This window comes from Kiritimatiellia bacterium, assembly GCA_018001225.1.
Classification (GTDB): Bacteria; Verrucomicrobiota; Kiritimatiellia; order CAIQIC01; family JAGNIJ01; genus JAGNIJ01.
Genome location: JAGNIJ010000033.1, coordinates 1 through 51,101 on the forward strand (window position 1 = coordinate 1; position 51,101 = coordinate 51,101).

General features: G+C 67.3%; 43 protein-coding genes and 1 tRNA gene. 20 read left to right on the top strand and 24 right to left on the bottom strand.

Features of this window, described 5'->3' with window-relative positions; all coding sequences use genetic code 11:
• The 10 genes from KA248_11065 to ettA form a co-directional block, all read right to left on the bottom strand.
• Window positions 1-3,013 (bottom strand): alpha amylase C-terminal domain-containing protein (locus KA248_11065; protein MBP7830448.1); only part of this gene is annotated, 3,013 nt, incomplete at its 3' end.
• Window positions 3,014-3,172: 159 nt separating this feature from the next.
• The gene (locus tag KA248_11070; GenBank protein MBP7830449.1) at window positions 3,173-3,682 is read right to left on the bottom strand and encodes a nitroreductase family protein; all 510 of its coding nucleotides are present in this window, start codon (window positions 3,680-3,682) and stop codon (window positions 3,173-3,175) included.
• Window positions 3,683-3,801: 119 nt separating this feature from the next.
• Complete coding sequence (locus KA248_11075) at window positions 3,802-5,058, bottom strand: glutamate-5-semialdehyde dehydrogenase (protein MBP7830450.1); 1,257 nt, start codon at window positions 5,056-5,058, stop codon at window positions 3,802-3,804.
• The gene (proB, locus tag KA248_11080; GenBank protein MBP7830451.1) at window positions 5,055-6,194 is read right to left on the bottom strand and encodes a glutamate 5-kinase; all 1,140 of its coding nucleotides are present in this window, start codon (window positions 6,192-6,194) and stop codon (window positions 5,055-5,057) included. The genes KA248_11075 and proB overlap by 4 nt, the downstream gene beginning before the upstream one ends.
• 494 nt (window positions 6,195-6,688) lie before the next feature.
• On the bottom strand, window positions 6,689-7,117 hold the full coding sequence (locus tag KA248_11085; protein ID MBP7830452.1) for an ArsR family transcriptional regulator: 429 nt from the start codon (window positions 7,115-7,117) through the stop codon (window positions 6,689-6,691).
• Between the two features lie 312 nt (window positions 7,118-7,429).
• Entirely contained in the window at window positions 7,430-8,905 is a 1,476-nt protein-coding gene (locus tag KA248_11090; protein MBP7830453.1) for an MFS transporter, read from the bottom strand.
• Window positions 8,906-8,911: 6 nt separating this feature from the next.
• Window positions 8,912-10,402 (bottom strand): excinuclease ABC subunit UvrC, encoded by a 1,491-nt coding sequence (locus KA248_11095; protein MBP7830454.1) that lies wholly within the window; start codon window positions 10,400-10,402, stop codon window positions 8,912-8,914.
• 7 nt (window positions 10,403-10,409) lie between these two features.
• A complete protein-coding gene (locus KA248_11100; protein MBP7830455.1) occupies window positions 10,410-11,111 on the bottom strand; it encodes a phosphoribosylanthranilate isomerase in 702 nt (233 codons plus the stop codon).
• Between the two features lie 121 nt (window positions 11,112-11,232).
• Window positions 11,233-11,790: a hypothetical protein gene (locus tag KA248_11105; GenBank protein ID MBP7830456.1), complete on the bottom strand. Its 558-nt coding sequence runs from the start codon at window positions 11,788-11,790 to the stop codon at window positions 11,233-11,235.
• Window positions 11,791-11,915: 125 nt separating this feature from the next.
• Window positions 11,916-13,592, bottom strand: coding sequence for an energy-dependent translational throttle protein EttA (ettA, locus tag KA248_11110; protein MBP7830457.1), 1,677 nt, complete (start codon window positions 13,590-13,592; stop codon window positions 11,916-11,918).
• Window positions 13,593-13,736: 144 nt separating this feature from the next.
• Between ettA and KA248_11115 the strand changes: the two genes are divergently transcribed.
• Genes KA248_11115 through KA248_11125 form a run of 3 tightly spaced genes read left to right on the top strand, consistent with a single transcriptional unit; the run spans window position 13,737 to window position 16,231 of the window.
• A complete protein-coding gene (locus KA248_11115) occupies window positions 13,737-14,546 on the top strand; it encodes a prepilin-type N-terminal cleavage/methylation domain-containing protein (GenBank protein ID MBP7830458.1) in 810 nt (269 codons plus the stop codon).
• A gap of 24 nt (window positions 14,547-14,570) precedes the next feature.
• Window positions 14,571-15,320, top strand: coding sequence for a DNRLRE domain-containing protein (locus KA248_11120; GenBank protein ID MBP7830459.1), 750 nt, complete (start codon window positions 14,571-14,573; stop codon window positions 15,318-15,320).
• On the top strand, window positions 15,317-16,231 hold the full coding sequence (locus tag KA248_11125; GenBank protein MBP7830460.1) for a hypothetical protein: 915 nt from the start codon (window positions 15,317-15,319) through the stop codon (window positions 16,229-16,231). The genes KA248_11120 and KA248_11125 overlap by 4 nt, the downstream gene beginning before the upstream one ends.
• Here the strand turns inward: KA248_11125 and KA248_11130 are convergent.
• Both KA248_11130 and KA248_11135 read right to left on the bottom strand, forming a co-directional pair.
• Window positions 16,207-16,611, bottom strand: a complete 405-nt coding sequence (locus KA248_11130) for a LysR family transcriptional regulator (protein MBP7830461.1) — start codon at window positions 16,609-16,611, stop codon at window positions 16,207-16,209. The genes KA248_11125 and KA248_11130 overlap by 25 nt on opposite strands.
• Window positions 16,612-16,726: 115 nt before the next feature.
• Window positions 16,727-19,726, bottom strand: a complete 3,000-nt coding sequence (locus KA248_11135; GenBank protein MBP7830462.1) for a PD40 domain-containing protein — start codon at window positions 19,724-19,726, stop codon at window positions 16,727-16,729.
• A 148-nt stretch (window positions 19,727-19,874) separates the two neighbouring features.
• On the opposite strand from KA248_11135, the gene KA248_11140 reads away from it, so the two are divergent.
• The 3 genes from KA248_11140 (at window position 19,875) to KA248_11150 (ending at window position 23,908) form a co-directional block, all read left to right on the top strand.
• On the top strand, window positions 19,875-21,905 hold the full coding sequence (locus KA248_11140; protein MBP7830463.1) for a hypothetical protein: 2,031 nt from the start codon (window positions 19,875-19,877) through the stop codon (window positions 21,903-21,905).
• A gap of 10 nt (window positions 21,906-21,915) precedes the next feature.
• Complete coding sequence (locus KA248_11145) at window positions 21,916-22,431, top strand: hypothetical protein (GenBank protein ID MBP7830464.1); 516 nt, start codon at window positions 21,916-21,918, stop codon at window positions 22,429-22,431.
• 157 nt (window positions 22,432-22,588) lie between these two features.
• The gene (locus KA248_11150) at window positions 22,589-23,908 is read left to right on the top strand and encodes a phosphomannomutase/phosphoglucomutase (protein MBP7830465.1); all 1,320 of its coding nucleotides are present in this window, start codon (window positions 22,589-22,591) and stop codon (window positions 23,906-23,908) included.
• Between the two features lie 7 nt (window positions 23,909-23,915).
• On the opposite strand, the gene KA248_11155 is transcribed toward KA248_11150, so the two are convergent.
• Window positions 23,916-24,584, bottom strand: coding sequence for a hypothetical protein (locus KA248_11155; GenBank protein ID MBP7830466.1), 669 nt, complete (start codon window positions 24,582-24,584; stop codon window positions 23,916-23,918).
• Window positions 24,585-24,681: 97 nt separating this feature from the next.
• On the opposite strand from KA248_11155, the gene KA248_11160 reads away from it, so the two are divergent.
• Window positions 24,682-24,756 (top strand) — tRNA-Cys (locus KA248_11160).
• 60 nt (window positions 24,757-24,816) lie between these two features.
• Here KA248_11160 and KA248_11165 read toward each other — a convergent pair.
• From KA248_11165 to KA248_11215, 11 genes are all read right to left on the bottom strand, one after another.
• Window positions 24,817-25,797, bottom strand: a complete 981-nt coding sequence (locus tag KA248_11165) for a cysteine synthase family protein (GenBank protein MBP7830467.1) — start codon at window positions 25,795-25,797, stop codon at window positions 24,817-24,819.
• A 19-nt stretch (window positions 25,798-25,816) separates the two neighbouring features.
• Window positions 25,817-26,782 carry a 2,3-diaminopropionate biosynthesis protein SbnB gene (locus KA248_11170; GenBank protein ID MBP7830468.1) on the bottom strand — a complete coding sequence of 322 codons (966 nt, stop codon included), beginning with the start codon at window positions 26,780-26,782 and terminating at the stop codon, window positions 25,817-25,819.
• Between the two features lie 55 nt (window positions 26,783-26,837).
• A complete protein-coding gene (locus tag KA248_11175) occupies window positions 26,838-27,119 on the bottom strand; it encodes a hypothetical protein (protein ID MBP7830469.1) in 282 nt (93 codons plus the stop codon).
• Between the two features lie 88 nt (window positions 27,120-27,207).
• Window positions 27,208-27,423 carry a DUF2892 domain-containing protein gene (locus KA248_11180; GenBank protein MBP7830470.1) on the bottom strand — a complete coding sequence of 72 codons (216 nt, stop codon included), beginning with the start codon at window positions 27,421-27,423 and terminating at the stop codon, window positions 27,208-27,210.
• Window positions 27,424-27,488: 65 nt separating this feature from the next.
• Complete coding sequence (locus KA248_11185; GenBank protein MBP7830471.1) at window positions 27,489-27,779, bottom strand: hypothetical protein; 291 nt, start codon at window positions 27,777-27,779, stop codon at window positions 27,489-27,491.
• A gap of 79 nt (window positions 27,780-27,858) precedes the next feature.
• Complete coding sequence (locus tag KA248_11190) at window positions 27,859-31,044, bottom strand: efflux RND transporter permease subunit (protein ID MBP7830472.1); 3,186 nt, start codon at window positions 31,042-31,044, stop codon at window positions 27,859-27,861.
• Between the two features lie 3 nt (window positions 31,045-31,047).
• Window positions 31,048-32,094: an efflux RND transporter periplasmic adaptor subunit gene (locus KA248_11195; protein MBP7830473.1), complete on the bottom strand. Its 1,047-nt coding sequence runs from the start codon at window positions 32,092-32,094 to the stop codon at window positions 31,048-31,050.
• Window positions 32,095-32,187: 93 nt separating this feature from the next.
• Window positions 32,188-33,501, bottom strand: a complete 1,314-nt coding sequence (locus KA248_11200; protein MBP7830474.1) for a TolC family protein — start codon at window positions 33,499-33,501, stop codon at window positions 32,188-32,190.
• A gap of 179 nt (window positions 33,502-33,680) precedes the next feature.
• Window positions 33,681-34,961, bottom strand: a complete 1,281-nt coding sequence (locus KA248_11205; protein MBP7830475.1) for a 2-oxo acid dehydrogenase subunit E2 — start codon at window positions 34,959-34,961, stop codon at window positions 33,681-33,683.
• A 10-nt stretch (window positions 34,962-34,971) separates the two neighbouring features.
• Window positions 34,972-35,949 carry an alpha-ketoacid dehydrogenase subunit beta gene (locus tag KA248_11210; GenBank protein ID MBP7830476.1) on the bottom strand — a complete coding sequence of 326 codons (978 nt, stop codon included), beginning with the start codon at window positions 35,947-35,949 and terminating at the stop codon, window positions 34,972-34,974.
• Window positions 35,942-36,928: a thiamine pyrophosphate-dependent dehydrogenase E1 component subunit alpha gene (locus KA248_11215; protein MBP7830477.1), complete on the bottom strand. Its 987-nt coding sequence runs from the start codon at window positions 36,926-36,928 to the stop codon at window positions 35,942-35,944. Before KA248_11215 ends, KA248_11210 begins: the two co-directional genes overlap by 8 nt.
• Before the next feature lie 167 nt (window positions 36,929-37,095).
• Here KA248_11215 and KA248_11220 point away from each other — a divergent pair, with 167 nt between their 5' ends.
• The 13 genes from KA248_11220 to KA248_11280 all read left to right on the top strand — a co-directional run.
• Window positions 37,096-37,860 (top strand): WbqC family protein, encoded by a 765-nt coding sequence (locus tag KA248_11220; protein ID MBP7830478.1) that lies wholly within the window; start codon window positions 37,096-37,098, stop codon window positions 37,858-37,860.
• 131 nt (window positions 37,861-37,991) lie between these two features.
• The gene (locus tag KA248_11225) at window positions 37,992-39,860 is read left to right on the top strand and encodes a hypothetical protein (GenBank protein ID MBP7830479.1); all 1,869 of its coding nucleotides are present in this window, start codon (window positions 37,992-37,994) and stop codon (window positions 39,858-39,860) included.
• Entirely contained in the window at window positions 39,857-41,083 is a 1,227-nt protein-coding gene (locus tag KA248_11230; GenBank protein ID MBP7830480.1) for a hypothetical protein, read from the top strand. Before KA248_11225 ends, KA248_11230 begins: the two co-directional genes overlap by 4 nt.
• Window positions 41,080-41,940 (top strand): glycosyltransferase, encoded by an 861-nt coding sequence (locus KA248_11235; protein MBP7830481.1) that lies wholly within the window; start codon window positions 41,080-41,082, stop codon window positions 41,938-41,940. The genes KA248_11230 and KA248_11235 overlap by 4 nt, the downstream gene beginning before the upstream one ends.
• A 5-nt stretch (window positions 41,941-41,945) precedes the next feature.
• Window positions 41,946-43,145, top strand: a complete 1,200-nt coding sequence (locus KA248_11240) for a polysaccharide pyruvyl transferase family protein (protein ID MBP7830482.1) — start codon at window positions 41,946-41,948, stop codon at window positions 43,143-43,145.
• A 4-nt stretch (window positions 43,146-43,149) separates the two neighbouring features.
• Window positions 43,150-44,412: a Coenzyme F420 hydrogenase/dehydrogenase, beta subunit C-terminal domain gene (locus KA248_11245; GenBank protein MBP7830483.1), complete on the top strand. Its 1,263-nt coding sequence runs from the start codon at window positions 43,150-43,152 to the stop codon at window positions 44,410-44,412.
• Window positions 44,409-45,446: a hypothetical protein gene (locus KA248_11250; protein MBP7830484.1), complete on the top strand. Its 1,038-nt coding sequence runs from the start codon at window positions 44,409-44,411 to the stop codon at window positions 45,444-45,446. Before KA248_11245 ends, KA248_11250 begins: the two co-directional genes overlap by 4 nt.
• A gap of 84 nt (window positions 45,447-45,530) precedes the next feature.
• Window positions 45,531-47,009, top strand: a complete 1,479-nt coding sequence (locus tag KA248_11255) for a lipopolysaccharide biosynthesis protein (protein ID MBP7830485.1) — start codon at window positions 45,531-45,533, stop codon at window positions 47,007-47,009.
• 137 nt (window positions 47,010-47,146) lie between these two features.
• On the top strand, window positions 47,147-48,286 hold the full coding sequence (locus KA248_11260) for a DegT/DnrJ/EryC1/StrS family aminotransferase (GenBank protein MBP7830486.1): 1,140 nt from the start codon (window positions 47,147-47,149) through the stop codon (window positions 48,284-48,286).
• Window positions 48,283-48,576 (top strand): hypothetical protein, encoded by a 294-nt coding sequence (locus KA248_11265; protein ID MBP7830487.1) that lies wholly within the window; start codon window positions 48,283-48,285, stop codon window positions 48,574-48,576. Before KA248_11260 ends, KA248_11265 begins: the two co-directional genes overlap by 4 nt.
• A gap of 168 nt (window positions 48,577-48,744) precedes the next feature.
• A complete protein-coding gene (locus KA248_11270) occupies window positions 48,745-49,335 on the top strand; it encodes a polysaccharide biosynthesis/export family protein (protein MBP7830488.1) in 591 nt (196 codons plus the stop codon).
• 13 nt (window positions 49,336-49,348) lie between these two features.
• Window positions 49,349-50,548, top strand: coding sequence for an outer membrane beta-barrel protein (locus tag KA248_11275; GenBank protein MBP7830489.1), 1,200 nt, complete (start codon window positions 49,349-49,351; stop codon window positions 50,546-50,548).
• Window positions 50,549-50,568: 20 nt separating this feature from the next.
• On the top strand, window positions 50,569-51,101 hold a 533-nt coding region (locus KA248_11280; GenBank protein MBP7830490.1), incomplete at its 3' end, for a hypothetical protein.

A 51,101-nucleotide genomic window follows, 5' to 3' on the forward strand; every position in this document is an offset into this window, starting at 1 on the left:
GGAGGAGCCGGTTCCCGGTCCAGCCCACCGCCGTGCCCTGGCCGGCGGTTTTGTCGGTGATCCGGTACGTGGCCTCGCCGCCGCCGAAGTAGAACTCGAACAACGTGTGCCCCTCGTCATTATGCAGGGTCAGGCCCGTACTCTTCCCGGTTTCAATCCAGTTGTTCTCAAACCCGATGCGCACCACGTCCCCGCTCCCAAGCGGCGCGGCAAAAGGGCGGCGGGCTTCCGAGAGGCCGCCGTTGTTCGCCCACAGGCCCCAGGCGCTCGAGGCCAGGTTCAGGTTGGAACTGCCGGGTAGCGTGGCATAATAGTGGCCCGCGCTGGCGCCGCCGACCAGCGTCCACCCGCCGCCCCAGCCCGTCCCGCCGTTCGAGCGGTTGGTCCACCCGGCCGAGTAGATCGTGTTCGACGAGGCGTCCGAGGCCGCGGCGTTGCCGGGCCGGTTGGTCGCCGCCACCCGGATGTAGTTGGTGCCGACCTCGATCGGCACCGCTGCCAGGCTCCACCGCGCCGTCGCGGCGCCGCTGCCGGTCTGCCCGGTGAACTGGTTGCTCCAGGCCAGGAACCCGGCCGTGGCCACGGTGGCCGTCCCGGAAAGCGTGTACTGGCTGGTGTCGTGCGGGACCGAGATCGTGCCGACGGGGTTCGTGAGAGCGATGCCGGGCGGCGCGGGCCAGCAGTTGGTCACGGCCACGGACCAGTTCTGGTCGTAGTGGTTGTCCCACGTCCCCGCCCCGTCATGGAAAACGAAATTCAGACGACGCGCGCCGGCCGGGATGGAATAGGCGGCCGTCCAGGTCCCCGCCGGGCTCTCGGTCATCGCCGTCCCGGGGCTCGACGCGTCGAGCCAGCCGTCGTGCCCGATGTACAAGTAGACGTTCGCGGCATTGGTGAGCGGGCCCTCGTTCTCCCGGTACGTGATCGTCACCGGCACGCAGCCCTGCGGCGCCGGCGGGCTCACCGTGACCTCGGCGGGCGTCCCGCCGCCGCACCCGCTGACCGAGAGCTGCCAGTCTGCGCCGATGTTGTTGTCCCACGTGCCCGCGCCGTCGTTGAAGGCCAGGTCCAGCCGGTAGGTCCCCGGGGCGATCGTGTGCGTATACTCCCACGTGCCGCCGACGTGGTTCGACATCGGCACGTCCACGACGTCCTGCCACTCGTTGCGGCCGAGGTAGATGTTTACCTGCGCGGCGTCCTTGAGCGGGTGATCGAGGGGATCGTACGTGATCTTCACCTCCACGCAGCCGCCGGGCGCGGCCGGGTCGAACGAAACCTCCCCCGGCGTGACGTGCTCCTCCTTCGAGAAGATCTGCACGCTGTACATCCCCATGTTCACCGCCGCCGTCGGCGGCGAGCCGGCGGCGACCACCGAGGCCGGCCCGATGTGGCCGAAGTCGGCCTGGTAGTTGGTGGAGTCGCCGTTAAAGTGCGAATACCACGTGCCCGCGGACGGGAACTGGATGGAATAGCTGTTGTTGGTCCAGTTGTTCACCGAGAAGTTCGCGACCACGACCACGTCGTCCGCCCCGCCGCCCGCGTCCCACCGCGTGTAGGCGATGACCTTGTTCGCGTTGTCGATGTGATGGACGTTGATGCCGGTGCCCTTCAGCCCGCCGGTGGCCCCGGCGAGGTTCCGCCGGAGGCGGATCATGTCCCCGTAGGCGCGGACGATCCCCGAGTACGTGTTGGTCAGGCTCCAGCGCAGCGACTGCTCCGCGCTGAACGTCCAGGTCTCGTGCATCTCCTGGCCCTGGAAGAGCATCGGCACGCCCGGCGCCGTCATGACGATCCCGGCCGCCAGCAGGGCGCGCCGCCGGGCCCAGATGCTGTCCGGGTTGCCCGCGTCGATGTCGCGCGGCAGGCGCACCTTGCTGTTCAGATCGCCCACCGTGTCGTGGGACTCCGAGAAGATCACGCGGTTGTGGCTGGGCCAGCCATTGAGGAGCGAAGCGACGGTGCTCATGCTGCGATCCGCGTCGCTCGACCGCGTCACCTGGTACTTCAGGTCATCGTGGAACCCGACGTGCCACTGGCTGTCAAAGTTCATGCTGTAATCGAAGGCGTGGTCCTCGGCGATGCGGATCTTGCCCGGGTACGACTGGCCCATCTCCCAGTTGATGTCCCGCAGCATCGCCTCGCCGTCGGCATTGTGGTTCGCGCCGTTGTTGTAATAGACGATATTGAAGACGGAGTCCCACCGGAAGCCGTCCACGCGGTACTCCTCGAGCCACATGAAGATCTGGTCGCGGATGTAATCCTGCACCTCGCTGCGCCCGAAGTCCGGCCGGGTATTGCCCCACCAGGTGTTGGCCTTGGCGTACTCGTTGTAGAAGTAGATGCCGCCCAGGCCGTTCTGGCTCCAGCCGTCGAACGTCCACAGGTCGAGATCGGACGGCCCGTAGTGGTTGTGCACGACGTCCACCAGCACCGCGATGCCGCGCTCGTGGCACGCCTTCACAAAGCGCTTGAACGCGTCCGGCCCGCCCAGCGCGCTCTCCACGGTGAAGGGATCGGACGAATTGTAACCCCAGCTCTTGTCCCCCGGGAATTCGCACGGCGGCATGACTTCGACCGCGTTGACGCCGAGATTCTGGAGATGGTCCAGCCGCTCGATGACCGTGTCGAACGAGCTCGGCACCCAGGCTTCCGCGTTGTACGTGCCGGGATGCATTTCGTAAATCACCAGCTCGTTCCGGTACGGCGTGCTGAACGATCCCGAGCCCCAGTCGAACGCATCCGGATCGTAGAGGATGGAATTGCCCACGGAGTTGACCACCACGCGGGCGCGCGGATCGCGCTTGTCAAAGCTGTTGTTGATTCTGACCTTGTACTCGTCTCCGGCCTGGGCCCCGTTGATATCCCTGGACCACAGGCCGCCGCCCTCGCTGGTCAGCGCCGTCGTGCCCCAGCCCGTGAACTCGCCTTTGATGCCGACCGCGGTCGCGTTGGGCGCCCACACGCGGAAGGTGTATCCGGTGCCGGCGGCATCCGCGTAGGGGATCGGCCCCATGCCGGGCCGCGACGATTGCGCGCGGGATTGCACAACAAGACCGAGAAGGCAGAACACAACCGCCCGGCTTACAACACTGGAAACGCGTAAGGGCATGGCCTTCGGTAAAACATTTTACCGCTTCCCGGGTGCGCCGTTAATAGCAACCCGAAAAATGATTTACCACCGCTCGTAATGCAGGATTTCACAGGCTTCCTTGCGTACCTTCGGCCGCGGGGCCGCCTCGGGAAAACCCAGCGGCGTCATGGCCAGCGGCTCGATCTCCTCCGGCAGTCCGAGCGCAACCCGTACCCGCTTCGGATCGAACGCGCCGATCCAGCAGGTGCCCAACCCAAGGTCCGCCGCGCACAACGTCATGTGATCCATGGCGATCGCGCCGTCCACGGCCCCATAGTTCTTCCCATCCTGCCGCACCCACGCCCGGCTTGGTTCCGTGCAGACGACGATGATCGCCGGCGCCTTTCCGAACCAGTCGCGCGGGTAGGCCTGCTGCAGCTTCTGCCGGGCCGATTCCTCGCGTAAGACGATGAAATGCCACGGCTGCTTGTTCGCGGCGGACGGCGCGATCCGCCCCGCCTCCAGCACCTTCGCCAGCAGTTCCTCCGGCACGGGATCCGGTTTATAGGCCCGGATGCTGCTCCTCTTCGCCGCCAGTTCCAGAAAAGTCATGGGTCACTCCGGTTAGATCATGAGACAACATACCACGGAACCCGGAGGAAACTACGGAAGGCGCGAAACACGCGAAAACGAATGGCCTTCTTTCGCGCTTTTCGCGTGTTTCGTAATTCCTACTCCCGGATCTGCCCGCTGCCGAGGATGACGTACTTGTACGTGGTGAGTTCTTCGAGCCCCATGGGCCCGCGCGCGTGCAGCTTGTCGGTGCTGATGCCGATCTCGGCGCCCATGCCGAACTCGGCGCCGTCGGTGAAGCGCGTGGACGCGTTGACGTACACCGTGGCGGAGTCCACCTCCTGCGCGAAAAGCCTCTGCGCGGCCTCGGCCTGCGCCACGATCGCGTCGGAATGGCGCGAGCCGTACCGGTTGATGTGGGCCGCCGCGGCCTTGGTGTCCGCGACCACGCGCACGGCCAGGATCAGATCGAGATATTCCTCGGTCCAGTCCGATTCGACGGCTTGCTTCATCGCGGGCACGATCGCCCGCGCGGCGGCATCGCCCCGCAACTCCACCTTGCGCGCAGCCAGCCGCTCGGCCATCCGGGGCAGGAACGCCGCCGCGATCTTCTCGTGGACCAGGACTTTTTCAATCGCGTTACAGACGCCGGGCCGCTGGCACTTGGCGTTCTCGATGATGTTCAGCGCCATCTCGGCATCCGCGCTTTCATCCACGTAGACGTGGCAAACACCCTTGTAGTGCTTGATGACGGGCACGCGGGCCTGCTCGGCCACGGCGCGGATCAGGCCCTCGCCGCCCCGGGGAATGGCGAGGTCCACGCGGCCCTCCATCTGCACCAGTTCCCGGACCGCGTCGCGATCCGTGGTCTGGACCAGCTGGATCGCGTCCGCGGGAAGCCCCTTCTTCGCGCCGCCCTCTTGCATCGCCGCGGCAATGGCCGCGTTGGAGCGCACGGCCTCCTTGCCGCCGCGCAGGATCACGGCGTTGCCCGTCTTGATGCACAGCCCGGCGGAGTCGGCCGTTACGTTGGGCCGCGACTCGTAGATGATCGCGATGACGCCGATCGGCACGCGGATTTTCTGGATCACCAGCCCGTTGGGGCGTATCCAGCGGCTGATGCGCGCGCCGACGGGGTCCTTGAGCACCACGACGTTGCGCAGCCCCTTGACCATGCCGTCGATCCGCGCGTCGTTCAGCAGCAGGCGGTCGAGCAGGGCGTTCGAGAGGCCGGCCGCGCGGCCCGCCTCCATGTCGCGGGCGTTGGCCGCCTGGATCGCCTCGCGCCGGGCCTCGATCTCGTCCGCCATGGCCTCGAGCATGGAATTCTTCCGGCGGCTAGACAGCCGCGCCAGCGCGCGCGATGCCGCGAGCGCGCGGTCGCCCATCGCCAGCATTTCCTCGTGAAGGCTCATGTTTCCCCCTTCGCCGCTCCCTGGAGCACGACCATGTTATCCCGGTGCACTACTTCCTCGAAATCTGGCGAGCCCAGGAGGGCCGCGATCTCGGCCGTCTTGCGGCCCTGGATACGCCGGACCTCCGCGCTGGAATAGTCCGTCACCCCGCGCGCGAACGCCGGCCCGCCGGCGACGCGGATGTTCACCACGTCCCCGGCCTCGAACTCGCCCTCGACGCCCTTCACCCCGATCGGCAGAAGGCTGCGTCCCTTTTCCACCACGGCCAGCCTCGCCCCGTCGTCCACGACCAGGCTGCCCTTGGCCTTGTGGAAGAACGCAATCCACCGCTTCCGGCCGCTCAAGCCGGAGGGCTGGCCCGCGGCCAGGAGCGTGCCGACATCGGCCCCCGCCAGCACCTTCCCTATGGCCCCCGCCTGGCGGCCGTTGGCGATGACCACGGGGGTGCCGACGCCCGCGACGGTATCCGCCGCCTGGAGCTTCGACATCATCCCGCCCGTGGATAGTTCGCTCCCCTTGCCCACGGCAAGGGCCAGGGCCTCCTCGCTGACACCCTTGAGGAATGGCACGCGCCGGGTGCGCCCGCCGGCCGTGGGCGCGCGGAACCCGTCCACGGTCGTCAGCAGGACCAGCAGGTCGGCCTGGATCAGCAGCGCGACGAGCGAGGCCAGCAGGTCGTTGTCACCGAACTTGATCTCGTCCACGGAAACCACGTCGTTCTCGTTGACGATCGGGATGATGCCATTCCGCAGCAGGTTCATCATCGTGTTACGGGCGTTCAGGTGCCGCTGGCGGTCGTTCAGGTCCGCGTGGGTCAGCAAAACCTGGCCGACCCGGCATTTTTCCGCGGAGAAGAGCCGGTCATAGAGAGCCATGAGCCGGCTCTGGCCGACGGCGGCGGCCATCTGGAGGTCGGGCAGGTGCGCCGGCCGTTTCTTCAGGCCGAGCACGGACATCCCGGCGCCGATCGCGCCGGAGGATACCACGACGATCTCCCGCCCCGCCCGCCGGGTGGCGGCCAGGTCGCGCACCAGCGAGCGCAGCCGGCGAAGATCGGGCCGGCCGTCGCGCTGGACAAGCACCCGGCTGCCGATCTTGACCACGACCCGGCGCGCGCCGGCCAACTCGCCGCGAATCTGTAGGTTTTCGTCCATTTTTCCTTGAAAAACCGGACTAGTCCTAGCAGACCCCCGCCCGCGTGTCGAGCCGGGAGGGACGCCCCCTGATCCGCGCTTAAGCATGGCGTTCACTCGGGCACTTCCTGTGTACGCCGCGGTCTATGCGGCTCGCGTGGACGCTCGCCCTCCATACCGCTGGCTCTATGGTGCGGATCGATTCTTCGCTTGGAGGGCAAGCGTCCCGCGAGCCGTGACACCAGGGAGAAGCGGAGCCCCATCATCCGAATCCAAGGTCCTTAGGCGCGGATTTGGGGCGACCTTGGAATCTGCGGGCCGGGGGCGGCCCGCCTCCACCGCCCGGGGTTGGAGACGCCCGGTCCGTCTCGCACGACAAGTCCCCGCGTGGCCGACCACGTCGCAGACGATTGGCGCGACCGCCTCTACGGTTGCTCGGCCTTGGGCCCGTTCGTGGCCAGGTTCAGCGAATCGTCCAGTTCCGCGCGGCCCGCGGATCAGCGTCCGGCCAACCGGATCAGCGTTTGGCGGAGGGTGTCCTCGGGCCAGGCCAGGCGGTAGCCACCGCGGCCGGCTTCGATCAGCCCGCGCGACCGCAGCTTTTTCAGATGGCGGCACAGGGCGGGAGCGGACATGTGCGACCGGGCTTTGAGTTCGACAAAGCCCATCTGCCGGCGCAGCAACCGAAGGATGTACTGCCGGCGCGGATGGGTCAGCCCCGTCAGGATTTTACAAATGGTCTCCGTGGAAGCTCCAGGTTGCTTCAAGGACTCCATCACGGAGGCGAGAAGGGCGGCGGATTCCGGCAGCGAGCGGTTTGTGCCGATCCGGTAATACACCCGGCGCCCGCTGCGGCGCACGTTCAACAACCCGCGGGCGTTGAGCATGCGCAGGTACTCGCTGGCCAGGCCCAGGGGCCAATTCATTTCCAGCGCTACCGCCGAGACATCGCACTCCCCCCTCACCGCCAGCACCTGCAAGAGGGCCAGGCGCCGGAGATTCGCCAGGGCCCGGCAAGTCCTCCACAACGTGGGCCTCAACGGAAATGTAGCTTCAGCTTTCATTCTCACACTTATCGAAGTGTGAGAATGATTTGTCAAGTCACATCGTTTTATAAACAGCAGCATTACGCCGAAATTATCACGCCTGCTAAAAAGTAGCTGATTTCACACTTCGAAAAGTGTGAGAATGCCCGTGCCCCCAGATCTGGCGGAATCCACGTGCTTTCGTAAGGATGGTCAAGCGGTAGGCGGAGGGGCCTCTTCGCGGGGGGGTGGCGGGACAAGATTTCGCGCTTTCTTCCGGGGCAGCGGAAGGCGCGCGACCGCTTCCTGCAGCAGGCCCGTGATGGCCTCGCCGCCGGACAAGCGGAGCAACAGCATCGCCGGGTGTATCGGCTCCGCCGCCCTCACTTCCTTGAACGACGGCAACAGCAGCAGCGCGGCCATGAGACGCAACACGGCGGAGACCACGAACAGGGCCGGCAGCGGCGAGAGCAGGTTGATCTCCCAACCGCCGAATCGATACTGCGTGGGGAGGCGCGACGCAAGCCACCCGCCCAGGAGGGTACCGCAAACCAACGTGCACGTGCCGTTGAGGATCGTCATGTACGCCGTGACCCGCGCGCGCTTGGGCGGCGTGACGGCGTCGAACGTGAAGTTCTGCGTCGCGATGGCGAAGCCCGACCACGCGGCGCCGGCAAACATCTGGATCAGCAGCAACAGCCAGTAGTGGGTCGTCAGCGCGAAAAGCAGCGGGATCAGCGGCATCAGGCAGCTCGTGGCCACGATCACGGACCGGTTCCCGTGCCGGTCGCCCATCCGCCCCCACCATCGCACCAGCAGGAACTGCACGGCCTGGAACGCCGCGGCGTTGACGGTGAACTGGACATACGACCACTTCAGGTCCCGCAGGAAAAACACCGTGATGAACGGCGAGGCCACACTGATCGCCCCGTTCATCAGCGCGGCGCCCACGGCAAAGCGCGTGAAGTTGGAGTGGCGGATGCGCCGCAGGAAGTTCCAGAAAGAGAAATAGTCCTGCGGCGCCGGCCGGTACGGCGGATCGTAATGCCGGGTCAGCAGTTGCACGGAAACGAGCCTGGCCATGAAGGCCACCCCGAACAGGACACCGAATCCCGCCCAGACCATCCCGATCCTCTGGTACAGCGAAAGAATCCCGCCCGCCGCCAACGTGGAGAGAAATACCATCAGGATGACGACCCGGCCCCGGCGTCCGAAATAGTCGCCGCGCTCGGCGGTGGGGACCGTCTCACTCATCAGGCTCGTCCACGCCGGCGCCACGGCGTTGCCGGCCCCGATGGCCAGCGCGGCGAAAACGATCACGGCCAGCACGTCGTACTGCGGGAAGAGCCGCGGGATGAAGAACAGCGGCACGTAGACCAGCGCCTGGATCAGGCAGAAGAGCACGATCCAACTCCGCCGCCGCCCGAAGCGGTCGGTCAACGCCGCGCCGGCCATCTGCGAGATCGCCCCGATCAGCGCGGGCATGGTGCCCAGGAAGGCGACCGCGCGGTTCCCCGCCTTCAGGAAAACCGCGAAGGGCATGATGTACGTCTCGCCGAAACCCGACATGAGGGACCAGATCGATCCCTCGACCATCGAGACCTTCATCGTGCGCCGCCGGGCCGCCTCGATTTCCTCGGGCGACCCGGGCGCCGGCGCCTTGTCAAATAACCAGCGGAGCGATTTCATGGTTTCTCAAGATGACCCGGGCGGCTCGCCGCCCTCCAAGGCCTCATGGATCAATCGGGCCAGCACCATGCCGATGCCGGGCACGGCGGCAATCTCTTCAACCGGGGCCTTCCGCAGGCGAAGCACGGACCCGAAGTGCTTGAGCAAAGCCTTTTTACGGTTGTCCCCTACCCCCTCAATTTCATCGAGGATTGATTCGCGGATGCGGCGCAGGCGCAGGCGACGGTGATAGGTCAACGCAAACCTATGCGCCTCGTCCCGAATCTGCTGGAGCACGCGCAACGCGGGGGAGTCGGAAGGGAACACCAGCGGCGCCGCGTTCGATCGGACATCCGCGTATAACTCCTCGAACCGCTTGGCCAGGCCGGCGGCCGGGAGGTCGGCCAGGCCCAGTTCGTCGAGCACGCCCCGCGCGGCGCGAAGCTGGGTGAGGCCGCCATCCACGAGCACGAGGTCGGGGCGCGGCAGTTTTTCGGCCAGAACGCGACCGTAGCGACGGCGGATGACCTCGGCCATCATCGCGGGGTCGTCCGAGCCCTCGACGGTCCGGATGCGGAACATCCGGTAGCGGTTCGGCGCGGGCTGGCCGTCCACGGCGCAGACCATGCTGCCGACGGCGTGCGTGCCGGAGATGTTGGAGATGTCGAAGCACTCGATCGCGCGCGGCGGCGCGGCGAGGCCCAGGGCGCGCTGCAGTTCCGCGAGGCCGGCGCCGGCCTCCATCGTCTTCCGGGCCGGCGATTTCCGCCCCCGCGCCCGCTCGCGGATGGCGCGACGCAGCAGCAGGTAGGTGTCCCGCAGCGCCGCGGCCTTCTCGAACCGCAGTTCGGCCGCCGCCTTCTCCATGTCCTGCTGCATCTCCTTCAGGAACTCCGGCCGCTCTCCGCGCAGGAACGCGAGCGCGGTCTCGACCCGCTCACGGTACTGCTCGGCCGTGACCTTCAGGATGCACGGCGCGGAGCAGTAGCGGACGATGTCGTTGTGGCAATGCTTGTGGTCCTCCGGGCCCGGCACGCGCGGGCGGCACAGGCGCAGCCCGAACCGCCGCTCGACGAATTCCAGCGCCGCGTACACGGCCGGCGAGGAGGCGTACGGCCCGAAATAGGTCGCGCCGTCCTCTTTCTGGATCCGGCAGGACTCGAAGCGCGGAAACGGCTCGTTCAGGTGGACCCGCAGCAGGAGAAACCGCTTGTCGTCCTTCATGAGCACGTTGTAGCGCGGGCGGTAGTCCTTGATCAGCCGGCCCTCGGTCAGGATCGCCTCGGCCTCCGTGCGCGTGACGAGGATGTCGAAGTCCTCGACGCTGCGAAGCAGGCCGCGCAGCTTGGGTTCCGCGCTGCGAAGGGTGGCCTGGCGGAAATAGGACTGCACCCGGTGCCGGAGCGAGGCCGCCTTGCCGACGTAGATGATCTTCCCGCGCCGGTCGCGCATGAGGTAGACGCCGGGCCTGTCGGGGAGGGCCCGGAGCTTGTCCTGAATCTTCGACGACCACGCCATGGCCCGGCTACTCCCGCGTCCGGTCCGCAAACCCGAGCCGCGCCTCCCCGATGAACCGGCGGACCAGGGCCTCGTCCTTGCGCCCGTCCGGGCCCTCGACGCCGGTATGCGCGTCCACGCCCGCCGGGCGGACGCGGCGGACCGCCTCGCGAACGTTGCCCGGGCGCAGCCCGCCCGCCAGGATCACCGGGCGGGACGACAGCTTCACAAGCTCTACGCTGACCGCCCAGTCGTGGACCTTGCCCGTCGCGCCGCTGGCGCCGGTGCGGGGATCGAACGTGTCGGTGATGAACGCGTCCACGAACGGCGCCAGCTCGCGGACCTGGGTCATGAGCGACCCCACGTTGTCCGGCCGCACGACCAGGCTCTTGATTACGAACAGGCCCGGGTCGCGCTCTCGCACGCGCGATGCTTCGGCCGGAGTCAGCCCGCCGTGCAACTGGACGTGCCGCGCCCCGAGTTCGCGGCAGAACTCGACGACCTCGTCCGCGCGTTCCAGGTAGGTGATCAGCACGCCGGGACAGGTCGGGGGCAGGGCGCGGATGATTGCCGCGGCCGCCGCCTCGGACAGGTCTTCCTTGTGCACCGGCAGGCGCAGCGGAAACCCGAGGTGGGTGGCCCCGAGCCGGACCAGCAGGTCCGCCTCGGCCCGGTCGATCACGCCGGCGATCTGAATCGCGGGACAGGGCAGGCTTCGAGATGGATTCATCGGCGAAAGTATACAGGCTCGCGCGGGAAATCCAAGGCAGCCGGAAAACCACGGAGGTCACAGAGGACACGGAGATTGGGAAACTTTCTCCGCGACCTCCGTGGTTCAAACGGATTACGTTTTAGTCCAGCACTTCGCGGATGGCGTCCGCTTCCTCGCGATCGATCACACCATCGCCGTCGGCGTCGAACTCCCGCTCGATGTCCGTGTTGACGACGGCGCGGCCGTCGGTTTCGACGACGCGCAAGCGGTCCTTCAGCAGTTCCTGGCCCTCGGGCCACTCCAGGTACCCGTCGCCGTTGGCGTCGTATTTCCGCTCGAGATCCGTGTTCACGACGCCCTTCCAGGCGGCCCAGTAGGCGCGGTTTTCGGCGGGGGTGATGACGCCGTTGTGGTCCGCGTCGATGGCCTTGTACCGCCAGGCATGGACCTCGGCCGGTTCCACCCACCCGTCGTTATTGACGTCCACCTTCTGCTCCCAGGGGGAATTCACCTTCGCCCGATGCCGGGCCTCCCATCGCCGCTCCAGGTGCCGCTCGGCGGGCGTTACGACGCCGTCGTTGTTTTTATCCGCATGCCGCCGGCGCGCCCCCCACCACGGCCGCGCCTGCGCCACATCCGAACAGGCCATCGAAAGAAGGAACGTTACGCCCGCCGCCGCCATGATACTCGTGTTCATTGCAGTCCTCCTTGGTTCCCCACAGCGTGCCATCCATAGCACGAAAATCGGCTCGTTTTATTGTCGCCGTTGCAACCGGCTGGACTACAGCAAGAAACAACCAGCGCGCCCTGCGTGATGAGTCTTCAAGCGTGGGTCACGGGGCGGAACTTGATGCGGCGGGGCTGGTCGGCGGCGTCGCCGAGGGTCTTGCGGCGGAACTCGTGGTAGGCCTCGAAGTTGCCCTCGAACCAGCGCACCTGGCTGTCGCCCTCGAACGCGAGGATGTGCGTCGCGATGCGGTCGAGGAACCAGCGGTCGTGGCTGATGACCACCGCGCAGCCGCCGAAATTCAGCAAGCCTTCCTCCAGCGAGCGAAGCGTGGTCACGTCGAGGTCGTTCGTCGGCTCGTCGAGCAGGAGCAGGTTGCCGCCGCGCCGGAGGAGCTTCGCCAGGTGCACGCGGTTGCGCTCGCCGCCGGAGAGCTTGCCGACCTTCTTCTGCTGGTCCGGCCCGCGGAAGTTGAAGCGCCCGCAGTAGGCGCGTCCGTTCATCCGCTTGCCGCCCAGGTCCACCAGTTCCTCGCCACCGGTGATCTCCTCGTATACCGTCCGCTCCGCGTCCAGCGCGTCGCGGAACTGGTCCACGTACGAGGGCACGACCGTCGAGCCGACCGCGAGTTTTCCGGCTGTGGGTTTTTCCTGCCCGATAATCATCTTGAACAACGTGGTCTTGCCCGCGCCGTTGGCGCCGATGACCCCGACGATCCCGCCGCGCGGCAGGTCAAAGGTCACTTTCTCCATGATCAGCCGGTCGCCGAACGACTTCGTCAGCCCCTCGGCGCGCACGACGATGTCCCCCAGCCGCGGGCCCGGCGGGATCTGGATTTCCAGCGAGTCCTCGCGGACGTCCACCTGTTGGGCGGCCAGTTCCTCGTAGCGCTTGAGGCGCGCCTTGCTCTTGGCCTGCCTGCCGGACGGGTTGAGCCGCACCCACTGCAGTTCCTGCTCCAGCACCTTGCCGCGGGCGGCGGCCTGTTTCTTCTCGGCGGCGAGGAGGGCCTGCTTCTGGGCCAGCCAGGCTTCGTAGTTGCCCTTGTAGGGATAGGTGTGGCCGCCCTCGAGTTCGAGGATCCATTCCGTGACGTTGTTGAGGAAGTAGCGATCGTGCGTGACGACGACCAGCGTGCCGGGGAACTGCTTGAGGTGCGTTTCCAGCCAGGCGACGGACTCGGCGTCGAGGTGGTTCGTCGGCTCGTCGAGCAGCAGGACGTCGGGATTGGAGATCAGCAGGCGGCAGAGCGCCACGCGGCGCTTCTCGCCGCCGGAGAGCGTCGTCACCGGCGTGTCCGGCGGCGGGCAGCGCAGGGCCTCCATGGCCATGTCCAGCTTGTGGTCGATCTCCCACAACTCGTGCGCATCGATCTGGTCCTGGAGGCGGCCGAGTTCGTCGTTCAGCTTCTCCGCCTCGGCGGCGGGCGGGCTCTTCCCGAGTTGCTCGCAGATTTCGTCGTAGCGGGCCAGCACGGCGCGCGGCTCGGCGAGGCCCTCGGCGACGACCTGCTCGACGGTCTTCGAGGGGTCGAGCTGCGGCTCCTGCGGCAGGTGGCCGATCTTCGCGTTCCGCGCGATGTGCGCCTCGCCGAGGATGTCGCGGTCCATCCCCGCGAGGATGCGCAGGAGCGTGGACTTGCCGGAACCGTTGCCGCCGATGACCCCGATCTTGGCGCCGAAGAAGAACGCCAGGTTCACGTCGTCGAGGACGTTGACCTTGTTGTACTGCTTGGTCAGCCGGACCAGGTTGAAGACGTATTCGCCCGCCATGGGGCCGGGATGAAAACACGGACGGCGCGGAAAATCCAGCCCGGATGCGCCGCGGGGGCGCGGCGCCTCCATCGGCACGAATTGGAGGCGGGGCGCCCCGCCCCGGCTTGACATCGTTATGTCTTATTATACCATACGAACTTCGTGGATGCTCCACAGACAGTCAAGGGGCGGGCCGCGGCGTTCACGCTGATCGAGCTGCTGGTGGTCATGGCCGTGCTCGTGGTGCTGGCCGTGTTGGCCGTGCCGTGGGCCCTGCGCTCGATCCAGGCGGCGCAGGAGCGGGCGTGCGCGGCCAACCTCCGGGCCTGGGGGCAGGCGTTCATGGTCTTCGCCGCGGAGCACCAGGGGCTCCTGCCCCACCCCGACGACCGGCGGCGAGACGGCGGCGCCGCGGGCTCGCAATCCCATCCCGAGCACGACCAGGGCTACATCGACCTCCTGCCGCCGTACATGGGCGAGCGGCCGTGGCGCGACATCCCGGAGGGCGAGAAACCCCGGGGCGGCGTGTGGCAATGCCCCGCCGCGAAGCCCCGGCCCGATTCCGAGTACGACTACAAGCCCTCCCGGCAGGGCTACCACAGCTACGCCATGAACTCGTACCTGGCGCACGACTTCTACTTCGGGCTGCCCTGGGACGCGGAGCTCCAGCCCAGTTTCCTCTACCTCCCCCGCGCCCAAAACACGGCGGTCACGATCCTGATGTTCGAGCAGACGCTCGACCCGGGCCAGGGCTACGGCCAGGCCGGCTCCTTCCGCTCCGCCGGCTACCAGACGGCCGAGGACGCGCGGGCCGTCACGGAACGGCACCGCCGGAGCGCCGAAGGGTTGGGCGGTAACGTGCTCTACCTCGACGGCCATACCGGCTGGCGCGATGACTTGTGGGACGAAACCACCCGCAACCCGAGAATCCCCAAGCGCGGGGACCTGACTTGGTTCCCGTACGAATACTGACGCACTCAAGCAAGGAGAGACGACATGCGCCGAACCAAAGCCCGGATCCTGGCGGGCGCGCTGGCCCTGCTGACCCCGATGGCCGCGCCGGCAACGATCAGCTACGACATCACCACCGACACCTACCTGGACAGCGCGTCCCCGACCTACAACTACGGCGCGCGGAACGTGGACCGGGTCGTGATCAATGCCTCGTCCGCCGCCCGCACGGTGTTCAAGCTGCCGGCGGAGGTCTGGTCTTACGCGCCGATCCAGATCATATCGGCCGTGGTATCCTTCTACGTCTGGAGCGACAACTCGCAGACCTACGACGTGTCGCTCTACCCGCTGCTCCGCGACTTCGTCGAGGGCACCGGCATGGGCAGCGCGACGGGCGACGGCGCGACGTGGAACACCTACGACGGCGTCAACGCATGGACGACGCCCGGCGGGGATTTCGACGCGGCCCATTCCGTGGTCGGCGTGAAAGGGACGCTGGGCGTCAATCCCGCGGAGCCGAACGGCCGGTTCTTCACCTGGGACATCACGTCCCTGCTGAACGATCCCACCGCCTGGAGCGAGCTGCAAGCGTACGGCGCCATGCTGCGCATCGACGAGACGGTCCCGCCCAGCGGCCAGCGGTTCGACGCGTTCACCAGTTCGGACAGCACCACGTACACCGCCCCGTACCTGCCGACCCTTCACCTTGCCGTGGTTCCGGAGCCCGGCACGCTGGCGCTGCTGGCCCTGGGCCTGCCGGCCGGAGCGCTGCTGCTTCGCCGTCGGAAAAAATGAAGCGAGAAGCAATCCAGTGGAGCGCGGTCATCCTGGCGGGACTCCTCCAGTCCGCCGGGGCGGCCACCGTCCGCTGGCCGATCGCGACGGACACGTACCTGGACAGCCGGACGGAAAACCAAGCCCTCAACTACGGCGCGGCCACCACGCTCAAGGCCCTGGTCAACAACAACGTGACCGGCGACGGGTCCGTCTGCCGCTCGTTGTTCACGCTGCCGGCGGAGCTGTGGAACTACCAGCCGACCAGCCTCGTTTCCGTCACGGCCCGGCTGTACGTGTGGCAGGACAACACCGGCGACCGCCAGGTCACGCTCTTCCCCCTCGCGCGGAGCTTTGTGGAGGGCTCGCAGAACGGGGGGGCCGCCGCCGGCGCGACGTGGCTGACGTACGACGGCACCCACGCCTGGCTCCAGGCCGGCGGCGACTTCCTCACGAACTTCCCGGCCGCCGGCGTGAAGGGGGAGATCCTGGACGAGTACATGCACGACCGGTTTTTCAGTTTTGATCTGACGGCCCTGCTGACCAACGAAACGGCCCGGCTGGCGCTCCAGCAGAACGGGGCGCTGCTGCGAATCGACGAGGAGCCGGCCCCGGCCAGCGGCCTGCCCCGCGCGCCGTTCACCAGTTCCGACGATCCGGGTTACACGGCGGAATACAAGCCGCACCTGCTCGTGGAGGTCATCCCTCCCGAACCAGAAATCGGCGCGCCGGTCCTGAATGGGAGCACGCTGACCATCCCGGTCGGGCAACTGACGCCGGGCATCACCAATGCCGTCGAGCGGTCCTACGACCTGGCCGGGGGGAACTGGACCTCGATCGCCGTCTTCGTGACCGGCGGGAACACGACGAACTGGTCCCTGCCGCTCTCGCCGTCGAACCGGGTGTTCTACCGCGTCACGACCCACGAGTGAGCGGCGGAGGTCTTGAGCAGCCGGTACAGCGCGCGCATTTCGCGGCCGGCGGCTGCGTCGCACCGCGCCTGGATCGCGGTGTAAAGGGTCAACACCTTCCGCCCGTCGGCGGACAGCCGCGAGCCGCCGCCCCGAGCGCCGCCGGAAATGGATTCCACGAGCGGGCGCCGGAAGACCCCGTTCATTTCGACGACCATCTGCCAGGCCTGCTTGTAGCCGATGCCCATGCGGCGGGCGGCCTCGCTCACGGACTGCGTCTCGGCGATCAACTGCAGCAAATGCGCCTTGCCCGGCCCGATGGTCGCGCAGATCAGGCGCAGCCGCGGCTCGGTCTCCGGCCGGCCGAATATCTTCTTCAGTGTGTGTCGCTCCGCCGTCATATCGCCTCCCATACCGCAAGGCCGGGCGCCGGACAAGAGTATCCTTGGGAAAACCGCGCCGAGCGCGGTTTTCCCAACCTCGTTCACCGGCGGGACAAGCCCGCCGGGGTCCCGGTCAGAAACTGACCGCGGATTTCAGCGAGAAGTACACCTGCGCCCGCTCGTCGGACGGCTCGCGCTCGAAGGCGTAGGCGAACCCGAGCCCGGGCGCGACGTCCAGGAAGCGCAGGAGCGTCATCGAGAAATTGAGCTCGAGCCCGACGCTGTTGAGCCAGTCGTTGGCCGGTTCGCCCGCGGGTTCGCCGCCCCAGGCCTTGCCGATGTCCCAGAACAGCTCGCCGAAGAGCTGCTGCCGGTAGACGGGTTTCGTGGCGCTCATGCCCTTGTACACGCGGCACAGCGGGAAGCGCCAGGCCGTGATCGCGCGGGTGGCCTGACGGCCGACCTGCGTGTTGGGCTCATACCCGCGCAGGGCGATGGTCCGCGCCAAGCCGGGCGTGGAGTTCTCCACGACGTCCCCCAGCCCGCCCACGCCGAAGAAGCCCTGCGCGGTCTCGTCGCCCGAGCCCGCGCCGTAGACCCAGTCCATCTTCAGCACGTGGTTCTCGCCCCACGGCAGTGTGAAGTATTCCAGCCAGGCCAGCAGGCCGCGCACACGGTCGAGGTCGCCGCCCAGGGCGCGGTCGGTCCATTCCACGCCGGCGGAGACGTAGCGACCGTCCTCGACCGAGTGGCTGCGCGGGTAGGCCGTGCCGTCGAAGTATTCCAGTTGGCCGAACAGCGCGGCCTCGCTCCCCTCGAACAGGTTCGTGGTCAGCAGCGCGCGGTCCGCGTAGTTCGTCTCGCCCGATTCAAGCGCCTCGCGGTCGAGGTAGCGGTAGCCCAGCGTCAGGGCCAGCTCGCGATCCACCCGGATCCACGGCACGGTCACCGCCAGTCCGGCGGCGCCGGATTTTTCCTCGTAGTCATACCTGTTTCCGTCCGTGTCCCGCACCAGGTCGGGGTACGAGTCGGCCGAGTACAGCCCGAACACGGTGAAGACGGGATACAGGCCGGCATAGGAGTACACGGCCGAGCCGACGGGCATCTCCTCCTCGCCGTCGTAGCCGCCAAGCAGGGCGAGCGACTGGAAGCCCGCCGGGTCGGACAAGCGAGCCGCCAGGCCGCCCATCGCGGACTCCTCCGTCGCCACCGCCCACGGCGTCCAGTAATCCAGGCGCGTTTCCAGCAACGAACGATACGGCCGCGCCGGGCCGAGTTCCGGCGCTTCTTCCTCGGCCTCTTTCAGCCGGCGCTGGTTATCCGCGACGGCCGGCCACTCGCGGCGGACGGAGGGCAGCGCGCCCTCGACCGGGTGCAGAGCTTCGTATTCCAGGACCGCCAGACCGTAGCCGTACGAATCGTAGGCCGTGGCCGCGAGCCGCTTTCCGTCCGGCGAGAAGGCCGGTTCGAAGAGTCCGCCGAGCACGTGGGTCAGTGGCTCGGGGTCCGCGCCTGCGCGGAAGGGCAGGCGGTAAAGATTGTACACGCCGTTCCGGTCCGCGCTGAAGACCAGTTCCTTCCCATCGGGATGGAAGGCCGGGCCGAGGACGATGCACGGCCATTTCAGCAGAGTTTCCGTCTCGCCGTTTTCCAGGTTCACGCGGCGCAGTTCAGATTCGCCTTCCCGCCCCTGCACGAAGACAAGCCACTTCCCGTCCGGCGAGTAGGCGGGATCAACGATCATGGTGAACGGCGCCGCCCCGGCCAGGACGCGCTCCCGGTCCCGGCGGCCGGCGGCGGCCAGCGGAACCTCGACCAGCCGGCAGACCGCGGCCTCGTTGCGGACGGCGGCCAGCTTCGTCCCGTCCGGGCTGATCGCGGGAAAGCGATAGCGCCCGGCCGCGTCAACCGGCCGCGTCCGGCCGCTCGCGGCGTCCATCACGCGCAACTCGCTGAACACGCGATCGCGGCCGAGGATATTCAGTCGCGTATAGTAGAGCCGCTCGCCGGCGGCGGCCAGGCGCGAGATCCCGGCCTGGACCCGGGCGTGTTTCAGCGGCCGAATCCGGCCGGAATCCAGGTCGTAGCGGTACAGCACGTCGCGCGCGGCCTCGCGGTTACCCGCGAAGAAGACGGACCGCCCGTCGGCGGAAAATTTCGGCTGCGAGACGAGCAGGCGATCGGGCGTCCGCTTCTTCACTTCCGTCAGCGGTTTTTCGCGCAGCGTCGCCAGTTGCTTCTGCTGGTAGCGGGTCTCCTCGTCCAGCGCCCGGCGCGCGAGGTCCGCGAAGGACTGGCCGGTCACCGGCCGGGCGCGGTCGTCGAAGAACCACGGCCACGAGCGGCTGACCGAGTCGGAGAGTTCGCCGACGACGTTGCGGTCCTTTTTTCCTTTGCGCTGCTCCTGCGCGTGCTGCACGGCGCGCGCGCCCCAGAGATAAGCGGCATCCGAGTACGGCCACTCGGGATGGGCCAGTTCCCACTGCCGGGCGTCGAGCGCGCGGCCGTCGGCGACGGCCATGCGCATGACCATGTCCGGGAGGCTCTGGCGGCCGCGGCCCTGGCGGGTGAACTCGGTCTCGGACCAGATGGACGCGCCCTCGAGGAACCAGTTCGGCGCGGTCAGGCCGGGCGGCAGGGCGAAGTAGAAGATCAGGGTGGAGACGGGATCGCCGATCTCCGGCAGGAAACGCCCGAAAAAACGCCCGAGCCAGTCCCCGAAGCCGTGCTTCGCGTCGAGCATGAGCACGTGGGTGTACTCGTGCCAGATCGTGCTGCGCAGGTACCCTCCGGGCTCGTAGATGGAGGACGGGGACGGCCCGGCAGCGAAGAAGGAAAGGCGCGCGCGCGGGATCGTGAAGGCCCAGCCGTTGTGCTCGTCCCAGCCGTCGTGGAACAGGACCTGCACCTTTTCCCGGGGGGTCCAGTGGAAGATCGGCGTCAGCACAGCGTGGGCGGTCTCGCACTCGCGGACCAGCGCGGGCACGCGGTCGGCGAGGGATTCCTGGTAGTAGACCACGAAGTGCGCGCTCTCGACGCGCCGGACGCGCTCGCCGATCGGCATGTCCTGCGCGCGGCCCGCCGCGACCGCGGCCAGCAGCACGATCATCCCCCATCTTGCGCTTTTTTTCACGGCGCCCTCCCGTTCGCGGTATTCGACCCGAACGGCGGCGGGGGCGCAAGCGCGGAATGGATTCGCCAAAAAAAATTGAACAACCGGCGCGCCCGGGGTATTTTCAACTCCCGGCGAGGATAGCAGCTTCAACAACAGGAGGTATGTCATGAAGCGCCATGTCGTGGCCGGGTTGTGTCTCGTGCTCCTTCTTTCCCTGACCGCCGCGGGGGCGCCCCCGCCGGAGATGGACTACCAGGGCAAGATCCTGGTCAACGACATCCCGCTGACGGGGCCGGGGTATTTCAAGTACGCCATTTCCGACGCGGCCGGCACCGGCAACTACTGGGCCCACGACGGCACGGCCACCGGGGAGCCCGCCACCTTTCTCACCAATGAATGTTACAACGGCGTGTTCAGCGTCCTCCTCGGGAGCGACCCGATGCAGGATATAGACCCGGACATCTTCGCCGTCGAGGGGACGGACCTGGTGCTGCGGGTATGGTTCAGCGAAGACGGCATCACGTTCAACGAGATGCTGCCCGCCCAGGAACTGGTCAGCGCCCCGTACGCGATCAACTCCGACCAGGTGGACGGGTACGACGCCGACGAACTGATCGCCGCCGCGACCAACGCCTTCACGGAGACCGACCCGGTGTTCGGCGCCAGCGACGCCGCCGGCATCACGGCCAGCGACATCTCGAACTGGGACGCCGCCTACGGCTGGGGGGACCATTCCACGTTCGGCTACCTGACGAGTGAAACCGACCCGATTTTCGGCGCCAGCGCGGCGGCGGGCATCACGGCCGGGGACATCGTCAACTGGAACACTGCCTTCGGCTGGGGCGACCACGCGCTCGCCGGGTACCTGACGGCCGAGAGCGACCCGATCTGGACCGCCTCGAGCAACAATTTCTACACCAAGGGCGAGGCCGAGACGCGCTACGTGAACGTGGCCGGCGACACGATGACGGGGACGCTGGTCATGAACGTCGGCCTGAACAACGACCTGATCATCGGCAGCGCGGGCCGGACTATCGGGATCGGCAACAGCACCGGCGTCGGGATCGGCAACGATCGCATCGCCCTGGGCCGGGAAGTCACCAATTTCGTGGACAATTCCGCCCGGATCCGCGGCACGTTCTGGATGGACGGCGGGACGGGGCTGGTGGCGCGGCCGGTATTCGGCACGGGCGCCTGGAAGACGCTCTCCCCCCTGCCGCCGCTTGACAACGTGATTTACGTGGCGACCAACGGCACGCCGGCCGGCCCGGGCAACATCGACCGGCCGTTCAGCACCCCGCAGGCCGGCTACGACTACGCCGCGGCCACGCGCACCAACGGACCCGCGGCCGTCGTCATCGCCGCCGGCCGGTATCCCGGCCTGACCATGCACGCCGGAAACATCCACGTCCTCGGACACAGCCGGCCGCAGCTCGATTCGCTGATGATCACCGCCCCGGCCAAAACGATCCTGGGCAAGCAGCGCGTGGAGAACATCATCGTCGAGGGCGTCACGACCGTCGCGGCGGATCTCGGCGAGGACGTCAAGTTCCACAACTGCCGGTTCCAGCGGGGCCTGGTCATCTATAATTCAAGAGTCGAAGTCCAGGACTGCTATGCGGTCGGGTCCGACGGCCCGGCCATCACCGTGGGCAACGGGTCCTCGGTCATATCAGAGATCGCGATCTACAACTCCTCGATGTTCAACAAGGATTCCTCGAACCCGGCGTTGCTCGTGAACCAGAACGTGTACTACTTCGAGGTGATCGGCTGCGAAATCGCGAACTTCGATCCGACACCCGGCGTTCTGCGCGCGTGGGCAGCCCTCGAGGACCAGGAAATCTCCCTGCATCCCAATCAGCCGCCGCACCTGTACTCCCACAACGTCATACGGGGGCCCGAGGCCAACACGGGCATTCCGCCCGCGGTGTACGATTCCGGTGCGGTGACCACGCCCACCATCACCTTCGTGAACAACACGGTCTGGGGCGACGTCGGCGTAAGCAGCAACATGCAGTTCTTCGCCAACAACATCGTCTACGGCATGATCAACAACATCGGCGGGCCCATCGGCTGGGCCCAGGCGGGTGTCGGCACGGGCACCGACCCGGCGGGCAACACGGAGCACCAGATCATATACCCGCAACGATTTGCGGTTCCGGCGGGACGGGGCTTCCCGGCGGCGTGGCAGGACTGACAAGGGTGTCATGAAAAGAACCCACATCGGCTTTTCCCTGATCGTGGCCGGCCTGCTGCCGGCGGCCCTCTGGGCGGCCGGCAGCCGGGTCGGCGGAAACGCGGACATCCTGTACGAGGCGGTGGGCGCGGGCGGCGCGGCCTTCGCCTCGAGCGGCGACGTGAAGCTCGGCGGCACGCTGGGCCAGGGCGGCCTGGCGATCCTCGCCACGAACGACCAGGCCCAGGTCTTCCTGAACGGCTTCTGGAAGTCCGAGGATTCCTGCACGCTCTACAACCCGACCATCACGGAACTGACGCAGAGCACGGGCACCGTGGCCATCACCTTCATGGTGGTCAACGGCAACACCTACTCGGTGGAGTACGTGACCCACGAGGAGGGCGGCCTGATGCTCGGCTCGCACGCGATCACCAACCCGGTGACCACCGTGGCCGGCGTCGGGCTGGCCGGCTCGACGACCACGATCTGGCACAACGTGAGCGCATCCACGAACCGCATCCGGTTCTACGTCATCCGCTGCGAGTAGGACCGGTTCCGGACCGCGGCTCGCGGGGACGCTCGCCCTCCATTTTCGCGCCCTGGAGGGCGAGCCTCCGGCGAGCCGCTTTTTGCCCCTTGAACGGGACGGCCTGCGCCTGTACATTGCCGTTTCCGCTACCAACAACGAAACGAGGACTCTTTTCATGGCCGGGATTTTCAAGGCGTACGACATTCGGGGTATTTACGGCGACACGCTGACGGAGGACACCGCGTATCGCATCGGGCGCGCGTTCGCGACATTCCTGAAATGCCGCAAGGTCGTCGTGGGCCACGATATGCGGCCGCATTCCCCCCCGCTCTTCCAGGCCTTGGCCCGCGGCCTGACGGAACAGGGCGCGGACGTGGTGGACATCGGGATGTGCTCGACGCCGATGTCCTACTTTGCCAATAACCGGCTCGGGGCCGACGCGAGCGTCATGATCACCGCCTCGCACAATCCCGGCGAGTGGAACGGGTTCAAGGTCTGCCGGGAAAAGGCCATCCCGATCAGCGGCGAGACCGGGATCCGGGATATCGAGCAAATCTGCCGCTCCGGCCAATTTGCCCCGGCCGCCGCGCGGCCCGGCACGATCAGCACCCACGAGATCCTCGACGAGTATGTCGCCTACATCCGCGGCTTCGCCGAGATCCGCCGCCCGCTCAAGGTCGTGGTGGATTACGCCAACGGCATGGGCGTCCTCGAGGGCAAGGTCCTGGACGGGTTGATGGAGATCGAGCCGCTGTTCAACACCCTCGACGGGACGTTCCCGAACCACGAGGCCAACCCGCTCAAGCACGACACGCTCGAGGCGCTCCAGGCCCGGATGCGCTCGGGCCGCTACGATTTCGGCATCGCGTTCGACGGCGACGCGGACCGCGTCGGGTTCGTCGACGAGCGGGGCGATATCATCGCGATGGACATCACCACGGCGCTGATCGCCGAGACAATCCTGCAGCACGAGAAGGGCCCGATCTTCTACGACCTGCGCAGCAGCTGGGCCGTGAAGGAGATCATCGAGGAAAACGGCGGCACGCCCATGATGTCGCGCGTGGGGCACGCCTTCATCAAGGCCCAGATGCGCGAGGCGAAGGCTCTTTTCGCCGGCGAGCTTTCCGGGCACTATTACTTCCGGGAGAACGGGTACACCGAGAGCGCGTCCCTGGCCGCCCTGTACATCGCCAACCTGGTCAGCCAGTCCGACCGGCCCCTCTCGGAACTGGTGAAGCCGATCCGCCGGTACTTCGCCAGCGGCGAAATCAATTCCGAGGTGCACGACGTCAAGGGCGTGCTGGGCCGCCTGCGCGCGAAATACGCCGCGGGGCGCATGATCGAGCTGGACGGGTTGAGCGTGGAATTCGAGGACTGGTGGTTCAACGTCCGCGCCTCGAACACCGAGCCGCTGGTGCGCCTGAACCTCGAGGCGAAAACGGCGGAGCTCATGGCGCGGCGCCGCGACGAGGTCCTCGCCGTGATCCGGGGCTGACCGGCGCCTACTTTTCGGAGACGCGCGGGCTCGCGCCGATCTCGAGGCGGCTGATGACAAAGGCCTTGCCCGGGGCCGGCAGGGACAACAGGCCGACGCGGACTTCCGCGATCCGGTCCCAGTTCAGCGGGCCCTCGGCGCCGGTGGGCGTCCGCCGGGCATCCCCGGAAAGCGCGCGGCCCCGCGCGCCAAAGTCCTTCAGCGGAATGGCGTAATAGCCCAGGGCGTTGCGTCGCCACGTCCGGTACGGGGCCAGCGGCAACTGCGCCATCACCGCCGGCGCGCCGCCGGGACCTTCCGAGGCCAGCCCGATATAGAGCGCCTCGGCGGCCGCGTCGGGGATGATGCGCAACCGCAGGTAGGATTTCGGCCGGTAGCGCCGGAGATCGAGCGGCCGGCGCAGCAGGATGGTCGCGTAGGAATCCTCCCGGTCCCGGAAAAGGATGTCCCACTCGAAGAGGCCGCCCTTCCAGCGCAGGATGTGGCGCGTGAGCGGCATCGGGTAGGCGGGCCCTTCGAGCACGTCGTGCGACCGGCCGGCCACGCGGATCGTCGCCAGCCGCTGTTCCGCAACCGCGCCGACGGCGGAGGCGGGCGGGGCCTGGCACCCGGCGGCCGCGAGGAGCAACCCCGCGCCCGCCAGGCACCATGCCCACTCGCCGCGTCCTCGCCGCATCCTGTTCAACGGGTTCCTCACAACGGCTCCGCTTTTCGCTGGAATTCTAGCCCTCGCCTGCTATGTTGTCTACGCGGTATTCATCCACCGGTCCAACGGCGCGGTAGCCAAGTGGTAAGGCGGAGGTCTGCAAAACCTCTATGCATCGGTTCGAATCCGATCCGCGCCTCCAATCCATAAAAAAAAACCCGCCGGGGTCCTGCGCCCCGGCGGGTGGAATTCCGCGGCCCGGTCAGGTCACGTACCGCTCTTCGGTCAGGTAGCGGTTCATGTGGTCGCACATCAGGGCAACCACCCTGATCTTCCGCCGCTTCGCCTTCTTGATCTCCTCCAGGGCAAAGTGGACGTTGGCACCCGCGGACACGCCGCAATAGACGCCTTCCTCGAGCCACAGGCGGTGCGTCATCTCGCGGGCAATGGTATCGGTGACCATGACCAGTTCGTCGATCAGCCCCTTCTCCTTGAGCATGCGGGAGACGATGCCGCCCTTGATCGGGGTGGACGGGAAATCCATGCCCACGTGCCAGGGCTCCTTGGAGCTGGCCGGCTGGATGCCGATCACCTTGACGCTCGGCACTTCCTTCTTCAGGACCTTCGCGATGCCGGCGAGGCTGCCGCCGGTCCCGATGGACTGCACGAACACGTCCAGCTTGCCGTCGGTCTGCTCGAGGATCTCCTGCGCGGTAATGTAATGGGCCTTGCAGTTGTCCTCGTTGCTGAACTGGCGCGCCCACCAGATTTTGCCGGGGTGGCCCGTCTCGTCCTCGAGGCAGAGCTGGCGGCCGGGCAATTCCACCTCGGCCCCGGCGATGCTTCGCTCGCGCAGGTGCTCGATGTCCGCCGGCTCCATCAGGCGCACCTCGGCGCCGACGTTCTTCATCATCTTCGACTTCTCCGCGCCGGCCTTGCCGGGCATGGTCTCGTAGATGGTGACGTTGTAGCCCAGCAGGCGGCCGACGGCGGACAGCGCGAAGCCGGTGTTGCCGGTGCTCGATTCGATGATCGTCGCGCCGGGCTTCAACTCGCCCCGGGCCGCCGCGCCCTGGATCATCTCCAGCGCGATGCGGTCCTTCAGGCTGCCGGACGGGTTCATGTATTCCAGCTTGGCCAGGATCTCCGAGCCGGTGCCCTGGGCGATCTTGTTGAGCCGGACCATCGGGGTGTTCCCGATCAGCTCCAGCACGCTGTCGTAGATCTTCTTCGGTGCTTGCATGTGCGCTCCGGGGTGCGGATTACTCCAGCTCCAGGCCGATCTTCATCGCCTTGGCCTTGTCCAGGTAGTAGCGGCCGGTGGCGACGTCGAACACCGCCATGCCCATCGGGTTGAACATCACGGCCTCGTTCCTGGGATAGGAGGCCATGGCGTTATGGCAGACGACGTCGGTGATGGCCTTGGTGTCCTCCTTCTTCAGCCCGCGCTCCTTGGCCATCATCTCGATGTCCGTCTTCTCGCGGCAGACCTCTTCCCAGTCGTCCACGATGATCGCCTTGGTATGGTCCAGGATGCTGGTCTTGTAGTCGCGGAGCGAGCAGTTGAGCTGCAGCGAGCCGGCCTTGGGCTTCTCGTCCACGTACGGGGCCTTGGAGACGGTGCAGGTGATGAAGATGTCCGCGTCCCGGTAGGCCTCCTGCCACGACTTGACCACCACGGTCTTGTCCTTGGCCGGGCCGTCGATCGTCGCCGGGTCCACGCCGCGGATGTCGAAGAGGGAGATCTTGCCGATCTGGTCCTTCATGATGTCGACGACCATCTTGTAGTGGTGCCGCCCGATCGGGCCCCAGCCCAGGATGGCGACGTTGGCCTTGGAGAGCGGCCGGGCCTTGAGGAAGTGGCGGATCATCAGGCCGGAGACCGAGGCCGTGCGCACGATGCTCAACAGCGCCGTGTTGATCGTGGCCACGGGCACGCCCGTGTCGGCCTCGTTCAGGATCACGACGCTGTGCGCGCGCGGCAGGCCGTGGTCGATGTTGGCCGGGAAGCTGGCGATCCACTTGATGCCGGCGAGGTTGATCTTGCCGCCGACGAAGGCGATCAGGGCGATGATCCGGTTCGTCAGGTCGCGGTAGCGCAGGTACGGCTTGATCGGCTGGACGAAGTCCTTCTGGTCCAGGCAGCGGACGGCGTCCTCGATGACGTTGATGGTCTCGTCCCAGTGAAACCCGATCTTCAGCAGGTCCTTCTCGTTCAGGTATAGCATGGCATTCTCCTCTTGTTTTGGTTTTACGATTCCGGGCACGCCGCCGCGCGGCGCGTCAGAAATTCTGCGGGATGAAGCCCTTCTTCTGGGGCTCGATGAACATCGAGGCCAGGCCGAGCTTCTTCATGCGCATGAAGTTTTTCCAGCGCTCCTCGCCGATGGCCGCGCGGATGGTGCCCGGCTTGAGCTTGCGCGCCGGGAACGAGGCGGACAGGGCCACGGAGAGGGTGTTGAGCCGCTCCTCCTTCGCGCTGGTCAGGGTCAGCTTGACCACGAACGCGCCGTCCACGGTCGGGCTGGTGAACCGGTAATCCTTGCCGATTTTCTCGACGAGCATGATACGTCCTCCGCTGTTCGGGTTCGCCCGCCCTCCCTTTGCGGGGAAGGCGGAAACCTTGAGAACATGGCGAAAGACGCCAACAAAGTCAACCTTGTTGCCCCGGACCCGTTTCACCGCAGGAGCGCAGGCCGAGCTTCTTCAGGATCGTTTCCGCCGGGCAGAAATGGGTGAACGCCGACTGGATCAGGTTGACGCCGACGAAGGCCGTCAACAGCAGCCACCACGGGCTGATGAAACTCAAGCCGAGGCTCAACAGGACCATCGTCCCGGCCATCACGCGCACGCCATTTTCAACGGTCATGGTGCACCTCCATCCACTGGGATCAACGTCCAACGCCCAACAACCAACGCCCAACATCCAACAGATTACATCACGGACTCGACCGGCAGGGCGAAGGCGCGGATGCCCTCGCCGGGGTACAGCCGTGTCTTGAAGTCCGACAGGGCCGCGACCAGTTCCTTTTCCTTGGCCGCCGGCACGGCGGTGAAAACCAGGACGGACTTCCCCGGCCACGCGTGCGTCCCGAGGTGCTTGCCCGTCGCGCCTTCGCCGATGACGTTGGTCAGCTCGGTGTAGGCGTGCACGTCGTGCCGCCCGATCAGTTCGCGGATCTCGGCCTGCCGCTCCTCGGGGCAGATGATCATCAGCAGTTTCATATTATTCCTTCACTTCTGTAGCTCCGGCGCTCCGCCGCCGGAGCTGTTTATCCGCCGGCAGAGCGGCGGAACTGCAGCTCTAGGCCGCCTTCTTCCTCCCGTACATCATGGCGTACACCACGGGAATCACCACCAGGGTGAAGGCCGTGGACACGAACAGCCCGAAGATGATGGACCACGCCAGGCCGCTGAAGATCGGGTCGAACGTGATCGGCCACGCCCCGAGCATCGTCGTGCCCGCGGTCAGGAAGATCGGCCGGAACCGCACGGCGCCGGCCTCGACAATCGCCTCCTTCAGGTTCTGCCCGCGCTCGGTCGCGCTGCGGATGAAGTCGATCAGGATGATGGCGTTGCGCTGGACGATGCCGCCGAGCGCGATCATGCCGATCATCGCCGTCGCGGTGAAGAAGACCGGGTCGGCATAGCCGCCGATGGTCTTGCCGGTCAGCACGTTGAGCAGCCAGAAGCCCGGCATGATGCCGATCAGGGTCAGCGGGATGGACAGCATGATCACGACCGGCAGCAGGTACGAGCCGGTCTCGTAGACCAGCAGCACGTAAATCGCCAGGAGGGCCGCCGAAAACGCGAGGCCCAGGTCGCGGAAGACGTCCAGCGTGATCTTCCACTCCCCCTCCCCGGTCCAGCTTGCCTCGATCCCCGCCGGCAGCGGGTTCTTCTTAAGCCACGCCTGCATCGCGAGCACGGCGTAGGCGGGGCCGCGCCCGGCCATCTCGGCGGTGACGTACACCACGCGCCGCATGTTCTTGTGGAAGATCGTCTTGTCGTACACGTTCTCCTCGAACCGGCCGATCTCGCCAAGCTGCACGCTGTTCCCCATCCGGCCCTTCACGGGCAGGGTCAGGAGGCGGGCCGGGTCGGACCGCTTCTCGCGGGGCAGGCGCAGGATGATCGGCAGCTCGTTCTGCTCGGTCGGCACGTGCACCGTGCCCGCCGGGAACCCGCTCATCGCCAGGCGCAGGCTGTTGACGACGTCCTCCGTCGAGATGCCGTTCAGGCCGGCTTTCGTGCGGTCCACGCGGAAGAACAGTTTCTGCTGGTCCGCCTCGACCGTGTCGTCCACGTCCACCACGCCCTGCTCCTCGCGGAGCCTCGAGCCGACCGTCTTGCCCGCCGCGATCAGCTCGTCGTAGCCGTGGTGCGGGCCGCCGTAGATTTCCGCCACGACCGTGGACAGGACCGGCGGGCCGGGCGGCGCCTCGACGATCTTGACCAGCGCGCCGTGCCGCGCCGCCAGCGCCTCAATGTCGTTTCGGATCCGCAGGGCGATGCCGTGGCTGGCCATCTCGCGCTGCTGGCGGGGCAGCAGGTTGATCCGCACGTCCGCGACGTTCGGCCCCTGCCGCAGGTAGTAGTGCCGCACGAGGCCGTTGAAGTCCATCGGCGAGCCCTCGCCCACCGTCGCGGTAAAATCCACGACCTCGGGCACGGTCCGAAGATAGTCCTCCAGGTCGCGCACGGCGGCGTCGGTCGCTTCCAGCGTGGCGCCCTCGGGCAGGTCCACGACGAACTGCAGCTCGTTCTTGTTGTCGAACGGCAGCATCTTCAGCGGCACCAGGCCGGTCGCGGCCAGGACGATGGAGAACACGAACAGGCCGCCCATCACGAGCAGCAGCAGGCCGCCCTTGCCGCGCGAATCCAGGAACGGGCGGACGAGCCGGTCGTACACGCGGAAGGTCGCCGTGGCCTTGACGTCGTAGGCGGACGCGCCGGCGGCCGGCTCCTTGAGCAGCTTGTTCGAGACCCACGGCGTGATGGCGAGGGCGACGAAGAGCGAGCTGATCATCGTCAGCGGCACGTTCAACGCCATCGGGGCCATGTACGGGCCCATCATGCCGGTGATGAAGAACATCGGCACGAACGACGCGATGATCGAGAGCGTCGCCAGCACGATCGGCGGCATGACCTCCTCCATCGCCAGGGCGACGGCCTGCAGCCGCGGGAAGCGCCGCAGGGCGAGGTGGCGGGAGATGTTCTCCACGCCGACGATCGGGTTGTCCACCAGCAGGCCGAGCGCCAGGATCAGGGCGAAGAGCGTCACCCGGTTGATCGTGTAGCCCAGCAGGTAGTTGAAGAGCAGCGTCAGCGAGTACGTGATCGGGATGGCCAGCCCGACGATCACGCCCTCGCGCCAGGTCATGGCCAGCGCGATCATGCCGACGACGGTGATCAGCCCCATGACGAGGTTCATGACCAGGTCGTTGACCTTCTCGTTGGCCGTCTCGCCATAGTTGCGCGTGATGCGGACCTGCACCTCGTCGGGGATGACGCTGCCGCGCAGGCCGGCCAGCGTCTGCTCCACCTCGCGCGCGACCAGCACCGCGTTGCTGCCCTTCTTCTTCGCCACGGCGATCGTCACCGCGGGGCGGGATTCCGCATCGGCCCCGCCCGAGCCGGGGCCGAACCCGATCCGGCTGTAGCTCGCGACCTCGTCCGCGCCGTCCACGACCTCGGCCACGTCCCGCAGGTAGACCGGCCGGTCGTGGTACAGGCCGACCATCAGGTGGCGGACCTCGTCCACGTTCTGCAGGAACGGCCCGACCTCGACGGCGATTTCCTCGTCCGCCTTGGCGAACGAGCCGCTCTCCATCTGGGCGTTGGAGATTTTCAGCGCGCCGGCGATCTCCATGGGCGAGAGGCCGTAGGCGGTCAGCCGCTCGGTGTCGAGGTACACGTGGACCACGCGCTTGCGGCCGCCGTGGATCGTGATGCGCGCGCTGTCCGGGATGCGCTGGAGCTTGCCGGAGACCTCCTCCGCCACGCGGTGGAGCGTGTCCGCGTCGAGCCCCGGCCCGTAGAGCGCCGCGCTGACGATCGGCACGTCGTCGATCTCGATGGGCTTGATCACCCAGCCCGCGATGCCCGGCGTGGTCTTGTCGATGTTCTGGAAGACCTTGTTGTAGATCTTGATCAGGCTTTCCTCGCGGTCCTCGCCGACGAAGAAGCGCACGGTGACCACGGCCATGCCCGGCCGGGACATGGAGTAGACGTATTCCACGCCGTCGATCTGGTAGAGCAGCTTCTCGAGGCGCGAGGAGACCAGTTGCTCGACCTCCTCCGCGCTGCCGCCGGGATACATCACCATCACGTCGGCCAGCGGCACGACGATCTGGGGCTCCTCCTCGCGCGGCGTCACGATCAGGGCCACGGCGCCGGCGGCGAGGCTGATCAGGATCAGCAGGACCGCCAGGTTGCCCTTGAGAAAGGCCTGGATGACCGATGAAAAGAATCCCTGCCGCTGTTCCATGGCTCAATCCTCCCGCCGGGGCTCGGCCAGGACCGTCTCGCCCGGCTTCAGCCCGGATAGAATCTCCACGTCGTCGCCGTATGCCGGCCCGGTCTTCACCAGCCGCCGGACGGCGCGCCCGTCCCGCGCGACCTGCACCCACTCGAGCTGGCCCGACCGGTACACCGCGCTCTTCGGGATCCGGATGGCCTCCCGCGCCTCCTCCTCCACCCACAGCCGGCCGAACGTGCCGGGCAGCACCTCGCCCGCGACGCCCTCGAGCCGGACCTTGACCTTCTGCGTGCGGCTGGACGGATCCACCTCGCTGACGATCTCCGCGACCTGGCCCTTGATGGTCCGCTCGGGGCGTTCCAGCGCGACGTCCACTTCCTGGCCGAGCGCCAGGCGATCGATCAGCCGGACGGGCACGGGCGCCTCGAGGCGCATCCGGGCCGGATCGTAGACCGCCAGCAGCGGCATGCCGGGGTTGGCGAGGTCGCCCGCCTCGATCCGGCGGTCCGTCACCACGCCGTGGATCGGGGCCACGATCTGCGCGTAGGTCAGCATGACCTTCACCTGGTCCACCTGCGCGCGGGCGGACTGGAACATGGATTCCGCCGCGGTCAGCGCCTGTTGCGTCGTCGCGTTCTTCTCGAACAGCCCGCGGGCGCGCTCGTACTCCGACTCCGCCCGCTTGAACTGGGCCTCCGCGGCCGCGAGCTGCTCGCGGATCTCGCGGTCGTCCAGCGTCACGAGCACCTGCCCGTTGGTCACCGTGTCGCCCGCGTGGGCAAACACGGCCTTAACATAGGCGGGAATCCGCGCGCTCAAGTTGATCTTCTCCTCCGAGGCCGTCGTGCCGACCACGTAGATCCGGGTCGCCAGCGGCTCGACCTTGACCTCCACCGTCGCCGCCCCCTCGGGCACGGCGATCCCGGCCGGCGCTTCCACGACGCCCGGGGGAACCTTCTCCGCGCAGGAACCGGCGGACCAGACGATGACCACGGCCAGCCCGACCACGCCCGCGACCGGGCGCCAGGCCTTGCCAAGAAACGATGTCCACTTGCTCATGGTGTGCTCTCCTTTTCTTAATCTTCATCACGGGCTCGCGGGAGCTCGCCCCTCCATAAAAAACAATTGGAGGGCGGAGCTCCTGCGACGCCGTTACAGCGATTCCGGTTTGATGTATTTCCCCGCCAACTTCCCCATCGCCCGGTCGAGGTTCGACCGCGCGGTGACGTAATCGTATTCCGCCGCCACGGCGCGGGTGCGCATGGCCGTGACGCCGACCTGGGCCTGCAGGAGGAGCGCGACGTCCGCCGCGCCCTGCTCGTACTGTTCCCGCGTGATGCGCAGCGCCTCGCGCGCGCTCTCCAGGCTCTTGCGGGTGACCTCCAGGCGCTCGTGCGCCTCCTTCGCGCCCAGGTAGGCCTGGGTCAGGTCGAGCCGGAGGTTCTGCTCCGCCTTCGTCTCCTCCGCCCGCGCCGCCTCGAGTTCGGCCCGCGCGGCGGCGACGGCCCCGCGGGAGCGGCGGCCGTCGAAGACGTTCAGTTCCGCCATGACGCCCGCGGTGTAGCTCTGCTCGAAATCGCTGGAGACGTCGCTGTCCCAGTCCGACGAGGCGAAGGCGTTGAAGGCCGGCCCGTACTCGCGCCGCGCTTTGCTCAAGGCCTGTTCCTTGATACGGACCATCCGGCGCGCGGCGGCCAGTTCGGGCCGGTTCTCCACGGCCGACGGATCGGGCGCGACGCACTTCTCCTCCGGCGGCGCGGCGCCCTCTTCCAGGTTCTCCTCCGTCACCAGGTCGCGGCCGATGGCCGTGTTGAGCGCGGCGACGGCGAGGTGCAGGCCGTGGCGCGCGCGGATCAGGTCCTCGCGGGCCTGGGCGAGTTGCGTTTCGAGATTCAGCACATCCGTCTTCACCGCGCTGCCGGCCTCGAAGCGGGCCTGGGCCGCGCGCAGGCTTTCCTCGATGCTGGCGACGGCTTCCTCCTGGACCGCGGCGAAGGCCCGGGCCTGGAGCGCGCCGTGGTAGCCGCGGGTGACCTCGTGGATCAGCTGGTTGCGCGCGGCGGCCAGCATTTCCTCGGTGGCCTCCGCGCCGAGCCGCGCCATCCGGTTGTCCGCCTCGCGCCGCCCGCTGTCGTACAGGCGCCACTTGACGGAGACGCTGCCGCGCAGGTTCTCCGTGTCGTCGGGCTCGTTGGGATTGAAGGCGGGGTCCTGCATGTTCAGCTGGCGCTGGTTCAGGGTCATCATGAACGCCTGGGGCGGATTGTCGCTGCGGGCGACATTCGCCGAGACGTCCACCCAGGGGTAGTACGCCGACCGCGCCTGGCGCTGCATGGCGCGCGCCGAGTCCACGCGGGCCTCGGCGGCCTGCAGGTCCGGGTTGGCGTCCAGCGCCGCGCGGATCGCCTCGTCCACCGTCACCGCCGGGGCCGACGCGGCCGCGCCCAGGACCAACAGTCCCGCCATCCGCCATCCATTTTTTCCGATTCGCCTCGCGCTCATCGCCGCTCCTTTCCGTATCCTGGCCCTTAATGTATCAAGCTATCATGATATGTCAATACCATTAAAATCCCTTTTCACGCTTTTTTAAAATGGCCCGGGCGTCCCGCCGGCCTCCGTCACGGCCGGGACGGCCGTTTCACTTTTCACAGCCGGTCGACGTTCAGCGCTTCCTCGGTCAGCGCCGCGGTGGCCTTCTCGATGGCCTTGAGGAACCGGCCGCCCTGCTCGCCGTCAATGATCCGGTGGTCGAAGCTGAAGCTCAAGTACAACTGGTCGCGGATCACGACCTGCCCCTCCATGACCACCGGCGCCTTGAAGACCGCGCCCATGCCGAGGATCGCGACCTGCGGCTGGTGGATGATCGGCGTGCCGATCAGGCTGCCGAACGAGCCGAAGTTGGAGATGGTGAACGTCGCGCCCTCGACGTCGGACCGCTTCAGGGCCTTGGCCCGGGCGACGCCGATCAGCCGGTTCAGGTCCTTCGCGACCTCCGGGAACGTCATGCGGTCGGCCTGCCGCACGACGGGCACCACGAGCGTCTCGTCCGCCAGCGCCACGGCGCAGCCGATGTTGATCTCCTTGCGGAGGATGATGTTCGTGCCGTAAATCGAGGCGTTGATCTTCGGGAAATCGCGCAGCACCCGGGAGGTGACAAACAGCAGGACGGCCGTGTAGGTCAGCTTGGCGTTGTACTTGTTGAAGAAATCGTCCTTGATCCGGTTGCGCAGTTCGACGATGTGCGTCATGTCCACGGCGTGCACCATCATCACGTGGGCGCTGGTGTGGATGGACTGGACCATGTGGTCGGCGATGGTCCGCCGCAGCGAGGTCATGGGCACGATCTCCCCGAGCTCGGCCAGGTCGTCCGCCTTGACCTCGGGCTTGCCGGCGAGGGCGGGCACGGACATCGCGCCGACGGGCCGGCGGGCCAGGTGCCGCAGCAGGTCGGTCCGCGAGATGCGCCCGTGGCGGCCCGTGCCGCGGATCGTCTGCAACTCGGCCATGGAGACGTTGTTCTGCATCGCCAGCCGCAGCACGTACGGGGAGAAGTAGTCGCGGCTGATCTCCGGCAGTTCCCCGCCGCCGTTGGGGGCGGGCGCGCCCGGGGCCGGTCCGGACGGCGGATAGGCCTTCTCGACCGACGGCGGAACGGCGGGCGCCAGGGCCAGGGCGTCGTCCGCGGCCTCGGACTCGATGAGGCCGATGATCTCGCCGGCGGCGGCGATTTCGCCCTCGCGCTTGAGGCAGGCGGCCAGCCGGCCGGCGGCCGGGCTTTCGACCTCGACGGTGGTCTTGTCGGTCTCGACCTCGAGCAGCTTCTCGTCCACGGCGATTTCCTCGCCGACCTGCTTGAGCCACTTGATGATGGTGCCCTCGGCCACGCTCTGGCCCATCTGCGGCATGAGGATCGGTACTTGTTTCATGGTCGGGTCCTCAATAGTCCATCAGTTCCACGAGCGTTTCGCAGAGCCGATCCGCGTCCGGCCGGTAGGCGCTTTCGAGCTCGGGGGCGAAGGGCACGGGGCAGTCGGGGGCCGTGACGCGCATCACGGGCGCGTCGAGCAGGTGGAAGGCGCGCTCCGCGATGAGCGCGGCGAGCTCGGCCCCGAACCCGCCCGTGCGCCAGCCCTCGTGCAGGATCAGCGCGCGGTTCGTCGCGGCCACGGCGGCGACGATCGTGTCCGAGTCGTACGGCTTGAGGGTGCGCAGGTCGACGACCATGACCTCGTGGCCCTCTTCGGCGGCCAGGCGCTCGGCGGCGCGCAGGGCTTCGTGGACCATCGCGCCGTAGGTCAGGATCACCGCGTCGCGGCCGGGGCGCGCGACCCGCGCGACGCCGAGCGGGACGGGATCGAAGGCCTCGGGGAGCATCTCCTTGACGTGGCGGTACAGGAACTTGTTTTCCAGATAGACCACCGGGTTCGGATCCATCACGGCCGAGAGCAGCAGGCCGCGCGCGTCGGTGGGCGTGGCGGGATAGACCACCTTGAGGCCCGGCATGTGGCAAAAGAAGGCCTCGAGTTCCTCGGAGTGGAACGGGCCGCCGCCGAACCCGCCGCCGCACGGCGCGCGGATGGTCAGGGGGACGGCGGCGCCGGTCCGGTAGTGCGTGGTCGCGGCGTTGTTGAGCACGTGGTGCAGGGCGGTCATGCCGAAGTCCACGAACTGCAGCTCGACGACCGGGCGCAGGCCCTGCGTGGCCATGCCGATGGCGGACCCGAAGATCGCGGACTCGCTGATCGGCGTGTCGAAGACCCGGTCGGCGCCGAACTCCGCCTGGAGGCCGAGCGTGACCTTGAACGCCCCGCCGAAGGCGCCGACGTCCTCGCCGTAGACGACGACCTCCGGCCGCTCGCGGAGCAGCCGGCGCAGGCCCTGGCGGATGGCCTCGAGGTAGGTGGTCTCACGCATCGGCGTAGACCCCGTGGGTGAGCGTCGCCGGGTCGGGCGCGGGCTCGGCGAGGGCCCGGTGGTAGCCGGCGTCCACCTCGGCCTGGCATTCCTGCCCGATCCGGTCGAACGCGGCGGCGGCCAGCGCGCCCTCCGCGGCCAGGCGCTCGCGGGCGAGGCGCAGCGGGTCGCGCGCGGCATACGACTCGACCAGTTCCTTCGGCACGTAGGCGCAGTCGTCGTGCTCGCCATGCCCGCGCATGCGCATGGTGTCGCACTCCAGCAGGATCGGCCGGGGCTTCTCCCTCATTTTCGCGAGCAGCTCGCGGGCGAGCCGGTGCAGGCCCACCGCGTCGTTGCCGTCGGCGACCAGCCCTTCCATGCCGTAGCCGGACGCGCGGTCGGCGAGGCGCGCGCACCGGTACTGGCTGGCGCTGGGCGTGGAATAGGCAAATTTGTTGTTCTCGATCACGAAGAGGACGGGCGCGTCGAAGACCGAGGCGAAGTTCAACGCCTCGTGGAAATCGCCCGTGCTGGTCGCGCCGTCGCCGATGTAGGCCACGCCGACGGCCGGGCGACCGAGCCGGCGCCGGGCCATCACGCCGCCGGTGACCACGGGGAGCATGGCGCCGAGGTGGGAGATCATGGCGTACACGCCGTTCGCGAGGTTCCCGTAGTGGACGTTCCCGTCGCGGCCGCGGGTCGGACCGGTCGCGCGGCCGAGGTACTGCCGGAAGATGTCGAGGACGGGCATGCCGCGGGCCAGGTGGACGGTCATGTTGCGGATGCAGGGCGCGAAGAGGTCGTCCGGCCCGCCGGCGCAGGCCGTCGCCGCGCCGATCGCCTCCTGGCCGATCCCGGTGTACACGCCGCCGAAGATCCGGCCCTGGTGGTAGAGCCGGACCAGCCGCTCCTCGGTCAGCCGGGCGCGCCACATGCAGCGGACCACGGCCTCCCAGTCCTCCCGTGGAACCGCCGTTTTATGGGTCGTCGATTTCACATCCAAGCTTGTGAAAAATAGCCCCTCCGCGCCGGAATTGCCAAGGCAAATCCAGAGCCCGGCATCCTCTTCGAGACTCCAGCCGCAGACTCGACAACCATGGCCGCGACGCTTATGATACTCTTTTCGGAAGGAGCGAGAATCCACCCGGCGGAGGGAGTGTTGACGTGCGACTGGCAGTCATGCAGCCTTACTTTTTCCCGTACCTCGGGTACTTCCAGCTCATAGCGGCTGCGAACAAATTCATCCTGTACGACAACCTGAACTACATCCGGCAGGGCTGGATGCACCGCAACCGCATCCGCCTCAAGGGAAACGGCCCGGTCTATTGTTCGGTACCGCTGGTCGGCGCCGGTTCGTTCGTCAAGATTCGCGACGTGCGCATCGATCCCACGCGCCGGTGGCCCGGCAAGTTCCTGGACCAGCTCTCGTTCAACTACGGGCGAGCCCCGTTCTTCAACGAGGTCTTTCCCGTGATCGAGCAGGCCGTGCAGCGGCATGCCGAACGCCTGACGGAAGTCAACCGGAACGGCATCATCGCCGTCGCCGAATTCCTGGGGATCAAGACGCTGATTTCGAGCGACATCACCCGCTACGAGGCGTTCGAGGCCGCGGTCCTGAAGCCCGACAGCGCTTTGATTCGCGCCTTGGGCGAGGAGATGGGGACCGGCGACGTCAAAACGCTGCGGGTACTGCACCTCTGCCGCCGCGAAGGCGCCGAGGTTTATATCAATCCGCCCGGAGGCCGGGACCTGTATTCCAAGGACGTGTTCCGGCGGAACGGCGTGGCCCTGCAGTTCCTCGAGCCGCGCCTTTCGCCCTATCCGCAGCAGGAGGAACCGTTCCTGCCCGGGTTGTCCATCCTCGACGTCCTGATGCACTGCGGGCGGGAGGGCGCGCGACGGCTCCTGGACGACTATACCCTGGCATAGCGGCTGGAGGGCGACGGGCCTCCGTCGCCGCGCGAAGGACCGACCCGCGCTGAAGTGGAGCCCGGGGTGGCCCCGGCCCTCCCGGTTTTTTACTGATGGCAATGCAAGGCGTTGTGTTAGGATTCGCCGGGGTGAACATCAACTTTTTCAGCCTGACGGTGTGCGTGTTCGGCGCGGCGTTCGTGCTGACGTACGTCCTGACGCCGCTGACCATCCGTCTTGCTTCCCGGCTCGGGATGATGGACCGGCCGGACGCCCGCCATGCCCACGCGCGCCCCACGCCGCGCGCGGGTGGGTTGTCGGTGTTCCTGGGCTTCCACGCGGGCTGCGCCGTCTGCCTCCTTCTCCTCGGCCCCCGTTTCGCCGGAGACCTCGGCCCGGCCTGGTGGCGGCGCTTCGCGGCCGTGTCTGCGGTGCTGCTCCTCGTGGGGCTGGCGGACGACGCGCGGAGACTGCGCCCGCTCGTCAAGCTCGCCGGCCAGGCCGCGGCAGCGATGCTCGCCTACGCGCTGGGCATCCGCTTCGGCGCAATGCTGCAAATCCCGCTGCCGCAGATAGCGGACCTGCTCCTGACCGTCGGCTGGTTCCTGGCGATCATCAACGCGTTCAACCTGATTGACGGGATCGACGGCCTGGCCGCTGGGCTGGCGCTGATCGCCTCGCTGGGGCTGATCGTTTCCCTGATTCTCCGGAAACAAACGGGCGACGTGGCGATGATCCTCTCGCTGACCGGCGCGTGCCTTGCCTTCCTGCGCTACAACTTTCATCCCGCCCGGATCTTCCTCGGCGACGGCGGGAGCATGTTCCTCGGGCTGACGATCGCGGCCACCGCCTGCAGCACGGCCTCGAAGAGCGCCCTGGTCCCGTCGCTCCTCGTGCCGCTGCTGGCCGTGGGGGTTCCGGTTTTCGACACCCTGCTGGCGGTCTGGCGGCGCGGCGTCCGGAAGGTCCTGCGCCCCCGCGCCGCGATCATGGAGCCCGACAACGAGCACCTGCACCACCGGCTCGGGCGCGCGGGCCTGTCCCAGCGGCAGGTCGCGACGCTGCTGTACCTCTTGAGCGCGGCCATGGTCATCGTCGGGCTGCTCATGATGACGTTCAGCTCGCACGTGCTGGGCATCTCGCTGACGGCGTTTGTCGGGGGCGTGTACGTCGTAGTCCGTCACTTGGCGCACGTGGAATTGTGGGACACCGGCACGGCGATCCTACGCGGCCTGGAGCGGCCCCCGCGCAAGACAATCGCGGTGCTGCTGTATCCGCTGGCGGACGTCATCCTCATGGCGGGGCTCCTGGCCGCCACGATCCATTTCTTTTCTGAAGCGCCGGAAGGCCGGTTCCTGGAACGCGTAGTGCGCGACTCCGTGGTCTGGGTGGGCATCCCGTTCCTGATCCTGATCCTGACGGGCACCTACCGGCGGGTCTGGACCCGCGCCGGGGCCGCGGAATTCGCGGTGCTTTTGGCCTCGCTCGCCGGGGGCCTGCTGTTCGCGACCGGGCTGGCCGACCTGCTGTTCGGGTATACCGCGCGGGATCTCGCGACGCGCCTGGCGGTCTATGGAGGGCTCGCCGTCGCCGCCCTGGCCGGATTGCGGGCCATACGACCGATCGTGCTGGACCTGATGGCCGGCCGGCGGCCGCCCGCAGCGGCAGGGCCGGCCCGCCGCCTGCTGCTGTACGGGGCCGGCGACCGCGCCATGCTGTTCCTGCAGGAACACGGCTACGCGGCCCTCGAGGGCCAGGGCCGCGAACACATCGCGGGCCTGCTGGACGCGGACACGAACCTCTACGGCCGCCTGATCCACGGGTACCACGTACTGGGCGGCATGGACTGGCTGCTCCAGGAAGCCGGCGCCGTGCCGTTCGACGAACTGGTTATCGCCGCGGACCTTGAGCCGGCGGAACGGGCGCGCTTGCTCGACATCGCCCGGCGGCGGGGCCTGGAGGTCAGCGAGTGGCGGACGGATCGGCGGCGGCTGGACGCGGGGGGAAGCCAACGATGAGCAAGCTGTCGTCATGCGGCCAGGCGCTCTTCAACGGGTTCCTGCAGGTCGCCGCCGGGGCCGCCGAGTATTTCCGGCCTTGGACCTTCGACGTCCCGCTGGCCATCCGCCGGGAAACCAGCGACCGCCTGCGCCGCGTCCAGCAGATGTACCTGAAGTGCGTCCGGCGCTTCGCCGAGCACTTTGACCGCTACCGCGACCTGATGCCGGTGCCCGACCGGGTCGCCGAGATCCTGGCCCTCTGCCGCCGCAAGCCGTACCGCCCCGGCACGTACCGCACCGATTTCGTCGTCGACGAGGCCAACCGGGTGCGGCTGATCGAGACCACCTGCCGGTTCGCCATGAACGGCTACTTCACCTCCGGGTTCTTCGTCCATACCCTGGCGGACCGCTACCTCGCCGGGCGGCCGGCGATCCGGAAGATCGACGAATACACGGCGTTTTTCGACCGGTACATGAACTACTTCGGACCGTTCGACCACGTGTGCCTGCTCAAGGGGGCCGACGACCGGAACGACACGAAGTTCGTCATCCCGGTTTTCGAGGCCGCCGGCTTCCCGGTGCGGGTCATCCGCACCCCCGATGTCCCCGCCCGCGTCGCCGAATTCCAGGGCGCGGCCGTGCTCGGCGAGCTGTCGCACGAGGAACTGTGCGGCCTGCCGACGGAAACCATCGAGGCCATCATCAACGCGAATTCGATGAACGACCTGCGCACCGTGTTCCTGATCCACGACAAGCGTTTCTTCGCGCTGCTGCACCAGGACGCGTTCGCGGGCGAGGCCCTGGCCCCCGCGGAGCTCGCGGAACTCCGCTCGTATGTGGTCCCGACGTACACGCGGCGGCTGAATCCCGACCTCTGGCGGCGGGCGCGCGACGACAAGGACGGCTGGATCGTCAAGCCGCACAACATGGGGAAGAGCATCGACGTGTACGCGGGATGCCTGACGGAGGCGTCCGAGTGGCGGGCCCTGTTCGACTCCGGCCGGGCGGACAATATGGTCCTGCAGGAATTCGTCCCGCAGCGTCGATTTCGGGGCGCGATAGGGGACAAGACCTATCACGACTACGTCGTCGGCACCCTGCTGTTCTTCGAGGACGGGTATTTCGGCCCCGGCATGTGCCGGGCCTCGTCGTTTCCCGTGACCAACAAAGTCGACGACCGCAAGGTCGCGCCGCTGGTGACGGAAGACATTTCCTGTTTGGACCCGGATACCATCGTATGACCCCACCCCTGGTCAGCGTAAAAGTGCCCACGTACAACCACGAGCGGTATATCGAGGCGTGCCTGGACGGCATCCTGGCCCAGAAGACGTCCTTCCCCTTCGAGGTGATCGTCGGCGAGGATGGCAGCACGGACGGCACGCGGACCATCGTCGAGACGTATGCGAAGGCGCACCCGGAGGTCATCCGGGTCGTCACCTCCGAAAGCAACATCGGGCCGGCGCGCAACCTCGCGCGTATCCGGGCGGCCTGCCGCGGCGCCTACGAGGCCATGTGCGAGGGGGACGATCTCTGGATAGACCCGCGCAAGCTTCAGCGGCAGGTCGACTATCTCGATACCCATCCCGACTGCGTGTACTGTTTTCACGACACGCTTTTCTACCGCGAGGATAAGGGCGCGCGGCCCCGGTACTACTGCCCGGCCAACCTGTCGGAGTTTCCGACGGTGGCCGACGTGCTGGAGCGTCCGCCCTTCACCGCCACGTCCAGCATCGTCGCCCGCCGGTCGTTTTTAGATTCGCTGCCCTCCTGGCGAACCCAGGTCCTGTGCAGCGACCTGGTCGTCCGCCTCTGGGGTCCGCACGCGGGATGCGTCGGCTACCTGAAAGAGGTCATGGCGCTCCGACGCCGGCACGCGGGCGGCCTCTCCATGCGGACCGGCCACCGGCGGATGGCGGAGGAGGCGATCAAGGCCTACCGCCTGTTCGACGAGGCCACCGGCGGCCGGTACCGCCGGCTCATCCGGGCGAGTATCGCCTTCGAACGGCACCACGCCTGGCTCGGTCCTCTCTGTTACGCATGGCACCCGGCCCGGGCGCTCGCCCGCTACCGGGCCTTCCAAACCGGCGCGGGATTATAAATTCCATGAAGATTTTCCTCGACGCTCTTTCGCGCGTCCCGACGGTGAGCATCGGGACCCAGGCGCTGATCATCGGCAGCCTGCAGATCCTCCGTCGCCGGTTTCCCGACGCGACGTTCGTGATGCTGACCAGCCACCCCGGCCAGGAGCGCCACTACCTCGACGCCACGGGCATTCCCATCGAGTACGTGCCGCGGCATCCCTCGCAGTGGGGCACGCTCCGGCAGTTCCGCGCCATCGTGCGGGGCGTGGACGCCGTGGCCTGCGCGTGGGGCGACGGCTACGTCGGAAAGCCGGCGTGGCGGATCCTGCAGAAGACGTTCCCCCTCCAGCAGGCGGGCATCCCGCTGGTCCTCGTCACCGCCTCGCTCGGCCCCTTCCGCGCGGGGCTCGACGCTTGGCTCGCCCGCCGGGCGCTCGCGCTGTTCGATCGGCTGACCGTGCGCGACCTGAATTCCCAGCGCCACCTGCGGGCGGCAGGCCTCTCCGATGTCCGCTGCCTGCCCGATACGGCCTTCGTGCTGGAGCCGGCGCCGGACGCCGCCGTGGATGAAATCCTTCGGCGCGAGGGCATTCCGAGCGGCGAGTCGCCCGTCGGCATCAATCCCAGCATCCTGCTGCACCACCGCTTTTCCGCCGTGAACGGACGGCCCTACCCGCCGGTCGTGGCGGCGCTGATCGAACACGTCCGCCGGGCCACGCAACGCCCGGTCCTGCTGATCCCGCACCAGATCTATCCCGCCGGCTTCCCCGGTCTGACGCCGGAAATCCGGCTCTCTTGGGACGGCGACGATCGCGCCGCCGCGGAGCTGGTGTTTCAATCGCTGGCATCCCGGGAAGGCGTGTACGCGCTCGCGGGCGATTACTCGCCGGCGGAGTACAAAGGCATCCTGAAGCGGTGCGAGCTGTTCGTCGGCGGCCGCATGCACGCCGTCATCAGCGCCGTGTCGGCGGGCACGCCCTCGGTGATCATGCAGTACAGCCACAAGGCGTCAGGCGTGATGGAAATGCTGGGCCTGTCGGACCGGGTGTGGGACATCCGCTCGCCGGAGTCCGCCCTGTCCGGTCTCGTCGAGCAGGCCTGGCGGGACCGGGTGGAGTTGCGCGCGCGACTCCGCGAGCGAAGCGGAAGGGACGCCGGGGAGGCCTATGGGCTCGGCGACGTGTTTGCCGAGGCCATGGAGGCGCGCCGCTCCAAGGCATGACGGCATGAACACAGCGCCGGCCAACATCCGCTCCGTCGTGGCGGCCCACCTCTGCACGGGATGCGGAATGTGCGAAAACGCCTGCCCCGGCGGCGCGATTTCCATGGCCCGGCGCCGCGGAATCTACGAGGCCGTCGTAACGCCGGAGAGGTGCACCGGGTGCGGCCTTTGCCGGATCGTATGCCCGGGCCCGGGCGTGGACCGCCTCCGGCTCGGCGACGCGCTGTACCCGGAAGACGCGAGCGATCCGGGCCTCGGCCGCTACGCGGCCTGCTACGCCGGGCACTGTGCCGACGACGCGACGCGGCGCATGGGATCGTCCGGCGGCCTGGCGACCGGATTGCTGGCCTGGATGCTGAAAACAGGACGGGTAGACGGCGCGGTCACGGTCCGATCCGTCCCCGGCTGGCCGCTCGAACCCGGGGCGGTCGTGATCCGCGATCCCGAGGACCTCCCAGCCGCCAGCGGCTCCCGGTATTGCCCCGTTCACTTCGCGAAGATCCTGCGGGAGGTCGAGCCCGGGCCCGGCCGCTACGCGTTCGTCGGGCTGCCCTGCCACCTGCATGCCCTGCGCAAGCTGCAGGAGGCCCGCCCGCGGTTCCGCGAGCGGATTGCCTGGGCGTTCGGCCTGTACTGCAGCGGGACGCGGACCTTCGACGCCACGGAGTACCTGCTCGACCGCATGGGGATCGCCCCGGCCTCCGTGGCCTCACTGGCCTACCGCCGGGGGAACGGCCTCGGCTCGCTGGTGGTGACCTGCGCCCACGGCCGGACCCGGAGCCGCGAGTATACCGACTACTATCCCGCCCTGCGCTCCTTCTTCATCCCGCACCGATGCGCCCTGTGTTCGGATCATTTCGCGGAACTGGCCGACCTGTCTTTCGGCGACATCCAGGTCCCGGAATTCCCGGACCGCCGGGCGGGAACCGGATCGGTCGTCGCCCGCGGACGGGGCCTCGGACTGCTGGAAGAGGCGGCGGCCGAAGGCGCGGTACGTCTGGCGCCGATCGACCGCGCGCGGGTGGTGAAGTCCCAGGCGGGCCAGCTCCGGCGCAAGAAGAGGGACGTGCCCGCGCGGCGAAAGCTATTCCGCCGGTTGGGCGTGCCCGTGCCGCGCGATGACGAGCCGGCGCCGCGGCCCGGCGTTCGGGATACGCTGGCCGCGTGGCGGGCCACCCTGATACTCTATGCTGAGCGCGCGATCGGGCGGCGGCGCTCGTTATGGTGGATCATCGACCGCCTGCATGGAGGAAAACGGGTTTCATGAAGGCGAGGATTCTGCCGGCCTTTCTGACTCTTCTGATCGCCCTGATCGCGGCCGGCGCCATCGGCGAGTGGATCGTGCGCCGGCTCGGCCTGGCCCCGCCGCTGCCGGAGCAGTTCAGGAATTACGCCTCCACGCCTGCCATGCCGTACGGACCGAAGCCGCATAGCCGCGCCAGCGGCCGGTCCTTCAAGGGCGAATTCGACTACGACTACCGGCACAACGCATTCGGCTTTCGCGACGGCGAACACGAGCTTTCGCCCCCCCCCGGCGTGCGCCGGATTCTCGGGCTGGGCGACAGCTTTACGTACGGCGTGGGCGCGGCGTTCGAGGAAACGTATCTCTATCGCCTGGAGCAGAACCTGAACGCGCGGGAGGAAAAACATCCCCGGGTCGAGATCATCAAGGCCGGCATCCCGCGGTACTTCCCGGAGCCGGAGCGCATCCTGCTGGAAAAGCTTGGTCTGCAGTTCCAGCCGGACCTGGTGATTGTCGGCTTCGTACCCAACGACGTGATCGACACGCTGTACGGCCTGGCCGCTGTCCGCGTGGATGCGTCGGGCTACCTGGCGCTGCGCCAGGCGGTGAACCTCGGCTCGTTCGGGCGCCGGCTGTACCGCCGGTCGCACCTGTGCCGGCTCGTGCTCTCGAAATACGTGGCGTGGCGCAACGACCGGTTCGAGCAGGGAGGCCGCGTAAACGAGGACCATGGGCCGCACGAGGCCAACTGGAAAAAAATCGAGGCGGAATACGGGAAGATGGCGGCCCTCGTCCGGGCCGCCGGCGCCGAACTGCTGATCGTGCATATTCCAAGAAAGGGCCCGTGGACGGAGTCGCACGAATACCCCGCGCGCCGGCTAGCGCGGTGGGCCGGGGCAAACGGCGTGGATTTCCTGGACTTGCTGCCCGCCCTGAAGGCCGCGGGGGATTCCGGGCCGCTGTACTACGCCAAGGACGGCCACTGCACGCCGGCGGGCTACGCCGTGATCGCGGAAGCCCTTGCACGCCACATCGAGGAAAAGAGCTGCCTTCGCTGAATTGGCCGCGGCCGCGCATGAAGACGATCCGGGCGCCTTTTTTTAAAGCGAAACTGCTATAAGAGTTCCAGCACAAGCCACGCCATGTCGCTCAAGGATAAAACCGTTTCCGGCCTGCTGTGGAGTTTTCTGGACGATCTGGCCCGGGGCGGCTTGCTGTTTGTCAGCGGCCTCTTTCTCGCGCGCCTGCTGCCCCCGCGCGAGTTCGGGCTGATCGGGATGACCACGCTCTTCATCGCCATTTCGCAAACCATCGTCAACAGCGGGTTCAACCAGGCGTTGATCCGGAAGCAGGACTGCACGCAGGCGGATTACTCCACCGTCTTCTACTTCAACATCGCGATCAGTGTGGCTCTGTACCTGCTGTTATATTTCGCCGCCGGCGGGATCGCGCGCTTCTTTCACGAACCCCCGCTCGAACCCCTCATCCGGGTGCTGGGCCTGACCGTCCCGATCGGCGCATTGGGCGTGGTGCAGCAAACCCAGGTCGTCAAGGAAATCAAGTTCAAGCTGTTGACCCGGATTTCGATCGTGTCGGCTGCGATCGCCGGGATGATCGGCATTTCCCTGGCGTATGCCGGCTACGGCGTCTGGAGCCTGGTCGCGCTGACACTTTCCCGAGCCGGGATCGAGCTGGCGCTGTTATGGTGGTGGAGCGCGTGGCGGCCTTCCCTTGTTTTTCACCGGGCTTCGTTCAGCGAGATGTTCGCGTTCGGTTCCCGCCTGCTGGCCAGCGGGTTGATCGGCACGCTGTACGCCCACATCTTCAACCTGATCATCGGGCGGTTCTTTTCGGCGGCGGACCTGGGGTATTACACCCAAGCCCAGGCCTTTCGCAACCTACCCTCCCAGCGGTTGACCGCCATCGTCCAGCGCGTGAGTTATCCCGTGCTGGCCACGTTGCAAGAGGAGGCGGCACGCCTGAAGGCCGCGTACCGCCGGATGCTTCAATGCTCCATGCTGGTCACCTTCGTGTTGATGCTGGGGATGGCGGCTAGTTCCGAAGCCCTGCTCCTCACCCTGGTGGGCGAGCCGTGGCGGCCCGCCGTCGTTTACCTGCGGCTCCTGTGCCTATCGGGTTTATTCTATCCCTTGCACGCTATCAATCTCAACATGTTCCAAGTACGAGGTCGCAGCGACCTGTACCTGAAACTGGAAGTAATCAAGGCGGTCCTGGTGGTGCCGGCCTTGGTCATCGGCATCTGCTGGGGCATCCAGACAATGATCCTGACCATGATTTTCATCAGCTTCTCCACGTATGTCCTGACCGCGACTTGGTCCAGCCGGCTCATCGGATATGGCGTCGGGGAGCAGGTCCGCGACATCCTGCCCTCCTTTGCCCTGGCCGCCTCCATGGCGGCCGTGGTGTACCTGTTCGGCCGGATAGTGCCCCTCGCCCCTCCACTCCAACTCGCCGCGCAGGTCGGCCTGGGCACCGCGTGGACGATCGGCCTGGCGGAACTCACCCGCATGGGCGGCTATCTCTACGTGAAGGATTTAGCGCTAGAGAAACTCGCGCGAGGTCGGAGTCCGCCCGGACGGAACACGCATGAAAAGGCATGAAAAGCAGGCGTTCCGGCCTGCAACCAGTACGGGTCCCGTGCTTGGCGATCGCCATGTTGTGATTGAAAAGAGCGCGCAAAGGCGCGAGAATGTCGGAATTTTATCGAGATAAAGGAACGCCGCGGGCCGGGGCACGCATGAGCATGAAGCCGTTCGACAAACCCGTCTATGTGACCAAGCCGTTCCTCCCCCCGCTGGAGGAATACGCGGCCGGCCTGCGGGCCATCTGGGACTCGGCCTGGCTCACCAACGGCGGCCCGGTGCTGGAGCAGTATCTCCGCGCCCTCGAGGAGTTCCTGGATCATCGGAACCTCTGCCTGTTCGTCAACGGCACGCTGGCGCTGCAGATCGCGCTGGACGGGCTGCAACTCAAAGGCGAGGTGATCACCACCCCCTTCACCTTCGTCGCCACGGCCCACGCCGCGGTGTGGAACCGGCTGCGGCCGGTGTTCGCGGACATCGAACCCGAGCACTACACCCTGGACCCGGCCGCCGTCGAGGCGGCCATCACCCCGGACACCTCCGCGATCCTCGCCGTCCATGTCTTCGGGCATCCCTGCCGGCTCGCCGCGCTCGCCGACATCGCGCGGCGGCACCGCCTGAAGCTGGTCTACGACGCGGCGCATGCGTTTGGGGTCCGGGTGCAGGGCCGCTCCATGGCGCATTTCGGCGACGTGACGATGTTCAGCTTCCACGCCACCAAGCCGTACCACTCCATCGAGGGCGGCCTGCTGGCCTCCGTCGACCCCGGCCTCAAGAACACGTTCAATCAACTCAAGAATTTCGGCATTGTGTCCGAGACGGAGATCGTCGGGCTGGGCACCAACGCCAAGATGAACGAGTTCCAGGCCTTGATGGGCCTGAAGAACCTGTCTCACATGGGCGCGATCATCGCGGGGCGCGCCCGGGCGGCGCAGGTGTACCGCGAAAGATTGTCGGGGGCGCCCGGCCTCCGCCTCACGCCCCCGCTGCCGGAAGACTGCGAGGCCAACCATGCCTACCAGCCGGTCGAAATCGTCGACGGCGAGAGCCGGCTGTCCCGCGACGAAGTGTACGAGGGCCTGAAGAAGTATAACGTATTCGCCCGCAGATATTTCCATCCGCTGCTCACCGATTGTTCGACCTATCGCGCCGCGCGGCGGGGCAGCGAGTTGCCGGTGGCGCGCCGCGTCGCGCGGCAGATCCTGACCCTCCCGATCTACCACGACCTCCCGGTCGAGAGCGCGCATCGCATTAGCGACATGGTCATCCATCTAGCGGCCGGAAACCCGGGATGACCAAGCTGGTTGAAAAAACCTTCCGGGCCGCCGCGTGGAATGCCGCCGGGACCTTCGGCGCCGCGCTGATCCAGAAACCGGCCGTGACCCGCGAGGACGAGTCCGCCGTCTTCCATTTCAACATGGTCATGGCCTTTCACCTGCAGGCGCTCAATCTCAACGTGCCGAAGGCCACGGGCCGCTCGGACCTCTACCTGCTGCCGGCCTTGCTCTTTCGCCGGCCCGCGCCTTTAGAACTGCTTCACCGCCTGTTCAAACGTCTTCATCCGAAGATTAAAACCTTGATATAAATAGCAAACGCATTAGGCTGCTTTCGATTGAGATGGTCCATGCAAGGCCGAACGGTTAGGATCACGGGAATACGATTCATGCGATGGGGGTGTGTTCTGGCCGCAAGTTTGTGCGTGGCCTTCTGGAGCGCGGGCTGCAAGACCCGCCGCGCCCGGAACAAGCCGGCCATGCCCCCCACTTCCGCGGCGGTCCGGCCCCCGAACCCGGCCCCCGCCCCTCCCGCCGACCAGGCCTTGATCCGCCCCGGGCTGATGGTGAACGTGACGGTCATCGTGGGCGGCAAGAAACAGATCGAGGAGGCCGGCCGCCGCGTGTCCGAGAACAGCACGCTGACGCTGCCGCTCCTGGGCTCGCTCTCCGTGGGCAACGAGACCCTGGATTCGCTGACCGGCCGCCTGACGGCCGGATACCAGGAATACTTCGTGAATCCCCAGGTGCTCGTGGAATTCGTGCGCGACGAGATGCCCGAGGGCATCTCCCCCTGGGGGCACGTGACGGTCATGGGCCGGGTCAAGCGCCCCGGCCGGGTCAACATTCCTCCGACGCGCGACCTGACGGTGAGCTTGGCCATCCAGCAGGCCGGCGGCTTCGATACCAGCGCCAAGGACACCGCCATCCTCGTCACGCGGCGCGACCCCGATGGCCGAACCACAACCCGGCAGATCAACCTCCGCGCGGTCGGCGTGCGCGGACAGGTGGAAAACGATATTGTGCTGAAACCGGACGACGTGGTATATATCCCCGAATTGGTTTTTTAGGAGGAAAAAAGCCGTGAGAAATCCAATCGTCATCACAGGCGTGGTGTTTTTTGCAGTCTTGGCGGCCGCGGCCTGGGGAGAGGCGGGGACCGGCATCCGTTCAGGGCCCTTCACGCTCTCGCCGGTCGTGGAAGTGGCCGCGGTCTACGACTCCAATATCGACCGCCTGTCCACGGACGAAGAGGACGCCACGTTCTTCGACGCCGAGCTCTCATTGAGCCTGGGCTACAGGGCCCGCGAGGTCGAGTTCAGCGGCACGGGCTTCCTGGGGCAGCGCTTCTACACCGAGGACGGCGACCGTGATTTTTCGACCGGCGGCGAGATCCTGTCGCTGCAGTACGGCTCCCGGGACCGGATCGCGATCGCGGTCCAGCAGTCCTACCGGAAGGTGGAGGACCTGGACACCTTTGGGCCCGACGCGGAGGTCGGCGGCATGGCGCCCGATGCCTTCCTCGACGCCGACGTCCGGCGGCGCCGCGAGATCCTCGAGGCCGGCGCGACCGTGGAGGCGACCCCGACCGACAAGCTGGATGTGAGCGCGGGCTATCGTTACAGCGAGACGGATTACTCGAGCACGAACCTGTTCGATCTCGACGGCCACGGCGCGCAGTTGGAGGCCGGGCACCGGCTGACGGACAAGGTGGCGGCGCTGGTGACGGTCATGGGCGGCATCCAGGAGAGCGAAGACGTGGATGACTCGTCGCAATACACCGCCGCCCGCCTGGGGCTCCGTATGCGGGGCACCGACCGGCTGAACTACAAGGCCGGCATCGGGTACCAGAACCTGGACCGCCCGGAGGGCCTGGATTCCGAGGACGGCTTCCACTACGACGCCCTTGCGTCCTGGGCGGCCACCGACAAGACGGCGGTCCAACTCGAGGGCCGAAACGGCATGCAGCTTTCTTCGATCCACCTCGGCAATGCCGTGGACTACTCCGTGGCCCGGCTGGGCGTCTCGTACCGCATGAGCTCTTCCATGGCCCTCACGGCCAGCGGCGTGTACCGGATCGACGACTACGCCGACCGGGTGCTGAACGAGGGCGAACTGGTCCACCGCAAGGACAAGGGCGCGACCCTTAAACTGCGCGCGGACTACAAGCTGCCGGCGAAGTACCTGCTCCTGTTTGTCGAGGGAAGCTACGAGAACGTGGATTCGACGATCCGGGACTACGAGGTGACCCGCGTGAGCCTGGGTGTGGACGTGGAAATCTGACCTCAACGAAGGAGTAAACAATGAGAACGATCCGTATTGCCGCCCTGATCGCCTTGGGCGCGGTGCTGACTGCGTCCGGCGACTTTGCTCCGCCCACGGACGAGCAGTTGTCCGCGGCCGCCGCATCGCCCGATACCGCACTGGCCGCGTTGTTGAAGGATGCCGGCGCAGAACAGGCCGCCGACGTGGTCCGGAGTGTAATCGAGAAAATCGCCAAGCAGGGTCTCGACGCCGCCGCACAGGCCGCCCGCCTGGCCGACGTGATTCGCATCGCGTTGGACGCGGTCCCCGCCGGTGAGCAGGAGGCTTTTGTCGCAGCCGTTGGCCGTGGACTGGCCGGTTCCGGGTTGCCGGAGGGCGTCATTCCCGACGTCCGCGCCGCCATTGACAGCCAGGCCGGCGAATCGCTCGCCATGTACTTCGACCAGGGCTTCGTAGCCGGCGGAGGGGGCGTGCCTTTCGTACTCCACCCTCAACCGCCCGACCCCGATGAGGACGAGGAGCCTCCGCCTCCACCTCCTCCGCCTCCGCCTCCACCTCCTCCGCCTCCGCC

Excerpts from the sequence above, each read along its gene's own strand:
- KA248_11070 (MBP7830449.1), bottom strand. The coding sequence starts at position 3,682 with ATGACTTTTCTGGAACTGGCGGCGAAGAGGAGCAGCATCCGGGCCTAT.
- KA248_11075 (MBP7830450.1), bottom strand. The coding sequence starts at position 5,058 with ATGAGCCTTCACGAGGAAATGCTGGCGATGGGCGACCGCGCGCTCGCG.
- KA248_11085 (MBP7830452.1), bottom strand. The coding sequence starts at position 7,117 with ATGAATTGGCCCCTGGGCCTGGCCAGCGAGTACCTGCGCATGCTCAAC.
- KA248_11090 (MBP7830453.1), bottom strand. The coding sequence starts at position 8,905 with ATGAAATCGCTCCGCTGGTTATTTGACAAGGCGCCGGCGCCCGGGTCG.
- KA248_11095 (MBP7830454.1), bottom strand. The coding sequence starts at position 10,402 with ATGGCGTGGTCGTCGAAGATTCAGGACAAGCTCCGGGCCCTCCCCGAC.
- KA248_11100 (MBP7830455.1), bottom strand. The coding sequence starts at position 11,111 with ATGAATCCATCTCGAAGCCTGCCCTGTCCCGCGATTCAGATCGCCGGC.
- KA248_11105 (MBP7830456.1), bottom strand. The coding sequence starts at position 11,790 with ATGAACACGAGTATCATGGCGGCGGCGGGCGTAACGTTCCTTCTTTCG.
- ettA (MBP7830457.1), bottom strand. The coding sequence starts at position 13,592 with ATGGCGGGCGAATACGTCTTCAACCTGGTCCGGCTGACCAAGCAGTAC.
- KA248_11120 (MBP7830459.1), top strand. The coding sequence starts at position 14,571 with ATGCGCCGAACCAAAGCCCGGATCCTGGCGGGCGCGCTGGCCCTGCTG.
- KA248_11125 (MBP7830460.1), top strand. The coding sequence starts at position 15,317 with ATGAAGCGAGAAGCAATCCAGTGGAGCGCGGTCATCCTGGCGGGACTC.
- KA248_11130 (MBP7830461.1), bottom strand. The coding sequence starts at position 16,611 with ATGACGGCGGAGCGACACACACTGAAGAAGATATTCGGCCGGCCGGAG.
- KA248_11140 (MBP7830463.1), top strand. The coding sequence starts at position 19,875 with ATGAAGCGCCATGTCGTGGCCGGGTTGTGTCTCGTGCTCCTTCTTTCC.
- KA248_11145 (MBP7830464.1), top strand. The coding sequence starts at position 21,916 with ATGAAAAGAACCCACATCGGCTTTTCCCTGATCGTGGCCGGCCTGCTG.
- KA248_11150 (MBP7830465.1), top strand. The coding sequence starts at position 22,589 with ATGGCCGGGATTTTCAAGGCGTACGACATTCGGGGTATTTACGGCGAC.
- KA248_11155 (MBP7830466.1), bottom strand. The coding sequence starts at position 24,584 with ATGCGGCGAGGACGCGGCGAGTGGGCATGGTGCCTGGCGGGCGCGGGG.
- KA248_11165 (MBP7830467.1), bottom strand. The coding sequence starts at position 25,797 with ATGCAAGCACCGAAGAAGATCTACGACAGCGTGCTGGAGCTGATCGGG.
- KA248_11170 (MBP7830468.1), bottom strand. The coding sequence starts at position 26,782 with ATGCTATACCTGAACGAGAAGGACCTGCTGAAGATCGGGTTTCACTGG.
- KA248_11175 (MBP7830469.1), bottom strand. The coding sequence starts at position 27,119 with ATGCTCGTCGAGAAAATCGGCAAGGATTACCGGTTCACCAGCCCGACC.
- KA248_11180 (MBP7830470.1), bottom strand. The coding sequence starts at position 27,423 with ATGACCGTTGAAAATGGCGTGCGCGTGATGGCCGGGACGATGGTCCTG.
- KA248_11185 (MBP7830471.1), bottom strand. The coding sequence starts at position 27,779 with ATGAAACTGCTGATGATCATCTGCCCCGAGGAGCGGCAGGCCGAGATC.
- KA248_11190 (MBP7830472.1), bottom strand. The coding sequence starts at position 31,044 with ATGGAACAGCGGCAGGGATTCTTTTCATCGGTCATCCAGGCCTTTCTC.
- KA248_11195 (MBP7830473.1), bottom strand. The coding sequence starts at position 32,094 with ATGAGCAAGTGGACATCGTTTCTTGGCAAGGCCTGGCGCCCGGTCGCG.
- KA248_11200 (MBP7830474.1), bottom strand. The coding sequence starts at position 33,501 with ATGGCGGGACTGTTGGTCCTGGGCGCGGCCGCGTCGGCCCCGGCGGTG.
- KA248_11205 (MBP7830475.1), bottom strand. The coding sequence starts at position 34,961 with ATGAAACAAGTACCGATCCTCATGCCGCAGATGGGCCAGAGCGTGGCC.
- KA248_11210 (MBP7830476.1), bottom strand. The coding sequence starts at position 35,949 with ATGCGTGAGACCACCTACCTCGAGGCCATCCGCCAGGGCCTGCGCCGG.
- KA248_11230 (MBP7830480.1), top strand. The coding sequence starts at position 39,857 with ATGAGCAAGCTGTCGTCATGCGGCCAGGCGCTCTTCAACGGGTTCCTG.
- KA248_11235 (MBP7830481.1), top strand. The coding sequence starts at position 41,080 with ATGACCCCACCCCTGGTCAGCGTAAAAGTGCCCACGTACAACCACGAG.
- KA248_11240 (MBP7830482.1), top strand. The coding sequence starts at position 41,946 with ATGAAGATTTTCCTCGACGCTCTTTCGCGCGTCCCGACGGTGAGCATC.
- KA248_11245 (MBP7830483.1), top strand. The coding sequence starts at position 43,150 with ATGAACACAGCGCCGGCCAACATCCGCTCCGTCGTGGCGGCCCACCTC.
- KA248_11250 (MBP7830484.1), top strand. The coding sequence starts at position 44,409 with ATGAAGGCGAGGATTCTGCCGGCCTTTCTGACTCTTCTGATCGCCCTG.
- KA248_11255 (MBP7830485.1), top strand. The coding sequence starts at position 45,531 with ATGTCGCTCAAGGATAAAACCGTTTCCGGCCTGCTGTGGAGTTTTCTG.
- KA248_11260 (MBP7830486.1), top strand. The coding sequence starts at position 47,147 with ATGAGCATGAAGCCGTTCGACAAACCCGTCTATGTGACCAAGCCGTTC.
- KA248_11265 (MBP7830487.1), top strand. The coding sequence starts at position 48,283 with ATGACCAAGCTGGTTGAAAAAACCTTCCGGGCCGCCGCGTGGAATGCC.
- KA248_11270 (MBP7830488.1), top strand. The coding sequence starts at position 48,745 with ATGCCCCCCACTTCCGCGGCGGTCCGGCCCCCGAACCCGGCCCCCGCC.